The sequence below is a fragment of the Actinacidiphila sp. bgisy167 genome (assembly GCF_965342175.1).
Lineage (GTDB): Bacteria > Actinomycetota > Actinomycetes > Streptomycetales > Streptomycetaceae > Actinacidiphila.
Window position 1 is genome coordinate 1 of record NZ_CBDRBL010000001.1, and the last position, 54574, is coordinate 54574.

Below are 54574 nucleotides of genomic sequence, written 5' to 3' on the forward strand. Positions count from 1 at the left end.
CTAGCCCTGCCTCCCGTCCCGGCGCGGCCTGGCCCCGCCCCGGCAGAGGCCCCGGCAGCCCGAAGGCCCCCGTTCCCGGGCGGGAACAGGGGCCTTCGCGGTCCAGCTCAGTGGGAGTGGCCGTGACCGTGGCCGTGACCGGCCTCGGCGGGCTCCTCCTCCTTCTTCTCCACCACGAGGGTCTCGGTGGTGAGGAGCAGGGAGGCGATGGAGGCGGCGTTCTCCAGGGCGGAGCGGGTGACCTTGACCGGGTCGATGACGCCGGACTTCACCAGGTCGCCGTACTCGCCGGTCGCGGCGTTGAAGCCGTGGCCCTTCTCCAGCTCGGAGACCTTGGAGGTGATGACGTAGCCCTCCAGGCCGGCGTTCTCGGCGATCCAGCGCAGCGGCTCGACCGCGGCGCGGCGGACGACGGCCACACCGGTGGCCTCGTCGCCGTTCTTGCCGAGGTTGTCCTCGAGCACCTTGACCGCGTGGACGAGAGCGGAGCCGCCACCGGAGACGATGCCCTCCTCGACCGCGGCGCGGGTCGCGGAGATGGCGTCCTCCAGACGGTGCTTCTTCTCCTTGAGCTCGACCTCGGTGGCCGCGCCGACGCGGATGACGCAGACGCCGCCGGCCAGCTTGGCGAGGCGCTCCTGGAGCTTCTCGCGGTCCCAGTCGGAGTCGGTCGTGGCGATCTCGGCCTTGATCTGGTTGACCCGGCCGGCGATCTCCGAGGACTCGCCGGCGCCGTCGACGATGGTGGTGTCGTCCTTGGTGACGGTCACGCGGCGGGCGCTGCCGAGCACGTCCAGGCCGACCTGGTCGAGCTTGAGGCCGACCTCCTCGGCGACGACGGTGCCGCCGGTGAGGGTGGCGATGTCGCCGAGCATGGCCTTGCGGCGGTCGCCGAAGCCGGGGGCCTTCACCGCGACGGCGTTGAAGGTGCCGCGGATCTTGTTGACCACCAGCGTGGACAGGGCCTCGCCCTCGACGTCCTCGGCGATGATCAGCAGCGGCTTGGAGGCGCCGGCCTGCAGCACCTTCTCCAGCAGCGGGAGCAGGTCCTGGATGGAGGAGATCTTGCCCTGGGTGATGAGGATGTACGGGTCCTCCAGGACGGCCTCCTGGCGCTCCGCGTCCGTCACGAAGTACGGCGACAGGTAGCCCTTGTCGAAGGCCATGCCCTCGGTGAAGTCCAGCTCCAGGCCGAAGGTGTTGGACTCCTCGACGGTGATGACACCGTCCTTGCCGACCTTGTCGATCGCCTCGGCGATCAGCTCGCCGACCTGCTTGTCCTGGGCGGACAGCGCGGCGACGGCGGCGACGTCGTCCTTGCCCTCGATCGGGCGGGCGGTGGCGAGCAGCTCGTCCGAGACGGCCTTGACGGCCGCGTCGATGCCCTTCTTCAGGGCGGCCGGGGAGGCGCCGGCGGCGACATTGCGCAGACCCTCGCGGACCAGCGCCTGGGCGAGCACCGTGGCGGTGGTGGTGCCGTCACCCGCGATGTCGTTGGTCTTGGTCGCCACCTCCTTCACGAGCTGCGCGCCGAGGTTCTCGTACGCGTCCTCGATCTCGACCTCACGGGCGATGGTGACACCGTCGTTGGTGATGGTCGGGGCGCCGAACTTCTTGTCGATGACGACGTTGCGGCCCTTGGGGCCGATCGTCACCTTCACGGTGTCGGCGAGCTTGTTCACGCCGCGCTCAAGGGCGCGGCGCGCGTCCTCGTCGAACTTCAGGATCTTGGCCATACCGGCGGAATTCCTCGTCTTTGGGTTCTCAGCGAAGACCGCGCCCCGGGTCCCCGGTCCGTGTGAGGACTCGGTGTGCCCGGGGCGTGGTCACGGCATTTCTCGCTTGCGCGCGGCGCCGGTTCTACTTCTCGACGATCGCGAGGACGTCGCGAGCCGAGAGGACGAGGTACTCCTCGCCGCTGTACTTGACCTCGGTGCCGCCGTACTTGCTGTACAGCACGATGTCGCCGACCTTGACGTCGAGCGGGATGCGGTTGCCGTCCTCGAAGCGACCCGGGCCGACGGCCAGGACGACGCCCTCCTGGGGCTTCTCCTTGGCGGTGTCCGGGATGACCAGGCCGGAGGCGGTGGTCTGCTCGGCATCGAGCGGCTGGACCACGATGCGGTCCTCGAGCGGCTTGATGGCAACCTTGGTGCTGGCGGTCGTCACGATCCGACCTCCCCCTTCAAAGGGCTCACGGGAGTGTCTGTCTGGGGTGGCGACCTGGTAGGCCCGTCGTCGCGGGTGCCGGACCTGCCCGTCGCTTTTGGTTGGCACTCGGCATCGCTGAGTGCCAGGTCCGAGATTAGGACGCGCTTAGCACTCGGTCAAGCGGAGTGCCAACGCCGCGCCGTACGAGCCGCTCTCCCCCAAAGCAACGGCGTGCCCGGGCGCACTGTTCCGGGCGCACCCGGGTGCGCCGTTCCTGGGCCGGCGCGCCCGCGCCGCTCACCGGCGGACGACGCTCCACGCGCCGAGCGCGGCCAGGGTGAACCCGTCGCGCAGCTCGCCCGAGCGGGCCGCCCCGGCGATGTCGTCGGGGCTCCACCAGCGTGCCTCGGCGACCTCGCCGTCCCCGGCCGCACCGGTCCCGAGCCCGGCGTCCCCGGCGTCCCCGGCGACGGCCACCTCGACGACGGCCACCTGGCTCTCCAGCAGCCCGGAGTCGACGTCCAGGAGGGCCACCACCGTCGCCGCGGAGCCCACGAGGCCGGTCTCCTCGGCGAGTTCACGCAGCGCGTCGGCGGCGGGATCGCCTTCGCCGAAGCCGCGCGGCAGCTCCCAGGCCCAGCGGCCCACCGCGGGCAGCCACTGACGGACCATCAGCACGTCGTCACCCCGCCGGGCGAGGACCACGACACCGGTACGACCGCCGCCGGCCCTGACCCAGTGCAGTTCCACCTCCGCCCCGGACGGCAGCCGGTAGGTGTCGAGGTGGACCTCGCACCACCGGCCGCCCTCGGCGTCGCCGTACGCCTTGCGGCTCCCGGTGCGGGCCGCCTCGCTGTCCATCAGAGCGTCCCCCGCGGGGTCTCCGGGAACTCCATCACGTCGTACCGGCCCCGGTAGTCCCGCAGCAGTCCAGCACGCGCCGGCGCCGCGGGACAATGGGCGGCGTGGATCTTGACGCGTTCTCGGCACTCCTGACCGACGAGGGGCAGGCGCTGCTGGCCTCCCTGCGGGACTACGACCCCGCCGCCGAACTGGCGACCGCGACACGGCTGCGGCGGGCGCACGACGCCGGGCTGGTGGCGGCGGCGCTGACGCAGGCCCGGCTGCGACAGCGGGCGGCGGCGAAGTTCGGGGAGGACGCGTACCGGATGTACTTCACGCCCGAGGGGGTCGAGCAGTCGACGCGGGCCTCCGTCGCCCGGCACCGTGCCGAGCGGTTCGCCGCGCTCGGAGTGCGGCGGCTGGCGGACCTGTGCTGCGGGATCGGCGGGGACGCCGTGCCGCTGGCCCGCGCCGGTGTGGAGGTGCTGGCGGTCGACCGCTCCCCGCTGACCTGTGCGGTGATGCGCGCCAACGCGGAGGCGCTCGGGCTGGCCGACCTGATCGAGGTGCGCTGCGCCGACGTGACGGAGACCGGCGTGGAGGGCTGCGACGCCGTCTTCGCCGATCCGGCCCGGCGTGGCGGGCGGGGCCGGATCTTCGACCCCGAGGCGTACTCCCCGCCGCTGTCGTGGGCGGTGGCGGCGGCCCGTGAGGCCCCGCTGGCCGCCCTGAAGGTGGCGCCGGGGATCCCGCACGAGGTCGTGCCGGACGACGCCGAGGCGGAGTGGGTCTCCGACCACGGCGATGTGAAGGAGGCCGTGCTGTGGTTCGGCACGGCTCCGGGCACCCGCCGCGCGACCCTTCTGCCGTCGGGCGTCACCGCGCCCGCCGCCGGCCTGCCCGACCCGCCGGTGCGCCCCGTGGGGCGCTGGCTGTACGAGCCGGACGGCGCCGTCATCCGGGCCCGCATGGTGGCCGACGTGGCGGCGCAGACAGGCGGCGGGCTGATCGACCCGACCATCGCCTACGTCACCTCCGACGAGCCGCACACGACGCCCTTCGCGACCTCGTACGAGATCACCGACGTGCTGCCCTTCAACCTCAAGCGGCTCAAGGCGCTGCTGCGCGAGCGCGAGGTGGGGGTGCTGACCGTGAAGAAGCGCGGTTCGGCCGTGGAACCGGAGGAGGTGCGCCGCCGGGTCAGACCCCAGGGCCCGAACTCCGCCACGGTCTTCCTGACCCGGGTGGCCGGGGCCCCGAGCATGCTCGTGGGCGCCCCCGCCGCGGCCGCCCCCTCCCGGGGCTGACCCCCGCTAGACCGACCGCAGGAGGCCGCGCGCCATTTCCGGCACATCGGTGGGGGCGGCGGCCAGGGCGGTCGGCCCCCAGCCGTCCAGGGCGGGCCCGGTGTACCCCCAGGCCGCACCGATGGAAGGGACCCCCGCGGCCGCCGCGGCGGCGACGTCGGAGGGGCTGTCGCCCACGAAGCAGGCGCGCCCCGGCGGCACCCCGAGGCGCTCCAGCGCCAGAAGGATGCCCTCGCCCGAGGGCTTGGGCGGCGCGTCGCCCCACCCGACCACCACGCCGAAGTGCGAGGACAGCTCCGCGGGGACGAGCCGCGCCACGCGGTGCGCGGGCTGCATGGTCACCACCCCGATCGCCGCGCCGGAGGCCGCGAGGTCGCGCAGCACGCCGGCGGCGCCCGGGAACGGCGACGCGCCCCACAGGGCGAGCGTGAGCGCGTCCTCCCAGGCGGACCCGAACACGGTCGCCTCGTCGGTCACCCCGAGCCGGGCCAGCAGTTCGTGGTGGGGCAGGTGGTCCAGCGCGGCCGGCAGGCGGCTCTCGTCGACGGGCTCCCCCAGCGCCGCGCCCGCGACATGGAGGATCGCCTGCCGCATCGCCGGCCGGCTGTCGAGGAGGACGCCGTCGAGATCGAAGAGGACGGCGCAGCCGGGGTCGGTCATCGGGTCTTCTCGCCGCCTGAGGGAACGCCTCCCGGACACCGGTCGTCCGGCAGGACGCCTGCTCGGGGGCGCTGCGGCAGGATTCCGGTTGCCCACGACGCCAGGCTCATCCTACGGCCGGCCGTCCGACTGCCCGGACCGGGCCCGGGGGCCGGACCGGGGGCCGGACCGGGGCCCGAGGACTCAGGCCCCCTCCTCCTCCACCGCCTCGAAGCGCCAGCGGTGGACGGCCCGCCGGGCCAGCTCCTCGCCAGGCTCGGGCAGCTCGGGGAGCTCCGCGTCGTACGGGGCGTCCCACCAGGTGATGACGAGCACCCGGTCCTGGGGGGCGCGGAAGGTCTCGCGGCGCAGCGGTGCCGGGGAGAGCGTCTGTGCGCGGGCCCACGCCAGCAGCTCGGGCCCGCGCCCCTCGGCCGCCCGGGCCTCCCACATCAGGGCGACGGTCACGAGTAGAGGTTGTCCTTGCTGAGCTCGTGGACGTGGTCGTGGTCGTGGCTGTGAGTGTGGCCGGGCACGGACACATCCGTGACCTGCAGCGAGGAGTCCGCCGGCAGGTCCCAGGTGGACGACGGCCGCCCCCGGGCCACCATCTCCGCGCCGAGGGCCGCGACCATCGCGCCGTTGTCCGTGCACAGCTTGGGCCGCGGCACCCGCAGCACGATCCCGGCGTCCTCGCAGCGCTCCTGCGCCAGCGAGCGCAGCCGGCTGTTGGCCGCGACGCCGCCGCCGATCATCAGATGGTCGACGCCGTTGTCCTTGCAGGCCCGGATCGCCTTGCGGGTCAGGACGTCCACGACGGCCTCCTGGAAGGACGCGGACACATCCGCGACCGGCACCTCCACGCCCTCCCGGCGCTTGGACTCGATCCACCGCGCCACGGCGGTCTTCAGGCCGGAGAAGGAGAAGTCGTAGAGGGGGTCGCGGGAGCCCGTCAGACCGCGGGGGAAGCGGATCGCGTCCGGGTCGCCCTCGCGGGCCGCACGGTCGATGGCCGGGCCGCCGGGGAAGCCGAGGCCCAGCACCCGGGCGACCTTGTCGAAGGCCTCGCCCGCCGCATCGTCGATGGTGGACCCCAGCGGGCGCACGTCGCCGGTGATGTCGGGGGCGAGCAGCAGCGAGGAGTGGCCGCCGGACACCAGCAGCGCCATCGTCGGCTCGGGCAGCGGCCCGTGCTCCAGCTGGTCCACGCAGATGTGCGAGGCGAGGTGGTTGACGCCGTAGAGCGGCTTGCCGAGCGCATAGGCGTACGCCTTGGCCGCGGACACGCCGACCAGCAGGGCGCCCGCCAGCCCGGGGCCCGCGGTGACGGCGATCCCGTCGAGGTCGGAGGCGGCGACGCCGGCCTCCTTCAGCGCGCGCTGGATCGTGGGGACCATCGCCTCCAGGTGCGCGCGGCTGGCGACCTCGGGGACGACGCCGCCGAAGCGGGCGTGCTCGTCGACGCTGGACGCGACCGCGTCGGCGAGCAGGGTGTGCCCGCGCACGATGCCGACACCGGTCTCGTCGCAGGACGTCTCGATGCCGAGGACAAGGGGCTCGTCAGCCATGGGTGGTCTCTGTTCCTGGTAGTCCCGGTACGTCAGGGGAGGGCGGGGCCGCCGGCAGCTCGCCGAGCCGCATCACGAGGGCGTCGACGTTGCCGGGCTGGTAGTAGCCGCGCCGGAAACCGATCGGCTCGAAGCCGAAGCGCTCGTACAGCCGCTGGGCGCGGAGGTTGTCGACGCGCACCTCCAGCATCACCTCGTGGCACTCGAAGGCGGTGGCCTGCCGCAGCAGCTCCCCCAGCAGCCGGGCGCCGAGGCCGGTGCCCCACTGCTCGGTGGCGACGGCGATGGTCTGCACGTCCCCGGTGCCGCCGACGGCGGCCAGGCCCGCGTAGCCGACGATCCGTCCGGCCCCGTCCTGGGCGACGACGTAGTGCCGGGTCGCCTCGGGATGCCGCGCGCCGGCCAGTTCGGACCAGAACATGCCGCGCGACCACGCGTCGTCCGGGAAGAGCCGGTGCTCCAGGTCCATCACCGCGTCCAGGTCCCACCAGCGCATCTCGCGCATCACCGCGGCCGCCCCGGTGGCCTCGGTCGCTGCGGTCGCCTCGGTCACTTCGGCAGGACCGCCTTGTAGCCGGCCGGCACCTGGGCGTCCGGGCGGCGCAGGTAGAGCGGCTGCGCGGGGAGGAAGTCCTCGCCCTCGGCCAGCTTCACGGCGGCGAGCGCGGCCAGTGCCGCCGCGGACTGGTCGGCGGGGGGACGGACGTCGCTGAAGACCGCGGGGTAGAGGGCGGCGCCCGCGCCGACCGCCGGCACCCCGGCGACCTCGTCCGCGATGTCGGCGGGCCGGTCCACGGCCGGGTCGGTCACCCTGACCCGCGGGCCCTCGTACCGCGCCCAGTAGACCTCCTTGCGGCGGGCGTCCGTCGCCACGACGAACGGCCCTTCGACCCCGGCGGCGTACGCCAGCCCGTCGAGGGTGCAGATCCCGTGGACGGGGACGCCGAGGACGTCGGCGAAGGACACCGCGGTCACCAGCCCGACGCGCAGCCCTGTGTACGGGCCGGGGCCGACGCCGACCACGATGCCGGTCACGTCGCCCAGCCCGCTCCCGGCCTCCCGCAGCACGCGGTCGACGGCAGGCATCAGCAGTTCCCCGTGCCGTCGCGCGTCGACCTCCGCCGACTCTGCGAGCACGCTCCGCCCGTCGTGCAGGGCGACCGTCACGGCGGGGGTTGCGGTATCGAAGGCAAGCAGCAGCACGCGTTCAGCCTACGGCGTTCACCGGGGTGGCCCTGCCAGGACGGGGGTGCCGCCGCCACCCGGGACGGCGCTCCCGCCGCCCTGCGGCACTGCTGCTAACGTCAACCCAGCGTGACGCCCACCACCGGAGGAGAGCCGTGGCAAGGATCGGTTCAGGGACGATCGTGACCGGACTGACCGCGGCCGCCCTGGCCGCCGTCGGCGTGCTCGCCGTCCAGGCCTCCGGCTCCGCCGCCCAGATGCCCAGGGGCGACCGGCCCGCGGGAGCCGGCGCCGCCGGCGCCGCCCCCGTGGCCTCCGCCTCGCCCTCGCCGAAGCCGAGGAACGAACTGCCCCCGGCCTCCGGCTCGGGCACCCGCGTCGTCTACTCACTCCGCACGGACCGGGTGTGGCTGGTCGGCGAGGACGGAAAGGTGCGGAGGACCTACCCGGTGGTCCCCGGCACGGTCGACCCGGCCCCCGGCACCTACTCCGTGACCTCCCGCAGCGCCTCCGGGGTCGGCGGCGACGGCGTGCCCGTCGAGAACGTGGTGCGGTTCACCACCGTCGACAGCGTGGTGATCGGCTTCAGCGCGGCGAGGGACGGTTCCCTGCCCGACGCCCCGCCCCCGGGCCAGCAGACGGGCGGCATCCGCGAGAAGCGGGCGGACGGGGCGGAGCTGTGGAAGTTCTCCGGCATCGGCAGCAAGATCGTCGTCGTCCGCTGATTTCCCCCCGACGGGTGAACGCGTACGGGCTCGCGCGGCCGCTGCGCGTGGGCCTGCCCACGCGGGCCGCGTCAGCCTGGTCCGCTCATACGTCCGTCCGGTCTGATCCCGCGTCCTTCCGGCTAGGCGGCGTCCGCCTTGGGGCCTGCGGTGTCCGCATCGGGGCCCGCGGTGGGCTCGTCCCGCGCCGCGTCCCGTTCCCGCTCCTCGTCCTCCGCGGGCGGGGTGCACACCGCGTTGGCCGCCGCGGACGCCGCGAGCAGCGCCTCCATCGAGTAACCCGGCTCCGGCTCCGGGGCCGTGTGGGCCGACATGGATGCCTCCTGGGTCCGACGGGTCGGGTTAGGCAGCCCTAACCCGCTCCTGGACTCCAGCAGACCACGGAGGACGTGCGCCGCGCAACATCTTCCCGACACCTTGTCGGAATGTCACGCGCTCAGACGCCGAGCCCCGCCAGGTCCGCGCCCGCCCAGCGCGCGCCGACCCCTGCGACGACGACCTCGCGCACGTCGTGGTCCTCCTGGCCGTCCGCCGCGACCTCGCCCACCGCGCGGTGGATCACCAGCTGCAGCCGGTCCTCGGAGAGCTCCTCGACCTTGCCCTCGCCCCATTCGACCACGACCACCGACTCCGGCAGCGAGACGTCGAGGTCCAGGTCCTCCATCTCGTCGAGGCCGCCGGCCAGCCGGTACGCGTCCACGTGCACCAGGGCCGGGCCGCCGCCCAGTGAGGGGTGCACCCGCGCGATCACGAAGGTCGGCGATGTCACCGCCCCCCGGACGCCCAGGCCCTCGCCGAGGCCGCGGGTCAGCGTGGTCTTGCCCGCGCCGAGGTCGCCGCTGAGCAGGACGAGGTCGCCGGCCCGCAGCAGCGGCGCGAGACGGCGCCCCAGCTCGCGCATCTGGTCGGGGGTCTTGACCGTGACCCGGATCTCTTCCATGACGCCGGCTTCCGTACCGCCGGCATCGGTACCGCCGGCTTGCATCACGGTGGAGTGCCCACCGATGGCTTCCATGCCCATGTGCCCGAATGCTACGCGCCGCCGGAGACCACGCGGTCCGCCCTGTCGGGCCCGGCGGGCGGCGGCACGGCCAGTTCGCGCAGTGCCGGCGGGACCGGGGCGCGCGAGGCGTCGGCCGCCTCGGTGAGCAGCGCGGCCAGGTGCGCGTTGACCAGCTCGGGGTGCTCCAGCATCACCAGGTGCCCCGCTCCGGGCACCACCACCAGCTCGGTGTCCGGCAGGGCCTCGGCGATGGCCCGGCTGTGCTCACTGGGCGTCAGCAGGTCCTTGTCCCCGGCCAGTACGAGGCCGGGCAAGCCGTCCAGCACCTCCAGGGCCTGGCTCTTCTCGTGCTCGGTGAAGGCCGGGTAGAACTCGGCGACGACGTCGATCGGGGTCGACTCGATCATCCGCTCGGCGAAGCGCGCGACACCCGGGTCCACGTCGGAGCCGAAGGAGTAGCGCTTGATGATCCCGGCGAAGAGGTCGGCCGTCGCCCGGCGCCCCCGCTCCACCAGGTCGACCTGGGTGCCCAGGATCCGCAGCACCCCCGGTGCCAGCGCCCGCAGCGCCCGCGCCCCCGCCGCCGGCAGGCCCAGAGTCACGCTGGCCAGCCTGCCGGAGGAGGTGCCGACGAAGGCGAAGCCCTGGACGCGCGCGTCCACCAGGTCGGGGAACTGGTCGGCGAACGCCATGATGGTCATCCCGCCCATGGAGTGCCCGACCAGGACCAGCGGACCCTCGGGCGCGGCGGCGTCGATGACCGCCTTCAGATCGCGGCCGAGCTGGTCGATCGTGGCCGGCTCGCCGCCCTCCTGGTCCCTGCCCCGGCCGGAGCGGCCGTGGCTGCGCTGGTCCCAGTAGACGGCGCGTATCGCCCCGCGCAGCGCGGCGCGCTGGAAGTGCCAGGAGTCCTGGTTGAGGCAGTAGCCGTGGCAGAAGACCACGGTCGGCGGCGCCGCCTGGCCGGCCCGGCGGAAGATCTGCCAGCGCCGCGGCGGCGCGGCCGCGTCGATCGCCGACGCGTCCGCCTCCTCGACCTCGTAGTAGATCTCCGTGCCGTCCTCGGCGGTGGCCCGGCCCGGCGTCCCTCGCAGCGAGCCGTACGGTCCGGCCAGGTCGAGGGCGAGCCTGGCGCGCCTGCGCATGCCCCGGCCGACCGTGGCCCGCTCCAGTGCCACGCCTGCGGCGGCGCCCGCCGCCACGACGCCGATGGCCGCGCCGACGATCCCGGCGCGCTGCCAGCGGCCGGAGGCGGCGGCCGCTTCGGCCACCGCCTCGATCGCCCCCGTCGCCTTACCGCTGTCCGTCATGTGGTTTCGCTGCTTCCCCTCGGCTACGCGCTTACGTACCCACGTAGACGCGCGGCACCCGGGTCCCGATCCGCGTGACGATCTCGTACGCGATGGTGCCCGCCGCCCGGGCCCAGTCCTCAGCGGTCGGCTCCCCGCGGTCGCCGGGGCCGAAGAGTACCGCCTCGTCGCCGGCCTCGGCGCAGTCTCCTCCGAGGTCGACCACGAACTGGTCCATCGACACCCGCCCCGCGACCGTCCGCCACTTGCCCGCCACCAGCACCGGGCCCGTGCCCGAGGCGTGCCGCGGGATGCCGTCGGCGTAGCCGACGGGGACCAGCGCGAGGGTGGTCTCGCCGGGGGTCGTGTAGTGGTGCCCGTACGAGACCCCGTGACCGCCGGGGACGCGCTTGGCCGATGCCAGCCGGGCCGTCAGCGTCATCACCGGCCGCAACCCGAAGTCGGCCGGGCCGCCGACCTGCGGGACGGGCGAGATCCCGTACATCGCCACACCGGACCGGACCAGGTCGAAGTGCGCCTCGGGCAGGGTCAGGATGGCCGGGGAGTTCGCCATGTGCCGGATCTCGGGGCGCAGTCCGGCGCGCTCGGCTGCCTCCAGGACAGTGCGGAAGACGGCGAGCTGCGCCGCGATGGAGGGGTGGCCGGGCTCGTCCGCGCACGCGAAGTGCGACCACACCCCCGTGACCTTGACCAGGCCCTCCACCTCGGCGGCCCGGGCCGCGGCGACCAGTTCGGCCCAGTCCGCGGGCTGGGCGCCGCCCCGGCCCAGGCCCGTATCGGCCTTCAGCTGGATGCGCGCGGTGCGGCCGGCGGCCGCGGCTGCCTCCGTGGCCTCGCGCAGCGCCCACAGCGCGCCGACCGTCACGTCGATGTCCGCCTCGACGGCCTCCCGCCAGGGCCCGCCCGGCGTCCACAGCCAGCACAGCACGGGCGCGGTGATCCCGGCCGCCCGCAGTGCCAGCGCCTCCTCGGGCGTGGCCGTGCCGAGCCAGCCGGCGCCCGCCTCCAGGGCGGCTCGGGCGCACGGCACCATCCCATGGCCGTAGGCGTCCGCCTTGACGACGGCCATGAGCCCGGAGCGGGGCGCGCGGGCACGCAGCGCCGCGACGTTGGACCGCAAGGCGGCGAGGTCGATCGAGGCCTGTGCGCGCAGAGTCATCTCATCCATCGCGCCCAGTCTCTCAGGCCGGCCCCCTGCCGCCGTCACACGGCGGGTTTGGCGCCCCACACGTACACCGCCTCGTTGAGCTTCAGGAGGTTCCAGAGCAGACGCGCGTTCCGGTTGGAGAGGTTGATGCAGCCGTGCGATCCGGGCGCCTTGTAGACGCTCCCGGGCGTGGCGTGCATGGCCTGGCCGCCGCTGAAGAACTGGCTGTACGGCATCGGGGCGTCGTAGATGTCCGAGACATGGTTCTTGTGACGCCAGTAGACGGTGAACCGCCCCGTACGGGTGAGGTACCCCTTGCGTCCGCTGCGGATCGCCACCGGGCCGAAGAAGACCTTCGTACTGCTGGTCTGCACCCACAGCAGCTGGCGGTTGAGGTCGATGCAGACGATGCGCTTGCCCTTGGCCGGCGCCGGGCACCGGCGGGAGGCGTTCGGGCCCTTCCCGGTGGCCTCGTCGAGGCGGAGGTGGCCCCAGGTGGTGGGCCCCGCGAAGCCGCTGGCGGGGACGATGCCCCTGGACTTCTGGTAGCTGCGGATCTCCGCGCAGTCCGCGGGGGACTGCTCGCCGTTCACGCGCAGCCGCAGCCGCTTCTCCACCTCGCGCTGGAAGGGGCCGGTGAAGGACGTGCAGTACTCCCGGCCGTCCGAGCTCCCGCCGTCCTCCTCGTCCTCCCTCCGCTCCGCGTACTCGCCGTCCCGGCCGTACTCGCCGTCCTGGCCGTCCCGGCCGTACTCTCCGTCCTCGCCGTCCTGGCCGTCCTCGCCGTCCCGGCCGCCCTCGCCGTCCCGGCCGCCGTCGTGGGAACCCTCGTCCTCCTCCTCGGCGGCGCGCTCCTCCTGGAACTTCTTGGCCCGCTCGGCGTCCTCGGCCGGCACGAACTCCACCAGCTGGGGGTCCACCCAGTCGTCGTCCTCGGCCTCGTCCTCGGAGGGCGCGGCGCTGCGCAGCGGCTCGGCGGTCGACACGCCGATCCGGAGGGGTGGCGCGCCCTGGTCGGGGGTGTCGACCTGCCGGGAGGCCGCGGGGCCGAACGGAACCCCGGGGACGAGCCGGTCGACCGGCACCGGCCGGTCGTCGTCGTCCGCGGCGGCCGTCGTGTGCGTACCCAGCGCCGCCAGGGCGATCACCGCCGTGACGAACAGCCGGACCCTGCTCCTGGCATACGTTCCCATGAACACACAGATTGACGGGCACTCGGCCGCCGGAACGCCGCGTCGGCGGACTCCACCCGTTTCGCCCAGTTGACGGCTGTTCAGGACCTGATGCCGCGCCAGGCGTCCGGGAGGGCGTCCGCCACGTCGTGCGCGGCGATCGGCGCGCCCACCGGGCCCGCGGCGATCCGCGCCGCCAGGCCGTGCAGATAGGCGCCGACCGAGGCCGCGTCAGCGGGGGCGAGCCCCGCGGCCAGCAGGGACCCGGTGATCCCGGAGAGCACGTCACCACTGCCCGCCGTCGCCAGCCAGGACGTGCCCGTGGGGTTGGCCCGTACCGGAACCCCAGGCTCCGGAGAGGCCACCAGCGTCGTGGAACCCTTCAGCAGCGCCGTCGCCCCGAACGCGTCGGCCAGCCGGCGCACATGGTCCAGCCGGGCCGCCTCCACCTCCTCGCGGGCCACGCCGAGCAGCGCCGCCGCCTCCCCCGCGTGCGGGGTCAGCACCGTCCCGGCGGTGCGGGCGCGCACGACGGACGGGTCCAGCAGGCGCAGACCGTCCGCGTCGACGAGCACGGGCACGTCCGAGGCGAGCACGTCCTCCACCGAGCGCCGCGCCTCCGGCCCGTCTCCGAGCCCCGGGCCCACCACCCAGGCCTGCACCCGGCCGGCCTTGCGCGGCGGCCCGGCCGACACCAGCGTCTCCGGGAAGCGGGCCAGCACGGCCGCCGCACCCGGACCCACGTAGCGCACCGCCCCCGCGCCCGCGCGCAGCGCCCCCGCCACCGCGAGCACGGCGGCCCCGGGGTACCGCTCCGAGCCGGCGACGACACCGATCACCCCGCGCCGGTACTTGTCGCTCTCGGCGCCGGGGGACGGCAGGAGGGCGGCGACGTCGGCGTGCTGCAGCGCCTCCATGGCGGGCGGGGTGCCCTCCAGGTACGGTCCGAGGCCGATGTCGATCAGGCGCACGGCGCCGGCGTGACCGGCGGCGGGATCCACGAGCAGTCCCGGCTTGTACGTCCCGAACGTCACCGTCAGGTCGGCGCGCACCGCCGCGCCCCGGACCTCGCCGGTGTCCGCGTCCACGCCGCTGGGCAGGTCCACGGCGACCACGACCGCCCGCGACGCGTGCGCGGTCTCCGCCAGCGGCGCCGCCTCGGGGCGCAGGCCGCCCTTGCCGCCGATGCCCACGATGCCGTCCAGCACCAGGTCGGCGCGGTGGACCAGGGCCACCGCGTCCACGTCGTCCGGGGTGACCGCCCGACCGCCCGCGGCGCGCAGGGCCGCCAGGCCACCGGGATGCGCCTTCTGCGGCGCCAGCAGGACGGCGGTCACCGCCGCCCCGCGCCGGGCCAGGCGCGCCCCGGCGTACAGGGCGTCGCCGCCGTTGTCCCCGCTCCCGGTCAGCACGACGACGCGGGCCGCATAGACCCCGGGGCCGGGGCCGGCGGGGGCCCCGGCGCCGAGCGCGTACGCGCACGCGGCGGCCAGGCCGGCCGCCGCCCGCTGCATCAGGGCGCCCTCCGGAACCCGCGCCATGAGCGCCTGTTCCGCCGCCCGTACGGTCTCCACGTCGTAGGCCTGCCGCATGCGGCCATGTTGCCACCGCGAGGGCGTGGTTGCGCGCCGTCCATGGGCGGGAGCGTTCGCGGCGCGGCCGCAGCCGCGGTGCTTCCCCGTCCCTCCCGGCCTTCGAGGTCACGTCCCCTTCGCCCGGGCTCCCCGCACGGACGCACCTCGCCACACCTCTCCAGCCGCGCCGCCGCGCTGCCAGAGCCCCGTGGAGGTCACAAGCGGCGGCGCTGGTGGTCGGGGGCGGTTCGTCTCGCGCCCGAAGGGCGCGAGACGGCGAGGCACATGACGACTCACCCCGCCCGCCGATCGGCTGCCCCTCAACCGGCCGCCGCACTCACCGCATCCAAAACCGGAGCGCCAAGGGGGCGAAACGAGCCGAGCACGCGGCGCATGACCTGAGCAGCGCCACGGGCGCGCGACCACACCGCGCACAACACCGGCCGCAGGTGGGTGCGAACGACCCGCGCACGGCGACACGGCGTACCCCGAAACGGGTCAGGACTCCGCGACCACCACCGCCGACGCGACCCCCGCGTCGTGACTCAGCGAGACGTGGAACGCCCGGACCCCCAACTCCTCGGCCCGCGCCGCCACCGTGCCCCGGACGATGAGCCGCGGCCGCCCCGAATCCTCCGTGACGACCTCCGCGTCCGACCAGTGCAGCCCCCCGGGCGCCCCGAGGGCCTTCGCGAGCGCCTCCTTCGCGGCGAACCGCGCCGCGAGGGAGGCGCCGCCCCGGCGTGCCCCACTGGGAAGGCGGAGCTCGCCGGGGAGAAAGAGCCGCTCGGCCAGGCCGGGGGTGCGCTCCAGCGACTGCTCGAAGCGGTCGATCTCGGCGACGTCGATACCCACCCCGATGATCACGGTGCGCTCACTCCACCGTCACGGACTTCGCGAGGTTCCGCGGCTGGTCGACCTCGTTCCCGCGGGCGGTGGCGAGCTCGCAGGCGAACACCTGCAGCGGCACGGTCGCGACCAGCGGCTGGAGCAGCGTCGGGGTCTGCGGCACGCACACCAGGTGGTCGGCGTAGGGGACGACGGACTCGTCGCCCTCCTCCGCGATGACGATGGTGCGCGCCCCGCGGGCCCGGATCTCCTGGATGTTGGAGACGATCTTGTCGTGCAGCACCGAGCGCCCGCGCGGCGACGGCACGACCACGACGACCGGCAGGTCCTCCTCGATCAGCGCGATGGGGCCGTGCTTGAGCTCGCCGGCGGCGAAGCCCTCAGCATGCATGTAGGCGAGTTCCTTGAGCTTGAGCGCGCCCTCCAGGGCCACGGGGTAGCCCACGTGGCGGCCGAGGAAGAGGACGGTGTTCTTGTCCTTGAGGGAGCGGGCCAGTTCGCGGACCGGCTCCATCGTCTCCAGCACCTGCTCGACCTGACGGGAGATCTGGGAGAGCTCGCGGATGACGGCGAGGATCTCGTCGCCCCACTTCGTGCCGCGCACCTGGCCCAGGTAGAGGGCGACGAGGTAGCAGGCGACGACCTGGGTGAGGAACGCCTTGGTGGAGGCGACGGCGACCTCGGGGCCGGCGTGGGTGTAGAGCACCGCGTCGGACTCGCGCGGGATGGTGGAGCCGTTGGTGTTGCAGATGGCCAGCACCTTGGATCCCTGCTCACGGGCGTGCCGCAGGGCCATGAGGGTGTCCATCGTCTCGCCGGACTGGCTGATGGCGACGACCAGGGTGCGCGGGGCCAGGATCGGGTCGCGGTAGCGGAACTCGCTGGCGAGTTCGACCTCGCAGGGGATGCGCGTCCAGTGCTCGATGGCGTACTTGGCGATCATGCCCGCGTGGAAGGCGGTGCCGCAGGCGACGATGACGATCTTGTCGACCTCGCGCAGCACGGAGGCGGGGATGCGCACCTCGTCGAGGGTCAGCAGCCCGCCGGCGTCGATCCTGCCGAGCAGCGTGTCGGCGACCGCCTTGGGCTGCTCGGCGATCTCCTTGAGCATGAAGTAGTCGTAGCCGCCCTTCTCGGCGGCGGAGGCGTCCCAGTCGATGTGGTAGGGCCGGACGTCAGCCGGCTTGCCCTCGAAGTCCGTGACGGTGACGCCCTCGCGGCGCAGCTCGACGACCTGGTCCTGGCCGAGCTCGATGGCCTCGCGGGTGTACGCGATGAAGGCCGCGACGTCGGAGGCGAGGAAGTTCTCGCCGTCGCCGACGCCCACGACGAGCGGGGAGTTGCGGCGGGCGCCGACCACGACGTCCGGCTCGTCGGCGTGGACGGCCACCAGGGTGAAGGCGCCCTCGAGGCGGCCGCAGACCTGGCGCATGGCCTCGGCGAGGTCCCCGGTGGAGGAGTAGCTCTCGGCGAGCAGGTGGGAGACGACCTCGGTGTCGGTCTCGGAGAGCAACTCGTGGCCGCGTTCGGCGAGTTCGGCGCGCAGGGCGGCGAAGTTCTCGATGATGCCGTTGTGGACGACGGCGACCCGGCCCCCGTTGTCCAGGTGCGGATGCGCGTTGGCGTCCGTGGGGCCGCCGTGGGTGGCCCAGCGGGTGTGGCCGAGGCCGGCCAGGCCGGTCGGCAGCGGGCGCTCGGCCAGCAGCTTCTCGAGGTTGGCGAGCTTGCCGGCCCTCTTGGCCGCGGCCAGACCGCCGTCGGCGAGGACGGCGACGCCCGCCGAGTCGTACCCCCGGTACTCCAGACGCTTCAGACCCGCGATGACAACGTCGAGGGCGGACTGGCCGCCCACGTATCCAACGATTCCGCACATGGGGAGAACTCTAGGCGGCGAACGGCCGACGTCGCGCCCGACGGTGGACGCCGCGTGCCCCGGACCTCGCAGGTCCGGGGCATCCCGGACGCGCCTCAACTGCGCGCGCGGCGACCGCCCATGACCGGCGGAACGAAGACCACCGCGATCCCCGCGGCCCACAGCGGCGACCACACGACCGGCCCGGCGAGCGGACCGGAGCCGGTCAGCAGGCCCCCGTACGGCGTCGGCCAGGCGGGTGACCGGGTTCACGTCCGCCGACGCCCGCAGCCGGCCGGGCACGGTGCCGGCCCGCAGCGAGACGCCGGAGGTGAAGGGGAGCGGCATGACCAGCACGACGTCCGGCGGCAGGCCCGTCGCGCCGAGCACGCCGGGCACACCGCGCTCCACGTCGAAGCCCATGAGCATGCCGAGGCCCAGCAACGGCATCAGCGACCGCACCCCTTACCGGGGTCGGCCGCGACCAGCCCCACGAGCGGGTCCCCGCACAACAGCGGGCATCGGCTCCGGGCCCTCCCCCGACCTCGGGATCCGCGGCGCGGCAGACCCGGCAGACCCGGCAGGCGGCGGTCGGGACGACCCCGGCGCGAGTGCCGTTCACCCCGGCGCAACAATGAGTCCGTGCCGCCGACCATCACGCCTCACCCGTCCCGCCGCCGCGCCGAGCCCACGCCCTACGTCGACCTGACGCGGGCCGAGTGGAGCGCGCTGCGCGACCGGACCCCGCTGCCGCTCACCGCCGAGGAGGTCGAGCGGCTGCGCGGCCTCGGCGACGTCATCGACCTGGACGAGGTGATCGACGTCTATCTGCCGCTGTCGCGGCTGCTCAACCTCTACGTCGGCGCCACCCACGGCCTGCGCGGCGCGGTCAACACCTTCCTCGACGACACCGGGGAGGGGCACGGCTCCCAGACCGGCACGCCCTTCGTCATCGGGATCGCCGGCAGCGTCGCGGTCGGCAAGTCCACCACCGCGCGCATCCTGCAGGCGCTGCTGGCCCGCTGGCCGGAGCACCCGCGGGTGGAACTGGTCACCACCGACGGCTTCCTGCTGTCCAAGGCCGAACTCGAGCGCCGCGGGCTGATGTCCCGCAAGGGTTTCCCCGAGTCGTACGACCGGCGCGCCCTGACCCGCTTCGTGGCCGACGTGAAGGCCGGCAAGGACGAGGTGCGGGCGCCCGTCTACTCGCACCTGATCTACGACATCGTGCCGGACGAGGAGCTGGTGGTCCGCAGGCCGGACATCCTCATCGTCGAGGGCCTGAACGTCCTGCAGCCCGCCCTGCCGGGCAAGGACGGCCGCACGCGGGTCGCGCTCGCCGACTACTTCGACTTCAGCCTGTACGTGGACGCGCGCACCGAGGACATCGAGCAGTGGTACCTGGCGCGCTTCCGCACGCTGCGTGAGACCGCCTTCCAGAACCCGCTGTCGTACTTCCACCGCTACACCGAGGTCTCCGAGGAGGAGGCCATGGAGTACGGCCGCCACACCTGGCGCGCCATCAACCAGCCCAACTTGCTGGAGAACGTGCTCCCGACCCGCGGCCGGGCCACCCTCGTCCTGCGCAAGGGCCCCGACCACAAGGTGAGAAGGCTCTCACTGCGCAAACTGTAGTCCGCGGACCTCGGGGTAGCCTGCCCCGCATGCTGCATCTCAGGATGATCGTCCCGCAGGGGAGCACCGGCGACGTCGTGTCCCTCCTCGAGGGGACCGTCGGCGCCACCCACGTCGCCGTGCTGCCCGGAGCGGCCCTCAACCCGCGCGGGGACATCGTCATGTGCGACGTGGCGCGTGAGGCGGGCGACGAACTACTGCGGGCGCTGCGGCGCATGGGCGTCGCCGACACGGGCTCGATCGCGGTGGAGCACATCGATCTGTCACTGTCGGCTCGCGCCGACAAGGCCGAGGAGGAGGCACCCGGGGAAAGCGCGGACGCCGTGCTGTGGGAGTCGCTGACCGACGCGACCCACGAGGAGTCCACCCTCACCGTCACCTACCTGGCGTTCCTGGCCCTGGCGACGATGCTTGCGGCCTGCGGCGTGATGCTGGACAGCGCGATCCTGATCGTCGGTGCGATGGTCGTCGGCCCCGAATTCGGTCCGCTGGCGGGTGTGTGCACCGGCCTGGTCCAGCGTCGCGGGCGGCTGGCCCGGCGTTCCCTGACGGCGCTGCTGGTGGGCTTCCCGGTGGGTATGGTGCTCACCGGCGGATTCAACTACCTGATGGACGCCCTCGGCGTCTTCAGCGTGACCGACTTCACGGCGCCGCATCCGTCGACCTCGTTCATCTGGCAGCCGGACGCCAGCTCCTTCGTGGTGGCGTTCCTCGCCGGGATAGCCGGAATCCTGTCGCTGACCTCCGCCAAGTCCGGCGCCCTGGTCGGCGTGGCGATCTCGGTGACCACCGTCCCGGCGGCCGCCAACGCCGCCCTCGCGCTGTCCTACGGCGACTATCGCGAGCTGTGGGGCTCCTCGGCGCAGCTGGGCGTCAACCTGGCGGGCATCGTCATCGCGGGCGTCCTGACGCTGCTCGCCCAGAAGGGTTTCTGGGCGATGCAGCGCAGGCGGCGTTCGGTGTCGCGCCCGGCCTAGCCGAGCGCGGACTTCACCGCGTCGGCGAGCCTGCCCGCCACGGAGCGGGCGTGGTCGATGTCCGCCGCCTCGACCATGACGCGGACCACAGGCTCGGTGCCGGAGGAGCGCAGCAGCACCCGGCCGGTGCCGCCGAGCTCGGTTTCCGCCTCGGCCACGGCCTCGGACAGCTCGGTGGAGGACTCGACACGGCTCTTGTCGACGTCCCTGACGTTGATCAGCACCTGCGGCAGCCGCTCCATGACGGCCGCCAGCTCGGCCAGGGAACGTCCGGTGGAGGCGACGCGGGCGGCCAGCATGAGGCCGGTGAGGGTGCCGTCGCCGGTGGTGGCGTGGTCGAGGATGATCACGTGGCCGGACTGCTCGCCGCCGAGCGCGTAGCCGTGCTCCTTCATCGACTCCAGCACATAGCGGTCGCCGACGGCGGTCTGCACCAGTTCGACGCCCTCGCGCTCCATGGCGAGCTTGAAGCCCAGGTTGGACATGACGGTGCCGACGACGGTGTTCTTCCGCAGCCGGTCCACCTCGCGCAGGGCGACGGCCAGCACGGCGAGGATCTGGTCGCCGTCGACCTCGTTGCCCTCGTGATCCACGGCCAGGCAGCGGTCCGCGTCGCCGTCGTGGGCGATGCCGAGGTGCGCACCGTGGTCGATGACGGCGGCCTTGAGCAGGTCCAGGTGGGTGGAGCCGCAGCCGTCGTTGATGTTGAGGCCGTCCGGCTGGGCGCCGATGGTGACCACCTCCGCGCCGGCCCGGGCGAAGGCCTCGGGCGAGACGCGGGCCGCGGCGCCGTTTGCCTCGTCCAGGACGATCTTCAGTCCGTCCAGGCGGTTCGGCAGGACGGCGATCAGATGGGCGACGTACTGGTCGAACCCCTCGTCGTACTCCCGCACCCGGCCCACCCCGGCGCCGGTGGGGCGGTCCCAGGGGGCCCCGGTGCGGTGCTCCTCGTAGACGGACTCGATACGGTCCTCCAGCTCGTCGGCGAGCTTGTGCCCGCCCCGGGCGAAGAACTTGATGCCGTTGTCGGGCATCGGGTTGTGGCTCGCCGAGAGCATCACGCCCAGGTCCGCGCCGAGCGCGCCGGTGAGATACGCCACGGCCGGTGTCGGCAGCACGCCCACCCGCAGCACGTCGACGCCGGCGCTGGCGAGCCCGGCCACCACGGCGGCCTCCAGGAACTCTCCGGACGCCCGCGGATCCCGTCCGACCACGGCCACCGGCCTATGGCCCTCGAACGTCCCCGCCTCGGCGAGCACGTGCGCCGCCGCGACCGACAGTCCGAGCGCGAGCTCGGCTGTCAGATCGGCGTTCGCCACACCGCGCACACCATCCGTACCGAAGAGTCGTCCCACGTCTTTCCTCCGAGATGTTGCCGTGCTCCGCCCCGAACCCGCCGGGCGTTCATCCGGTTATACGCCTGTGCCCCCGGAACGCGTACGCCCCGGACGCACGACGTGCCTCCGGGGCGTACCTGCAGCGCAGTGCGCGTGACGCTTAGCGCTTGCTGTACTGCGGCGCCTTGCGGGCCTTCTTCAGACCGGCCTTCTTGCGCTCGATCTCGCGCGCGTCGCGGGTCAGGAAGCCGGCCTTCTTGAGCGGGCCGCGGTTGTTGTCGACGTCCGCCTCGTTCAGCGCACGGGCGACGCCCAGGCGCAGCGCACCGGCCTGGCCGGAGATGCCGCCGCCGTTGATGCGGGCGATGACGTCGTAACGGCCGTCGAGCTCAAGGATCTTGAACGGCTCGTTGACTTCCTGCTGGTGCACCTTGTTGGGGAAGTACTCCTCAAGGGTGCGACCGTTGATCGTCCACTTGCCGGAGCCCGGGATGATCCGGACGCGGGCGACGGACTCCTTGCGGCGGCCCGTGCCGGCGGCCGGCTGGGGCTCGCCGAAGCGGGAGGCGAGGGACTCGGAGGTGTACTCCTCCGGGATCTCGATGGTCTCCACGATCTCGCCGTCCTCGACGAGAGGGGTCTCAGGGGTGGTCTCGGCCACGATGCTCCTCAGATGCTTTCTGTGTCGGTGGTGGCCGGGACTAGCCCTGCGCGACCTGGCTGATCTCGAACGGAACCGGCTGCTGGGCGCCGTGCGGGTGCTCCGCACCCGCGTACACCTTCAGCTTCGAGAGCATCTGGCGGCCCAGGCTGTTCTTGGGCAGCATGCCCTTGACGGCCTTCTCGATGGCCTTCTCGGGGTTCTTGTCGAGCAGCTCGTCGTAGCGGACGGAACGCAGACCGCCCGGGAAGCCCGAGTGACGGTAGGCGAGCTTCTGCTGCTTCTTGTTGCCGGAGAGGTGCACCTTGTCGGCGTTGATGATGATGACGAAGTCACCAGTGTCGACGTGAGGCGCGTACACCGGCTTGTGCTTGCCCCTCAGGAGGGACGCGGCCTGGGACGCCAGACGGCCCAGGACGACGTCCTGCGCGTCAATGACGTGCCACTGGCGCTGGACATCGCCGGGCTTGGGGCTGAACGTACGCACGGTCGTAGCCTTCGCTTCTTCAGTGAGTGGGTCCTGACAAGGCCACCCGGACGATCACGACAGCCCTATCGCCTGCGGCGACGCATACCGCGGGGGCGAACGCTGGTCATCGGCCCGGTGGACCGGCGTAACGGCCTCTCACGTGAGAACGAGCAAGCCAATACGCATAACGAACCTGCAGAATACCCGCGCCTGCCCGTTCGGGTCAAAACAGCGGCAGCGGGGGCGCGCCCGCCCCCGCCGCCGGCACGTCCCCGCTCCCGCCCCCCGCGTCCGAACCGCGGCCGGCCCCGCGACGCTCGGTCACCGCTCGCGCACGACCCGCGTCTCGTCCCAGACCGGCTCCGGCGGCTCGCGGACGAGCCCGTCCGTCCCGAAGACCAGGTACCGGTCGAAGCTGCGGGCGAACCAGCGGTCGTGCGTGACCGCCAGCACCGTGCCGTCGAACGCCTCCAGCCCCTCCTGCAGCGCCTCCGCCGACTCCAGGTCCAGGTTGTCGGTCGGCTCGTCCAGCAGCAGCGCCGTCGCCCCGGCGAGCTCCAGCAGCAGGATCTGGAAGCGCGCCTGCTGCCCGCCCGACAGCTGGTCGAAGCGCTGGTCGCCCTGCCGGTCGAGCTCGTAGCGCCGCAGGGCGGACATCGCCTTGCCGCGGTCACGGGCATGCTCGGTCCACAGGATGTCGACGAGGGTGCGCCCCATCAGCTCCGGATGCGCGTGCGTCTGGGCGAAGTGCCCCGGCACGACCCGCGCCCCCAGCTTCCACTCCCCCGCGTGGCGCACGCCGGCGTCGCCGGCCAGCAGCCGCAGGAAGTGCGACTTGCCCGAACCGTTGGAGCCGAGGACGGCCACCCGCTCCCCGTAGAAGACCTCCAGGTCGAACGGCTTCATCAGCCCGGTCAGCTCCAGCCCCACGCAGGTGACGGCGCGCAGCCCGGTGCGCCCGCCGGACAGCCGCATGCGGATGTCCTGCTCGCGCGGCGGCTCCTGCGGCGGCCCGGCCTCCTCGAACTTCCGCAGCCGGGTCTGCGAGGCGCGGTAGCGGGATGCCATGTCCGGGCTGACGGCCGCTTGCTGGCGGAGGGTCAGCACGAGCTTCTTCAGCCGGGCGTGCTCCTCCTCCCAGCGCCGCCGCAGCTCCTCGAAGCGTGCGAAGCGTTCACGGCGCGCCTCGTGGTACGTGGCGAAGCCGCCGCCGTGCACCCACACGTCCGAACCGGCCGGTCCCGGCTCCACGCTCACGATCTTCTCGGCCGAGCGGGCCAGCAGCTCCCGGTCGTGGGAGACGAACAGCACCGTCTTCCTGGTCTGCCGCAGCTGTTCCTCGAGCCAGCGCTTGCCGGGGACGTCGAGGTAGTTGTCCGGCTCGTCCAGCAGCAGCACCTCGTCGGTGCCGCGCAGCAGCGCCTCCAGCACCAGCCGCTTCTGCTCGCCGCCCGACAGCGTCCGCACCTCGCGCCACTGCGCCCGCTCGTAGGGGACGCCCAGCGCGGCCGTGGTGCACATGTCCCAGACCGTCTCGGCCTCGTAGCCGCGGGCCTCCGCCCAGTCGCTGAGCGCCTGCGCGTAGGCCAGCTGGGCCGCCTCGTCGTCCTGGGCCATGATCTTCAGTTCGGCGGCGTCGACCGCCGCCGCGGCCGCGCGGATCCGCGGCGGCGCCACGGACACCAGCAGATCCCGCACGGTGCGGTCGTCCCGCACCGAGCCGACGAACTGCGGCATGACGCCCAGTCCGCCGCTCACCGCGACCGTGCCGCCGTGCGGCTTCAACTCGCCGGAGATCAGCCGCAGAAGGGTCGTCTTGCCGGCGCCGTTCGCCCCGACCAGGGCCACCGCGGCGCCCTCGCCCACCCGGAACGAGACGTCGCCCAGCAACACCCGGCCGTCCGGCAGGTAGTACTCCAGATGCGCAACGTCCACATGTCCCATGAGGGGATTGTCGTAGCCCGCCCGCCCACCGCCAAACGGGTTTCCTCCTCTATAGAATCCGCGCCATGACTGACGGGTCGCAGCAGCCGTACAACCCGAACCAGGGATGGACCGCACCGCCGGGACAGCAAGGCGTCCCAGGCACGTCCGGGGAGCAGCGCCAGGTGCTCCGCGGCCAGATCGTCGGCGGGCCCGACCACCAGCCCCAGCAGCCCGCCTGGACCCCGCCCGCCGACTGGGCCCCACCGGAGCCCGGCCAGGGCACCCGCGGCCCCTCGCAGCCGCAGCACACGCCGCCCGCCGTCGAGGAGCCGGACTGGTCGGCGCTCGCCGAGGAGGCGGAGGCCGGCGCCCGGCGCCGCCGCCTCTTCCTGATAGGCGGCGGCGTCCTGGCCGCCGCAGCCGTCGCCGGCATCGTCGCGGTCGCCGTGGCCAGCTCCGGCAGCGGCCCCGCTCCTTCCCCGACCGCGACCGGCTCGGCCCCCTCCTCCGCCATCGCGCTGCCGCCCGAGCCCTCCTTCTCCGCGGTTGCGCCGGCCCCGACCTACGGCCCGCTCGACTTCCTCTCCACCGCCGCCAAGGACACCGCCCCGCTCGGGGTCGGCACCCTCTTCCCTGGCACGAAGCTCGACTACACCGGTGGCCGCTCCTACGTGAAGACCGCCGCCAAGGAGAACCGCGACTGCGCCGCGGCCGCGAAAAACCCGCTCGCCACCGCACTCGCCAAGGGCGGCTGCACCCGGATGATGCGGGTGACGTACACCCGCGGCGGCTCCGCCGTCACCGTGGGCGTGGCCGTGTTCAAGGACGCGGCGTCCGCCAGAGAACTGGCCAGGACCAACAGGTTCCTGCTCCCGCTGAGCGGAGGCGGGCTCGGCGACTTCTGCCACGGCGTCAAGTGCTGGGCCAAGTCGGGCGCGGTGGGCCGCTATGCCTACTTCTCCATCTCCGGCCCGAAGAGCGGCGCTGCGGCCACCTCCGCCGACACCGCGTCCCGCCAGGCCGGCCAGGACGTCTTCAACTACGCCTTCAACCGCATCGTGCAGCGCGGCAAGGACCAGGCCGCCGCGGCGATGGCCTCGGAGGCCGCCGCACCGGCCGGCTGACCCCGCCCGCGGAGCCGCCGCCCCGACCGCCGCCCCACCCAAGGGCCCGGGGCGGCCCCGCCGCCCACGGCATCCCCACGGGTACCCGTGCCCGGCGCGGCGGCTCCCGGACGGTGCCGCACGGGAACGCCTCGCCGCGACGACGCGGTGCCCGGCGCCGGGGCGCCCGCCCGCGGAACCCCTGTGGTCCGCCCGGCCGCTCTCCGGCACGGCGCACGCCCGCCCGGGACGACGAGGCGGCGGCCCCGCCTCAGGCCCTCGGCAAAGGAAGGGTGCGCATGTTGCGGGCCTCGCGGCTGCGCGCGGCCAGCAGCTCGTCCACCGGGTAACCGACCTCCTCCAGGGTCAGCCCGTGCGGCCGCACCACATTGACCGCCGAGTGCCGCACCCGTCCCGCCAGCACCTCCCCGGGGAAGCCGACCGGCCGGTGCCCGTCCCCCACCAGCAGCATCGCCCCGACCAGGGCCCGCACCATGTTGTGGCAGAAGGCGTCGGCGCGCACGGTCGCCACCGCCAACCCGGAGGCGTCCCGCTCCCAGTGCAGCTCCAGGAGGGTGCGGATGGTCGTCGCGCCCTCCCGCTTCTTGCAGTAGGCGGCGAAGTCGTGCTCGCCGAGCAGCCTGCGTGCCGCCTCGTTCATCAGGTCGACGTCCACCGGCCGGTCGTGCCAGAGCACATGGCCCCGCAGCAGCGGGTCGACCCCGCCCTGGTGGTCGCCGACCCGGTAGGCGTAGCGGCGCCAGATCGCGGAGAAGCGCGCGTTGAAACCGGCCGGTGCCCGCGACACCTTCCACACCCGTACGTCCCAGGGCAGCCGCCCGGCCAGCCGGCGCAGCAGCTTGCCGCCCTCCCGCTCCCAGACGTCCTCCGGCAGGTCGACATGCGCGACCTGCCCCCGGGCGTGCACCCCGGCGTCCGTCCGCCCGGCGACGGTCAGCTCGACCGGATCGGGCAGCCGCAGCACGGTCTGCAGGGCCGACTCCAGCTCCCCCTGCACCGTCCGCCTGCTGCGCTGCTTCGCCCACCCGGAGAACTCGGCCCCGTCGTAGGCCAGGTCCAGCCGCACCCGGACGAGACCGGGCTCCACCTCGTCACTCGCCACACTCACCCCCAGATCCTCTCCAGCACGCGGACGGGCCCGCCCCCAGCGATCTGGGTGCGGGCCCGTCCGGTCGGGACGTCAGGCGTCCTTGGACTCCTCGGCCGGAGCCTCGGTGGCCTCCGCCGTGTCCTCGGCCTCGACCTTCTCCTCGGCCGGAGCCTCGGTCTTGGCCTCGGCCTCCTTGACCGCGCGCTTGGTCGCGGCCTCCGCCTCGCCCGTGGCCTGCTGGGCCACGGTCAGCGCCTCCACCAGCTCGATGACGGCCATCGGCGCGTTGTCGCCGCGGCGGTTACCGATCTTGGTGATGCGGGTGTAACCACCCGGGCGGTTCTCGTACCGCGGGGCGATCTCGGTGAAGAGCGTGTGGACGATGCCCTTGTCCGTGATCGTCTGCAGCACCAGGCGACGGTTGTGGATGTCGCCCTTCTTCGCCTTGGTGATCAGGCGCTCCGCGACCGGACGCAGACGGCGCGCCTTGGCCTCGGTGGTGGTGATGCGACCGTGCTCGAACAGCGACTTCGCGAGGTTCGCGAGAAGCAGACGCTCGTGCGCGGCGCTGCCGCCCAGACGGGCACCCTTGGCGGGCTTCGGCATGGTGTTTCTCCTCAGATCTGCACCGGCCGTGTCAGGTACCGGTGTCAGGAACCCCCCAGGCGGACGCCTGGAGGCAGTCGGATCAGTACTGCTCGGTCTCGGCGAAGCCGGCGTCGGCGTCGTCGTCCGCACCGAAGGTGTCGGCGGCGGAGGTCGGGTCGAATCCGGGCGGGCTGTCCTTAAGGGCCAGGCCCATGCCGGCCAGCTTCGCCTTGACCTCGTCGATCGACTTCGCACCGAAGTTGCGGATGTCGAGCAGGTCGGCCTCGGAGCGCGCCACGAGCTCACCCACGGAGTGGATGCCCTCACGCTTGAGGCAGTTGTAGGAGCGGACGGTGAGCTCGAGCTCCTCGATCGGGAGCGCGAGGTCCGCGGCGAGGGCGGCGTCCGTCGGGGACGGGCCCATGTCGATGCCCTCGGCGTCGACGTTCAGCTCGCGGGCGAGACCGAACAGCTCGACGAGGGTCTTGCCGGCCGAGGCCACGGCGTCACGGGGGCGCATCGCGGGCTTGGTCTCGACGTCGACGATCAGCTTGTCGAAGTCGGTGCGCTGCTCGACACGGGTCGCCTCGACCTTGTAGCTGACCTTGAGCACCGGGCTGTAGATGGAGTCGACCGGGATGCGGCCGATCTCCTGGCCCTGCTGCTTGTTCTGGACGGCGGAGACGTAGCCGCGACCGCGCTCGACGGTCAGCTCCATCTCCAGCTTGCCCTTGGCGTTCAGGGTGGCCAGCACCAGGTCGGGGTTGTGCACCTCGACACCGGCCGGGGGCGCGATGTCGGCGGCGGTGACCACACCCGGGCCCTGCTTGCGCAGGTACATCACGACCGGCTCGTCGTGCTCCGAGGAGACGACCAGGGACTTGATGTTGAGGATGAGGTCGGTGACGTCCTCCTTGACACCCGGCACGGTGGTGAACTCGTGCAGGACGCCGTCGATCCGGATCGAGGTGACGGCGGCACCGGGGATCGAGGAGAGGAGCGTGCGGCGGAGCGAGTTGCCGAGGGTGTAGCCGAAGCCCGGCTCCAGCGGCTCGATCACGAACCGGGAGCGGAACTCGTCGACGACCTCTTCGGTCAACGAGGGGCGCTGAGCGATCAGCATGCGGTATTGCCTCCAGTCTTCGGCACCCACCATTTGATGCCGAGGCTTCAAGGGTACGGGCGGCGCGGCACGCAATGCCGCACCGCCCGGGACCGTGAGCCCTGCTACTTCGAGTAGAGCTCGACGATCAGCTGCTCCTGCACCTGGGTGTCGATCACCGGGCGCTCGGGCAGGTTGTGCACGAGGATCCGCAGACGCGAGGGGATCGCCTCCAGCCAGGCCGGGACGGTCCTCTCGCCGGCCTCCCCCTGAGCCACCTGGAAGGGGGTCAGGGTACGGGAGGACTCGCGGACCTCGATGATGTCGTTCGCGACGACACGGGCCGACGGGATGTCGGTCTTGACGCCGTTCACGAGGAAGTGGCCGTGACGGACCAGCTGCCGCGCATGATCGCGCGACTTGGCGAAGCCCGCCCGGTAGACCACGTTGTCCAGCCGGGACTCGAGGATGCGGAGCAGGTTCTCACCGGTCTTGCCGGTCCTGCGGTTCGCCTCGTCGTAGTAGCCCCGGAACTGCTTCTCAAGGACACCGTAGATGCGCGCGCACTTCTGCTTCTCACGCATCTGCAACAGGTACTCGCTGTCCTTGGTGCGCCCGCGTCCGTGCTCACCCGGGGGGTAAGGACGGATCTCGATCGGGCACTTCGCGCTCTCGCACTTGCTCCCCTTGAGGAAGAGCTTCTGCTTCTCCCGACGGCAACGCTTGCAGTCGGCCCCGGTGTAACGCGCCATTCCTGTTTTTCTCCTACCTGCTCAGCGGATTGCTGATCAGACGCGCCGGCGCTTCGGCGGGCGGCATCCGTTGTGCGGGGTCGGAGTGACGTCCTGGATCGAGCCGACCTCGAGGCCGGTGGCCTGGAGCGAGCGGATCGCGGTCTCACGGCCGGAGCCGGGGCCCTTGACGAACACATCGACCTTGCGCATGCCGTGCTCCTGCGCGCGGCGGGCGGCCGACTCGGCGGCCATCTGCGCGGCGAACGGGGTCGACTTGCGCGAGCCCTTGAAGCCGACGTGGCCGGCGGAGGCCCAGGAGATCACGTTGCCGGACGGGTCCGTGATCGAAACGATGGTGTTGTTGAACGTGCTCTTGATGTGGGCGTGCCCATGAGCGACGTTCTTCTTCTCCTTGCGGCGCACCTTCTTGGCGCCGGCCTGACGGCCCTTCGGAGGCATATGTGGTTACTCCCGGTGGAGGTGGTCGGTCCTACAGCGAAGACCGCTGACGAGCGTCCGCTGAGGACTACTTCTTGCCCGGCTTCTTCTTGCCGGCGATGGCGCGACGCGGGCCCTTGCGGGTGCGGGCGTTGGTGTGGGTCCGCTGGCCGTGGACCGGCAGACCGCGGCGGTGGCGCAGGCCCTGGTAGCAGCCGATCTCGACCTTGCGACGGATGTCCGCCTGGATCTCGCGACGGAGGTCACCCTCGGTCTTGATGTTGGCGTCCACGTACTCGCGGATCTTGACCAGGTCCTCTTCGTCCAGGTCGCGGACCCGGGTGTTCGGGTTCACGCCCGTGGCGGCGAGGGTCTCCTTGGCCAGGGTGCGGCCGATGCCGAAGACGTAGGTGAGGGCGACCTCCACACGCTTCTCGCGCGGGATGTCGACACCTGAAACGCGTGCCATTCAATGGCTCCTGTTGGTGTCCGGGGGTCTTCCACAGCACCGTTCCTGACCGCCGTACGAGGTACGGATCAGGTCTCCGGCCCCCGCCGGAGGTGCCGTCAGCCGAAGCGTTCCGGCCGGACGGGTGCTGCGTATGTACATGTGTTGCTCGCGTCGCGCGAAGAACTGCGAGGTGCAGGTCGGCGTGCGTCAGCCCTGGCGCTGCTTGTGGCGCAGGTTGTCGCAGATGACCATGACCCGGCCGTGGCGGCGGATCACCTTGCACTTGTCGCAGATCTTCTTGACGCTCGGCTTGACCTTCATGGAATCAGGTTCTCCGGGTCGTGAGATCTACTTGTAGCGGTAGACGATCCGTCCGCGCGTGAGGTCGTAGGGGGACAACTCCACAACGACCCGGTCATCGGGAAGGATGCGGATGTAGTGCATACGCATCTTGCCGCTGATGTGCGCGAGGACCTTGTGACCGTTCTGCAGCTCCACCTTGAACATAGCGTTCGGCAGAGACTCGATCACGGTGCCCTCGATTTCGATGGCGCCTTGCTTCTTGGCCATGTCCTGCTTTCGGGATCGGCTACCTTGGCCGGCTGCGGGCATGCCCGAAGGCACACGCGAGCCGACGTGACAGTCTACGTCAGCCGTTCCTGAAAGACGAATCCGGGGTGTATGCCCGCGGAAGATGATCGCTAAGCGGAACGGACGCCCTCGCTCAGGCGAGCGGGTCCGGGGCGGCCGTGATCCCGTACTCCGCCAGCTTGGCCTTGCCGCCGTCGCGGGCGGTCAGCACCAGCGGGCCCTCCTCGGTGAGCGCGACGGAGTGCTCCCAGTGGGAGGACCAGCTGCCGTCGTTCGACTTGACCGTCCACTCGTCCTCGAGGACGTGGGTGAGGGGGGTGCCCAGGCTCACCATCGGCTCGATGGCCAGGCACATGCCGGGCACCAGGCGCGGACCCTTGCCGCGCTTGCGCGAGACGTAGTTCAGCAGGTGGGGGTCCATGTGCATCTGCGAACCGATGCCGTGGCCGCCGTACTCCTCGATGATCCCGTACCTGCCACCGCCGGGCCTGGGCTGCCGGCGGATGTACGTCTCGATGGCCCGCGAGATGTCGACCAGCCGGTCGCCCTTGCGGAAGGCCGCGATGCCCGCCCACATGGACTCCTCGGTGACCCGGCTGAGCTCGACGAGCTCCGGGGCGTGACCGCTGCCCACGAAGGCGGTGTAGGCGGCGTCGCCGTGCCAGCCGTCGACGATGGCGCCGCAGTCGATCGAGATGACGTCGCCGTCCTTGAGGACCGTCGCGGTGTCCGGGATGCCGTGGACGACGACGTCGTTCACCGAGGTGCAGATCGTGGCGGGGAATCCGCCGTACCCCAGGAAGTTCGGCTTGGCGCCGTGGTCGGCGAGGACCTTGCGGGCCACGTCGTCCAGGTCCTTGGTGGTGGCCCCGGGTACGGCCGCCTCACGGGTGGCCTCGTGGATCGCGGCCACGACCAGGCCCGCCGCGCGCATCTTCGCGATCTGCTCGGGGGTCTTGATCTCCACCATCGGTCCTGGCCTTCCTTCGTCCCACCGGATTACCTCAACGGTACGGCCGCGGGGTCCTGGGGGACACCGCGGCCGCAACGGTCACGCATGTGTTCAGGCGGCGCTGTCGCCCGTGTCCTTCTTGTCGTGCAGCGCGTCCATCGCCCGCTTGGTCACCTCGGTGACCTTGCCCAGGGCCGAGATGGTGCGCACCAGGCCCTGCTGCTTGTAGTAGTCGATGATCGGCTCGGTCTTGCTGTGGTACTCCTCCAGCCGGACGCGCACCTTCTCCTCGGTGTCGTCCGACCGCTGGTACAGCTCGCCGCCGCACTCGTCGCAGACGCCCTCGGCCGCCGGCGGGTTGTAGACCACGTGGAAGACGTGGGCGCCGTTCTTGCGGCACAGCCGGCGACCGGCGATCCGCTTGACGACCTCCTCCTCGGGCACCTCGAGGTCCAGCACGGCGTCGAGCGCGATGCCGTTCTCGGCGAGGATCTTGTCGAGCGCCTGGGCCTGGCCCACGTTCCGCGGGAAGCCGTCGAGCAGGAAGCCGTTCTCGGCGTCCGCCTGCAGCATGCGGTCCTTGGCCATGCCGATGGTGATCTCGTCCGGCACCAGCCGGCCCGCGTCCATGTACTCCTGGGCCTTGCGGCCCAGCTCCGTGCCCTGGCTGATGTTCGCCCGGAAGAGGTCGCCCGTGGAGATGTGCGGGATCGACAGATTCCTGGCAAGGTACGCGGCCTGCGTACCCTTGCCGGCCCCGGGGGGGCCGACGAGGACGATGCGCATCAGCGGAGGAACCCTTCGTAGTTACGCTGCTGAAGCTGGCTCTCGATCTGCTTCACGGTCTCCAGGCCGACACCCACGATGATGAGGATGCTCGTCCCGCCGAACGGGAAGTTCTGGTTCGCGTTGAACAGCACCAGCGCCACGGTGGGCACCAGGGCGATCAGCCCCAGGTACATCGCGCCCGGCCACGTGATGCGGTTGAGCACGTAGCTGAGGTACTCCGCGGTGGGACGACCAGCCCGGACACCCGGGATGAACCCACCATACTTCTTCATGTTGTCCGCGACTTCCTCGGGGTTGAACGAGATGGCCACGTAGAAGAAGGCGAAGAAGACGATCAGCAGGAAGTACGTGGTGATGTAGATCGGGTGGTCGCCCTTGACCAGGTTGTCCCTGACCCAGTTCGCCCAGCCGGAGGTCGATCCACTGAACTGCACGACCAGCGACGGGATGTACAGGAGCGAGGACGCGAAGATGACGGGGATCACACCCGCCTGGTTCACCTTGAGCGGAATGTAGGTGGAGGTTCCACCATACGAACGACGCCCGATCATGCGCTTCGCGTACTGCACGGGGATGCGGCGCTGCGCCTGCTCGACGAAGACGACGAGGGCGACCATCGCCAGGCCCACGAGGATGACGGCGCCGAACTCGACCCAGCCGTCCGCGATGTTCCCGGACTTCTTGATCGCCCAGAGGGCGCCGGGGAAGCCGGCCGCGATCGACAGGAACATCAGGATCGACATGCCGTTGCCGATGCCGCGGTCGGTGATCAGCTCGCCCAGCCACATGATGAGCGCGGTGCCCGCGGTCATCGTGATGACCATCGTAATCGTGGTGAAGATCGACTGGTTGGGGACGATGTTGAAGCGGTCGGGGCACTGCTGGAAGAGGCTGCCGGAGCGGGCCGTGGCCACCAGGCCGGTGCCCTGCAGAACCGCGAGCGCCACGGTGAGGTAGCGCGTGTACTGCGTGATCTTGGTCTGGCCGGCCTGGCCCTCCTTCTTGAGGGCTTCCAGGCGGGGGATGACCACGGTGAGCAGCTGCAGGATGATGCTCGCGGTGATGTACGGCATGATGCCGAGCGCGAAGATCGTGAGCTGCAGAAGCGCGCCGCCGCTGAAGAGGTTCACCAGGCCGAAGAGACCCTGGTTCCCCCCGACCGCCTTGATGCAGGAGTTGACCACCTGGTAGTCGACCCCCGGGATCGGGATGTGGGCTCCCAGCCGGAACAGCACCATGATGGCCAGCGTGAACAGCAGCTTCTTGCGCAGGTCGGGCGTCCTGAACGCCCGGGCGAACGCGGTGAGCACGGTGCCTCCTGCGCCTCCCGCCTCTTCGGCGGGAGGTGACGGTGTTGAAAGCTACGAATGGTCTAACAGCAAAACGTTGGGGGTAGCCCGACCTGCGTGAGCACAAGGCTCCGCAAGACCGGCCCGGCCCACCTTACCGGCGAGCATCCTTCCCCGGAATGACCAACCGGGGATGCCCCGCACGAAAGTACGGAACATCCCCGGCTGGATGTGGCATCACTCTCAGACGAGCTCGGTGACCGAGCCGCCCGCGGCGGTGATCTTCTCCTTGGCGGAGCCGGAGACCGCGTCAACGGTCACCTGCAGCGCCACGGAGACCTCGCCGGTGCCCAGCACCTTGACGAGCTGGTTCTTCCGCACGGCACCCTTGGCGACCAGGTCGGCCACCGTGACCTCGCCACCCTCGGGGTAGAGCGCGGCCAGCTTGTCCAGGTTCACGACCTGGTACTCGGTGCGGAACGGGTTCTTGAAGCCCTTCAGCTTCGGAAGACGCATGTGGAGGGGCATCTGCCCACCCTCGAAGCGCTCCGGAACCTGGTAGCGGGCCTTCGTGCCCTTGGTACCACGACCGGCCGTCTTGCCCTTGGAGGCCTCACCACGACCGACACGGGTCTTGGCGGTCTTGGCACCCGGGGCCGGACGGAGGTTGTGGACCTTCAGCGGAGACTGCTCTCCCATGTCAGTCGACCTCCTCGACCGTGACGAGGTGGCGCACGGTGTGGACCATGCCGCGGATCTCCGGGCGGTCCTCCTTGACCACGACGTCGTTCAGCCGCTTCAGGCCGAGCGAACGCAGAGTGTCACGGTGGTTCTGCTTGCTGCCGATGTAGGACTTGACCTGCGTGACCTTGAGGCGAGCCATTACGCACCCACCCCTGCACGCGCCCGGAGCAGAGCAGCCGGGGCCACGTCCTCGAGCGGCAGGCCACGACGGGCGGCGATCTCCTCGGGGCGCTGCAGGCCCTTCAGAGCCTCCACCGTGGCGTGCACGATGTTGATCGCGTTGTCCGAGCCGAGCGACTTCGACAGCACGTCGTGGATACCGGCGCACTCCAGGACGGCGCGCACCGGACCACCGGCGATCACACCCGTACCGGGGGAAGCCGGCTTGAGCAGGACGACGCCCGCGGCCTTCTCGCCCTGGATCGGGTGCGGGATGGTGCCCTGGATACGGGGGACCTTGAAGAAGTGCTTCTTGGCCTCCTCAACGCCCTTGGCGATGGCGGCCGGCACCTCCTTGGCCTTGCCGTAACCGACACCCACGGTGCCGTCACCGTCGCCCACCACGACCAGCGCGGTGAAGCTGAAGCGACGACCACCCTTCACAACCTTGGCGACGCGGTTGATCGCGACGACGCGCTCAACGTACGCGGTCTTCTCGGCGGCAGCTGCGCCGCCGTCACGGCCCTTCCGGTCCCGCCGCTCGCCGCCACCGGCACCGCCACCGCGGCGCTGGGGTCCAGCCATTGGATTTACCTCTCTCTGTTTCCGCTAGCTACGGAACCGGCTCAGAAACCGAGCCCGGCTTCGCGGGCGGCGTCGGCCAGGGCAGCGATGCGACCGGCGTACCGGTTGCCACCGCGGTCGAACACAACGGTCCCGACGCCGGCCGCCTTGGCCCGCTCGGCGACCAGCTGGCCGACCTTCTTCGCCTGCTCGGTCTTGTCGCCCTCGGCACCCCGGATCGAGGTGTCCAGGTGCGACGCCGAGGCCAGGGTGTGGCCCTTGAGGTCGTCGATGACCTGCGCCGTGATGCCCCGGTTGGAACGGGTCACGACCAGGCGCGGACGCTCGTCCGTGCCCGAGATCCGCTTGCGGACGCGGATGTGGCGACGCTTCTTGGCAGCGCCCTTGTAAGCGTCGCCCTTGGCGATCTTCACGCCGTATGCCATGGCTTACTTACCAGCCTTTCCGACCTTGCGGCGGATGACTTCGCCCTCGTACTTGACGCCCTTGGCCTTGTACGGGTCGGGCTTCCGCAGCTTGCGGATGTTCGCGGCGACCTCGCCGACCTTCTGCTTGTCGATGCCCTCGACCGAGAACTTGGTGGGGCTCTCGACCTTGAAGGAGATGCCCTCGGGGGCCTCGACGAGGATCGGGTGGCTGTAGCCCAGGGCGAACTCCAGGTCGGAGCCCTTCGCCTGGACGCGGTAGCCGACACCGCTGATCTCGAGCTTCTTCACGTAGCCCGCGGTCACGCCGGTGATCATGTTCGCCACCAGCGTGCGGGACAGGCCGTGCAGGGCCTTGTTCTGACGCTCGTCGTTCGGACGCGACACCTGCAGGGTGCCGTCCTCGCTCTTGACGATGTCGATCGGCGCGGCAACGGTGTGGGTCAGGGAACCCTTGGGGCCCTTCACCGAGACCGTCCGGCCATCGATGGTGACGTCCACGCCGGCGGGAACCGGGATGGGCAGCCGTCCAATACGCGACATGGCTATACCTCCGTTTCCCGACTACCAGACGTAGGCGAGGACTTCCCCACCCACGCCCTTCTTGTTGGCCTGCTTGTCGGTGAGGAGCCCGTGGGAGGTGGAGATGATCGCCACGCCCAGGCCGCCGAGCACCTTCGGCAGGTTGGTGGACTTTGCGTAGACCCGCAGACCGGGCTTGCTGATGCGCTTGATGCCGGCGATCGAGCGCTCGCGGTTGGGACCGAACTTCAGGTCGATGGTGAGGTTCTTGCCGACCTCGGCGTCCTCGACCTTCCAGCCCTGGATGTAGCCCTCCTGCTGGAGGATCTCCGCGATGTGCGACTTGATCTTGCTGAACGGCATGGTGACCTCGTCGTGGTACGCGAAGTTCGCGTTCCGCAGACGCGTCAGCATGTCTGCGATCGGGTCAGTCATGGTCATGTGATGGCCTTAGGCCTCTCTCGCCGGGGTTTCCTATATGCGCCATCCCTCTCCCCCATGAGACTGGAGGCGGGTGCGGCGCGGGGACCTACGGCGTAGTAAGACGGTCATGGGCGGCGGGCGCCCAGCCCCTTTACCTTACGGTACTCAGGGCTGAGCTCCCGCCACTCATCTGCTTACCGAGAGCCCTGGTGGTTACCAGGAGCTCTTGGTCACGCCCGGCAGCTCACCGCGGTGCGCCATCTCACGAAGGCACACGCGGCACAGGCCGAACTTGCGGTACACGGAGTGCGGACGGCCGCAGCGCTGGCAGCGCGTGTAGGAACGCACGCCGAACTTGGGCTTGCGGGCGGCCTTCGCGATAAGAGCCTTCTTCGCCACGGCTCACGCCTCCTTGAACGGGAAGCCGAGGTGACGAAGGAGCGCGCGGCCCTCAGCGTCGTTGGTCGCCGTGGTCACCACGGTGATGTCCATACCCCGGGTGCGGTCGATCTTGTCCTGGTCGATCTCGTGGAACATGACCTGCTCCGTGAGACCGAAGGTGTAGTTGCCCCGGCCGTCGAACTGCTTCGGCGACAGACCGCGGAAGTCGCGGATGCGCGGGAGCGCGAGCGACAGCAGACGGTCCAGGAACTCCCACATGCGGTCACCGCGGAGGGTGACGTGGGCGCCGATCGGCTGGCCCTCGCGCAGCTTGAACTGCGCGATGGACTTACGGGCCTTGGTGACGGCCGGCTTCTGGCCGGTGATCGTGGTGAGGTCGCGGATCGCGCCCTCGATCAGCTTGGAGTCGCGGGCGGCGTCGCCCACACCCATGTTGACCACGATCTTGGTGAGACCGGGGATCTGCATGACGTTCTCGTACTGGAACTCGTCACGCATCTTGCCCGCGATCTCCTCGCGGTAGCGCGCCTTCAGACGAGGCGAAGTGGTGGCAGTCATCAGATGTCCTCACCGGTCCGCTTGGCAACGCGGATCTTGTTGCCCTCGTCGTCGAAGCGGTAGCCGACGCGGGTCACGACCTTCTTGCCGTCCTTCTCCACGACCAGCTGGACGTTGGACACGTGGACGGGAGCCTCGGTCGTGATGATGCCGCCGGTCTTGGAACCGCGAGCGGTCTGGCCGGCCTTGGTGTGCTTCTTGACCCGGTTGACACCCTCGACCAGGACACGGTCCTCGGCGGGGTAGGCCGCGATGACCTTGCCCTGCTTGCCCTTGTCCTTACCGGTGATGACCTGGACCAGGTCGCCCTTCTTGATCTTCATCGGTTACAGCACCTCCGGCGCGAGCGAGATGATCTTCATGAACTTCTTCTCGCGCAGCTCCCGGCCCACGGGGCCGAAGATACGGGTGCCGCGGGGGTCACCGTCGTTCTTGAGGATGACGGCCGCGTTCTCGTCGAAGCGGATGTACGAACCGTCGGGACGGCGGCGCTCCTTGACGGTGCGCACGACGACCGCCTTGACGACGTCGCCCTTCTTCACGTTGCCACCGGGGATCGCGTCCTTGACGGTGGCGACGATGACGTCACCGATTCCCGCGTAGCGGCGACCGGAGCCACCGAGCACACGGATGCAAAGAATCTCCTTCGCACCCGTGTTGTCGGCGACACGCAGTCGCGACTCCTGCTGGATCACGTCTATCTCCTGATCGTCTGCCGGTTCCCTCCGGGGCGGGCCCGGAGAGCCTGGCGGAACCGTCCTGCGGGGAGATCCCCGCAGGAATTACGTGCCGACCGGGGCCGGGCCGCGCGAGGTCGTCGCGCGGCCCGGCCGGCCGAGCGGTCTTACTTGGCCTTCTCGAGGATCTCGACGACGCGCCAGCGCTTGCTCGCGGACAGCGGCCGGGTCTCCATGAGGAGGACGCGGTCGCCGACGCCCGCGGCGTTCTGCTCGTCGTGCGCCTTGAGCTTGTTCGTACGGCGGATGACCTTGCCGTACAGGGCGTGCTTCACACGGTCCTCGACGGCGACCACGACGGTCTTGTCCATCTTGTCGCTGACCACGAGGCCCTCACGGGTCTTGCGGAAGCCGCGCTGCTCGCTGCTCTCAGTCACATTCTTCTCGCTCATCAGGCGTTCTCCACCGTCTCGATGCCGAGCTCACGCTCACGCATGAGGGTGTAGATCCGGGCGATGTCCTTGCGGACGATCCTCAGCCGGGAGTTGTTCTCGAGCTGTCCGGTGGCCGCCTGGAAGCGGAGGTTGAACAGCTCCTCCTTGGCCTCACGCAGCTTCGCGACGAGCTCCTCGTCACCCAGCTGGCGCAGCTCGGTCGCCTTGGTACCGGCCGCCATTACAGCTCACCTGCCTCGCGCCGGACGATCCGGCACTTCATCGGAAGCTTGTGGGCGGCTCGGGTGAGCGCCTCACGCGCAACCTTCTCGTTCGGGAAGGACAGCTCGAACATCACCCGACCGGGCTTGACGTTCGCGACCCACCACTCCGGGGAGCCCTTACCGGAACCCATGCGGGTTTCGGCCGGCTTCTTCGTGAGGGGACGGTCCGGGTAGATGTTGATCCAGACCTTGCCGCCACGGCGGATGTGACGGGTGATGGCGATACGAGCGGACTCGATCTGCCGGTTCGTCACGTACGCCGGGGTGACGGCCTGGATGCCGTACTCACCGAACGCCAGCTCGGTGCCACCCTTGGCCATGCCATCACGCTTCGGGTGGTGCTGCTTACGGTGCTTGACCCGACGGGGGATCAGCATGGGAGTCAGGCCTCCGTTCCGGTGGTCTCCGCAGCCGGAGCCTCAGCGGTGGTCGCCTCGGCCTTGGGGGCCTGGGCGTCACCCTGGGGACGACGGCCACGGCCGCCGCGCTCGCCACCGCGGCGCTGCGGACGGTCATTGCCACCGCCACGGGCCGGGCGGTTGCCGGCGCGGGCGGCGGCGTTCTCGGCGCGGACCTCGGCGATGTTCTTGACGTCGCCCTTGTAGATCCACACCTTCACGCCGATGCGGCCGAAGGTCGTACGGGCCTCGAAGAAGCCGTAGTCGACGTTGGCGCGCAGCGTGTGCAGCGGAACGCGGCCCTCGCGGTAGAACTCCGAGCGGGACATCTCGGCGCCGCCGAGACGGCCACCGCACTGGATCTTGATGCCCTTGGCGCCGGCCTTCATCGTGCTCTGCATCGACTTGCGCATGGCACGACGGAAGGAGACACGGGAGGACAGCTGCTCGGCGACGGCCTGGGCCACCAGCTGAGCGTCCGTCTCCGGGTTCTTGACCTCGAGGATGTTGAGCTGGACCTGCTTGCCGGTCAGCTTCTCCAGGTCGCCGCGGATGCGGTCGGCCTCCGCGCCGCGACGGCCGATGACGATGCCCGGCCGGGCGGTGTGGATGTCGACGCGGACGCGGTCGCGGGTGCGCTCGATCTCCACCTTGGAGATGCCGGCCCGCTCCATGCCCTGCGTCATCATCCGGCGGATGGCGACGTCTTCCTTGACGTAGTCCTTGTAGAGCTTGTCGGCGTACCAACGGGACTTGAAGTCCGTCGTCACGCCGAGCCGGAACCCGTGCGGGTTAACCTTCTGGCCCATTACCGGGTTCCTTCCTTGCTGCTGACGACCACGGTGATGTGGCTGGTCCGCTTGCGGATCCGGTAGGCACGGCCCTGGGCACGCGGACGGAACCGCTTCAGGGTCGGGCCCTCGTCGACGTACGCCTCGCTGATGTACAGCGACTCGGCGTCGGTGTGGTCGTAGTTGTGCGCGGCGTTGGCAATGGCGCTGTCGAGCACCTTGCCCACCGGCACGCTCGCGGCCTGCGGGGCGAAACGCAGGACCGCCTGAGCCTCCGTGGCGCTCATGCCACGGATGAGGTCCACCACGCGGCGGGCCTTCATGGGCGTGACGCGGATGTACCGCGCCTGGGCCCTGGCTTCCATGGTTGTCCCTTCGGTGTCTGTCATGGTCTTCGCTTTCCGCAGATCAGCGACGACGCGACTTGCGGTCGTCCTTCTCGTGGCCGCGGAAGGTGCGGGTCGGCGCGAACTCGCCGAGCTTGTGGCCGACCATCGACTCGGTGACAAACACCGGGACGTGCTTACGGCCGTCGTGCACCGCGATCGTGTGGCCCAGCATCGCCGGGATGATCATCGAGCGGCGGGACCAGGTCTTGATGACGTTGTGGGTACCGGCCTCGTTCTGAGCGTCCACCTTCTTGATCAGGTGGTCGTCGACGAAGGGCCCCTTCTTGAGACTGCGCGGCATCTAAACCCGCTCCTAGCGCTTCTTGTTCGTCTTGCGGCGGCGGACGATGTACTTGCTGCTGGCCTTCTTCGGCGAGCGAGTACGACCCTCCTTCTGACCCCACGGGCTGACCGGGTGGCGACCACCGGAGGTCTTGCCCTCACCACCACCGTGCGGGTGGTCGACGGGGTTCATGGCCACACCGCGGACGGTCGGGCGGACGCCCTTCCAGCGCATACGGCCGGCCTTGCCCCAGTTGATGTTCGACTGCTCGGCGTTGCCGACCTCGCCGATGGTGGCGCGGCAGCGGACGTCGACCATGCGGACTTCACCGGACGGCATGCGAAGGGTGGCCATGGAGCCCTCCTTCGCGAGCAGCTGCACCGAAGAGCCCGCGGAACGCGAGATCTTGGCGCCGCCGCCGGGACGCAGCTCGATGGCGTGGACGGTGGTACCGACGGGGATGTAGCGCAACGGCAGGTTGTTGCCGGGCTTGATGTCCGCGCCGGGGCCGTTCTCGATCCGGTCGCCCTGGTTCAGCTTGGCCGGGGCCAGGATGTAGCGCTTCTCGCCGTCCGCGTAGTGCAGGAGCGCGATGCGCGCGGTGCGGTTGGGGTCGTACTCGATGTGCGCGACCTTGGCCGGCACGCCGTCCTTGTCGTGACGACGGAAGTCGATCACACGGTAGGCGCGCTTGTGGCCACCGCCCTGGTGGCGAACGGTCACACGACCGGCGTTGTTACGGCCGCCCTTGCTGTGCAGCGGGCGGACCAGCGACTTCTCCGGCGTGGACCGCGTGATCTCGACAAAGTCGGCGACGCTGGAGCCACGACGGCCCGGGGTCGTCGGCTTGTACTTGCGGATACCCATTTCTCAGTCCTCGGAAGATTCCGGACTTCTGAACGTTCCGGCCCCCGTTAGGAGACCGGGCCGCCGAAGATGTCGATGCGGTCGCCCTCGGCGAGGGTCACGATGGCGCGCTTGGTGTTGGCGCGCTTGCCGAAACCGGTGCGGGTGCGCTTGCGCTTGCCCTGCCGGTTGATCGTGTTGACCCCGGTGACCTTGACCGAGAAGACCGCCTCGACGGCCTGCTTGATCTGGGTCTTGTTGGCGCGCGGGTCGACGACGAACGTGTACTTGTTCTCGTCCAGCAGCGCGTAGCTCTTCTCGGAGACCACCGGCTTGACCAGGATGTCACGGTGGTCCGTGAAGGTCTTGCTGGTGATCGCGGTCTGCTCGGCCATCAGGCGTCGCTCCCTTCGGTCTCGGCGGCGCCGGAACCGGTGAAGCGGTCGAAGGCGGCCTTGGTGAAGACCACGTCGTCGGAGACGAGCACGTCGTACGTGTTCAGCTGGCCGGCCTCCAGGATGTGGACCTGGGGCAGGTTGCGGGCGGAGAGCCACGCGACCTCTTCGGCGCGGTCCGCGACGAGCAGCACGTTCTTGCGGTCGCTGATCTTGCCCAGCAGCGTCTTGGCGGCCTTCGTCGACGGGGCCTCGCCCTCGACGACGCCGGTCACGACGTGGATGCGGTTGTGACGCGCCCGGTCGGTGAGGGCACCGCGCAGGGCGGCGGCCTTCATCTTCTTCGGGGTCCGCTGCGAGTAGTCACGCGGCACGGGACCGTGCACGACGCCACCACCGGCGAACTGCGGGGCGCGGGTCGAGCCCTGACGGGCGCGGCCGGTGCCCTTCTGGCGGTACGGCTTCTTGCCACCGCCGCGGACCTCGCCACGGGTCTTGGTCTTGTGGGTGCCCTGACGGGCGGCAGCGAGCTGCGCCACGACGACCTGGTGGATCAGCGGAACGCTGACCTTGGCGTCGAAGATCTCGGCGGGGAGCTCTACGGTCCCGGCCTTGTCGCCGGCGGGCGACAGAATGTCAATGGTGCTCATATCCTCAGGCCCCCTTGGCCGCGGTGCGGACCAGGACGAGGCCGCCGTTCGGACCGGGAACCGCGCCCTTGATGAGCAGCAGGCCCTTCTCCGCGTCAACGGCGTGAACGGTCAGGTTCTGGGTGGTCACCCGCTCGTTGCCCATGCGGCCCGCCATGCGCAGACCCTTGAACACACGGCCCGGGGTGGCGCAGCCACCGATGGAGCCGGGAGAGCGGTGCTTGCGCTGGGTGCCGTGTCCGGCGCCGAGGCCCTTGAAGTTGTGACGCTTCATGACACCGGCGAAACCCTTGCCCTTGCTCTTGCCGGTGACGTCCACCTTCACGCCGGCCTCGAAGACCTCGGCAGTGATCTCCTGGCCGAGGGTGTACTCGGCGGCGTCGGAGGTGCGGAGCTCCACCAGGTGGCGGCGGGGGGTCACGTCGGCCTTCGCGAAGTGGCCCTTGAGGGGCTTGTTCACCTTGCGCGGGTCGATCTCGCCGAAGGCGATCTGGACCGACTCGTAACCGTCGACGTCGTTCGTGCGGACCTGGGTCACGACGTTCGGGCCGGCCTTGACCACGGTCACCGGGACGACACGGTTGTTCTCGTCCCAGACCTGGGTCATGCCGAGCTTCTCGCCCAGGATGCCCTTGATCTGCTTAGCCATCTGTTCCGCGCCTCTCAGAGCTTGATCTCGATGTCGACGCCGGCCGGAAGGTCCAGGCGCATCAACGAGTCAACGGTCTTGGGCGTCGGGTCGAGGATGTCGATCAGGCGCTTGTGCGTGCGCATCTCGAAGTGCTCGCGCGAGTCCTTGTACTTGTGCGGCGACTTGATGACGCAGTACACGTTCTTCTCAGTGGGCAGCGGCACCGGGCCCGCGACCTGCGCACCAGTACGCGTCACCGTCTCGACGATCTTCTTCGCCGAGGAGTCGATGACCTCGTGGTCGTAGGCCTTGAGCCGGATGCGGATCTTCTGTCCCGCCATGGCTACTTCGTAGTCCTGTCTGCTAGATAACGCTCTGGAACCCGGTGGTTCGACCGCCTTCTCCGACCCACGCGGTCGGGCGTGTCGCTTCCCTTCCCTTGAATCTCCGCATGGCGGAGACCCTCCGGGAGGGGATACGTGGGAGAAGGCACCCACCGAGTGCCTGGTGAGCACCCCGCTGACACTTCCCGGAAGATTCCCGTACGTCCGCCACCCCGCCTGGGCGGAGTTGACGACGAGTACTGTGGGACTCGCTTCCGGTCCTCCCGACGGGAGGCGCGCAGCATCGGCACTCGACCGAGCAACCCGGCTAGTCTGCCATACCGGGCACCCGGGACGCCAATCGGGGCCGCAGTACTTTACCCCGCGTGCCCGCTCCCCCAAACCCGGGTCAGAGTCCGGCGGTGTACACCAGCAGGCGCGGGGTGCCGGCCGGGGCGTCGACGGGGACGCCGGGGGTGGCGCTGGCCGACAGCCAGGAGGCGAGGAAGGACGTGGAGACGTCTCCGTACGTGTCCTTGTAGAGCGCCGCCACCCCCGTGACGTGCGGGGCCGCCATCGAGGTGCCGCTCATGCTGACGAGACCGCCGCCCAGGGCCGCGGACGTGATGTTCGTACCGGGGGCGCTGATGTCCACGCAGTCGCCCCAGTTGCTGAAGGACGCCATGCGGTCCTCCTCGTCGGTCGCCGCGACGGTGTACGCGCCGGGCGCACCGGCCGGGGAGACGCCGCAGGCGTCCTCGTCGGAGTTGCCCGCGGCGACGACCGGGAGGACCCCCGCCGCCGCCAGACCCTCCACCGCGCGGTCGGCCGTCTCGCTGTGCGGGCCGCCGGTCGACAGGTTGGCCACCGCCGGTTTCACGGCGTGCGCGGCCACCCAGTTCATCCCGGCGACCACCGTGGCCACCGTGCCGTCGCCGTCGCAGCCCAGCACCCGCACCGACACCAGTTTCGTCCGCCGGGCGACCCCCGTGGTGGCGCCGCCGATGGTCCCGGCGACGTGCGTCCCGTGCCCGTGGCAGTCCGCGCCGTCGCGGCCGTCACCCATCGCGTCGAAGCCGGGCGCCGCCCGCCCGCCGAACTCCGCGTGCCCGAAGTCGATGCCCGTGTCGATGACGTACGAGGTCACCGAGGCGCCTGTCGCGCGCACACTGAACGCGGCCCCGCCGCGGGCCCGGTCGGCGATCCGCGCCAGACCCCAGGAGGGCGCGGCGGCGGCCGCGGCCGTCTGCGCCGCCGGCTTCGGCGCGGCGACCCTCGCGTCCTGCTCCAGCGCTTCCACACCGGGCACCGCGCGCAGCCGGGAGACCTGCTCGTCGCTCAGCCGGGCGGCGAAGCCCACCAGCACGCTCCTGTAGGTGAACATCGGACGCGCCTCGACGCTGCGCAGCACCGAGTCCGGGTCGGTACCGGGTCGCAGCGTCACCAGGTACTGCCCGGTGATGCCGCCCTGGGCCGCCATCCGCAGCGGGGCGGCCGGCGGCTCCGGTGCCGCCGCGGCCCCGGCCAGGGCGGGCAGGACGGCCGTCAGAACGACAGCGGCCACTGCCCAGCGCTGGGACAGGCGCATGACGGGCTCCTCGGGGACGCGACACGGACACACCGAACGTCACCAGTCGTAACACTCGGTGTCCGATCCCTGCTCGCGCTGCGCGCCGATCGGGGGATCGGGCGGCGAGGCGGGGTCTCCGACGATCGCGCACCACTGCGCGGCTCCCCCACCGGCACGGCATCCGTCATCGACCGCCGGGCCGAGGCGTCCGGGCCACCGCCGCGGCGGACCCCACCCCCCGGTCCCGGGCACGCACCGCACATCGCAGCAGGGCCCCGCCGGCCCCTCGTACGCCCGACCGCCGGGCCGAGGCGTCCGGGCCACCGCCGCGGCGGACCCCGCCCCCGGTCCCGGGCACGCACGGCACGCACCGCACATCGCAGCAGGGCCCCGCCGGCCCCTCGTACGCCCGACCGCCGGACTTCCGGCGGGAGTTCACCCCAAGCAGCGGGGAGGGGAGATCCGGTCGGAGTTCGTGTCCCCCGGCACGCCGGCCCGCCACCGCGGCGGCGGGACCGGGCGTCACCTCGGCGTACCCGCGTCGCCCGAGTGGGGCGCCGTGCGCGGGAGAACACCCTCCGGGGCGGGCGGGCCCTCTGGGCGACGTGGACACGGTTCCCGGCCGCCGGTCGCTTCCTCACCGCTCTCGCCGCCCTCGTCGCGGGCAGGGCGGCCGCCCTGGCGGGCGGCTGGAACCGTCCCGGCGCCGCAGGCGCCGGACCCGCGCCCGCTCCCCTGCCGTCCCGCACGGCGACCGGTCGGGGGCGGCTGCTTCAGGTGCCCGCGCGTCCCGATCACGAGCTGCACTCCGTGAACCCTGACACCGTCCGACGCGTCCGGGCGGGCGTCCCCGTCGTGTCGGTGTACGTCACGGCCCGCGAGGCCCGCGGTCTCGGCCGCCCACCGGGGCGACCGGGTCCTGCCCCCGACGAGGCCGCCTACTCCGCGGCCCGCCACCAGGGACTGCGCCGGGCGTACACGGCGATGCCGGGCGCCGGCCTCTTCACGCCCTGGCGGCGCGGAACCTGCCGGCTGGCCCACGGCATGACAGCCGAGGTCGACACGCTGCGGGTGAACGGCCGTGAGACGGTGCGGGTACGGCTTCCCCGCCCTGCACAGCCGCCCCGGGGCCGGTCCGGCCCTCGTGGGCTTCGGCGTGGACGCGACGCCTTGGATCTGGTGCCCCGCGCCGCCCTCCCCGGTCCGGGGCGCTTTCGCAAAACCCACGGCACAACGGCGAGGGCCCCGGCCCACCGCGTGAACGGTGGGCCGGGGCCCTCGTGCAACTCGCCTACGGCAAGCGGCAGATCGCCGGGATCCTTACTTCAGGATCTTGGTGACCTGGCCGGCGCCGACGGTCCGGCCACCCTCGCGGATGGCGAACTTCAGGCCCTCCTCCATGGCGATCGGCTGGATCAGCGCGACCGTCATGGCGGTGTTGTCGCCCGGCATGACCATCTCGGTGCCCTCGGGGAGGGTCACGACGCCGGTCACGTCCGTGGTACGGAAGTAGAACTGCGGGCGGTAGTTGTTGAAGAACGGGGTGTGACGGCCACCCTCGTCCTTCGACAGGATGTAGGCCTGGGCCTCGAACTCGGTGTGCGGGGTGACCGAGCCCGGCTTGATGATGACCTGGCCGCGCTCGACGTCCTCGCGCTTGATGCCGCGGAGCAGCAGACCGACGTTCTCACCGGCCTGGCCCTCGTCGAGCAGCTTGCGGAACATCTCGATGCCGGTGACCGTGGTGGTGGTCTTCTCGGTCTTGATGCCGATGATGTCGACGGTCTCGTTGACCTTGAGGACACCGCGCTCGATACGACCGGTGACGACGGTGCCACGACCGGTGATCGTGAAGACGTCCTCGATCGGCATCAGGAACGGCTTGTCGACGTCGCGCTCCGGGGTGGGAACGGCCTCGTCCACGGCCTTCATCAGGCCGAGGAGCTTCTCGCCCCACTCCTTGTCGCCCTCCAGCGCCTTCAGCGCGGAGACGCGGACGACCGGCAGGTCGTCGCCCGGGAACTCGTACTCGGAGAGCAGCTCACGGACCTCGAGCTCGACGAGCTCCAGGATCTCCTCGTCGTCCACCATGTCGGCCTTGTTCAGGGCGACGACGATGTAGGGAACGCCGACCTGGCGGGCCAGGAGCACGTGCTCCTTGGTCTGCGGCATCGGGCCGTCGGTGGCGGCGACCACCAGGATCGCGCCGTCCATCTGCGCGGCACCGGTGATCATGTTCTTGATGTAGTCCGCGTGACCCGGGCAGTCGACGTGCGCGTAGTGACGCGCCTCGGTCTGGTACTCGACGTGCGCGATGGAGATGGTGATACCGCGCTGGCGCTCCTCGGGAGCCTTGTCGATCTGGTCGAAGGCCGAGGCCTCGTTCAGGTCCGGGTACGCGTCGTGCAGCACCTTGGTAATGGCGGCCGTGAGGGTCGTCTTACCGTGGTCGATGTGACCGATGGTGCCGATGTTGACGTGCGGCTTAGTCCGCTCGAACTTCGCCTTCGCCACTGGGGTCCTCCTGTGGAGTTGCTGTACGCCTTACTTCATCGGCGCCAGGGTGATCTTTGCTGGGTTGCGGGCGGCCGGGGCATCCGACGCTCCTCTTGCGGTTCGCGGCGGAATGCCCCTAAGCCTCCCGGTCAAGCCTAGTGCGAGAGAAACCGCTGAGTTACTCGCCCTTGGCCTTCGCGATGATCTCCTCGGCGACGTTCTTGGGAACCTCGGCGTAGGAGTCGAACTGCATCGAGTAGCTCGCGCGACCCGACGTCTTGCTGCGGAGGTCGCCGACGTAGCCGAACATCTCCGACAGAGGCACCAGAGCCTTGACGACCCGGGCACCGGCACGCTCCTCCATGGCCTGGATCTGGCCACGGCGGGAGTTGATGTCACCGATGACATCGCCCATGGACTCCTCGGGCGTGGTGACCTCGACGGCCATCATCGGCTCGAGCAGCACGGGGCTGGCCTTGCGGGCGGCCTCCTTGAAGGCCTGCGAACCGGCGATCTTGAACGCCAGCTCGGAGGAGTCGACCTCGTGGTAGGCACCGTCGAGAAGGATGACGCGCACGCCGACCATCTCGTAGCCCGCCAGGATGCCGAACTTCATGGCCTCCTGGGCACCGGCGTCCACCGACGGGATGTACTCGCGGGGGATGCGGCCACCGGTGACCTGGTTGACGAACTCGTAGGAGGCGTCGCCACCCTCGAGAGGCTCGACCGTGATCTGGACCTTCGCGAACTGGCCCGTACCACCGGTCTGCTTCTTGTGGGTGTAGTCGACCTTCTCGACCGTCTTGCGGATGGTCTCGCGGTACGCCACCTGCGGCTTGCCGACGTTGGCCTCGACCTTGAACTCACGGCGCATGCGGTCGACCAGCACCTCGAGGTGCAGTTCGCCCATACCGCCGATGATGGTCTGGCCGGTCTCCTCGTCCGAGTGAACCTGGAAGGAGGGGTCCTCCTCCGCGAGACGCTGGATGGCGACACCCAGCTTCTCCTGGTCACCCTTGGACTTGGGCTCGATCGCGACCTGGATGACCGGCGCCGGGAAGTCCATGGACTCCAGGATCACCGGGTTCTTCTCGTCGCTCAGCGTCTCACCGGTGGTGGTCTGCTTCAGGCCCATGACGGCGACGATGTCGCCGGCGCCCACCGAGTCGATCTCCTCACGCTTGTTGGCGTGCATGCGGTAGATCTTGCCGATGCGCTCCTTGCGGCCCTTGACGGAGTTCAGCACGGCGGTGCCGGACTCCAGGCGGCCGGAGTACACGCGGACGAAGGTGAGCTTGCCGAGGTGCGGGTCGCTCATGATCTTGAACGCCAGCGCCGACAGCGGCTCGTCGTCGGACGGCTTGCGCTTGATGATCTCCTCGGCGTCGCCGACCGCGTGGCCCTCGATGGCCTCGACGTCCAGCGGGGAGGGGAGGTAGCGCACGACCGCGTCGAGCAGGGGCTGCACGCCCTTGTTCTTGAACGCGGTGCCGCAGAAGACCGGGGTGACGGTGACGCCGTCGCCCTTGCCGGAGTTGATGGTGACCCGGCGGATGGCCGCGTACAGCTGCTCCTCGGTGGGCTCGGTGCCCTCGAGGTACAGCTCCATCATCTCTTCGTCGTTCTCCGCGACGGCCTCGAGCAGCTTGCCGCGCCACTCCTCGGCGGCCTCGGTGTGCGTGGCCGGGATGTCGACGATGTCGTACATCTCGCCCTTGGTGGCCTCGGCGGACCACACGAGGGCCTTCATGCGGACGAGGTCGATGACGCCCTTGAAGTCGGCCTCGGCACCGATCGGCAGCTGCATGACGATCGGGGTCGCGCCCAGGCGGTCCACGATCATGTCGACGCAGCGGTGGAACTCGGCACCGGTCCGGTCCAGCTTGTTGACGAAGCAGATGCGCGGGACGCCGTAGCGGTCCGCCTGACGCCACACGGTCTCGGACTGAGGCTCGACGCCGGCGACACCGTCGAACACCGTCACGGCACCGTCGAGCACGCGCAGGGAACGCTCCACCTCGACGGTGAAGTCGACGTGACCCGGCGTGTCGATGATGTTGATGGTGTGGTCGACGTTCTCCAGCGGCCAGTGACAGGTGGTCGCGGCGGACGTGATCGTGATGCCGCGCTCCTGCTCCTGCTCCATCCAGTCCATCGTGGCAGCGCCGTCGTGGACTTCACCGATCTTGTACGAGACACCGGTGTAGAACAGGATCCGCTCGGTGGTCGTCGTCTTGCCCGCGTCGATGTGGGCCATGATCCCGATGTTGCGGACCCTGGCCAGGTCAAGTGAAGTGGTAGCCATAAGGCTTCAGTCTTCTCTCGGTTCTCGATGGGGTAGCGACTACCAGCGGTAGTGCGCGAAGGCCTTGTTGGACTCGGCCATCTTGTGGGTGTCCTCGCGGCGCTTGACCGCGGCGCCCAGACCGTTGCTGGCGTCCATGAGCTCGTTCATCAGACGCTCGGTCATGGTCTTCTCGCGGCGGGCACGGGAGTACCCCACGAGCCAGCGCAGCGCGAGGGTGTTGGCACGGCCGGGGCGGACCTCGACCGGGACCTGGTAGGTCGCGCCACCGACACGGCGGGACTTGACCTCGAGGGAGGGCTTGACGTTCTCCAGGGCGCGCTTGAGCGTGATGACCGGGTCCTGGCCCGTCTTCTCGCGCAGGCCCTCGAGGGCGCCGTACACGATGCGCTCCGCGGTGGAGCGCTTGCCGTGCAGGAGGATCTTGTTGACGAGCGAGGTCACCAGAGGAGAACCGTAAACCGGGTCGACGATGACCGGGCGCTTCGGGGCGGGGCCCTTACGAGGCATTCTTACTTCTCCTTCTTGGCGCCGTAGCGGCTGCGGGCCTGCTTGCGGTTCTTGACACCCTGAGTGTCGAGCGAGCCGCGGATGATCTTGTAACGAACACCCGGCAGGTCCTTCACACGGCCACCACGCACGAGCACGATGGAGTGCTCCTGCAGGTTGTGGCCCTCACCCGGAATGTAAGCGGTGACCTCGATGCCGCTGGTCAGACGCACACGCGCGACCTTGCGCAGGGCCGAGTTCGGCTTCTTCGGGGTGGTCGTGTAAACACGCGTGCAGACGCCGCGGCGCTGAGGGGAACCCTTCAGTGCGGGCGTCTTGTTCTTCTCGACCTTGTCCTGCCGGCCCTTTCGGACCAGCTGCTGGATCGTAGGCACCGTTTCTCCGGTTTCTGTGTGCCGACTCGATACTTCTAACCTGGGGCTGCAGCGGCTCACTCCGACCCACGCGGTCGGGTGTGTCGCGCACCTCATACGCTCTCCGGCGAAGCGAAGGCACGTATTCGTCGGTGCATCGGCCACGGTGTCCCGCACGGACGAATGCACGCACGAGAACCCGGGCACACCCCAGGCACAAGGTCAGAGCGTACCCAGCGCTCAGCCTTCGGTCAAAACATATGGTCTCGGCCGATGCCGCACCCTCCCGCCGGGCCCCGCGAAGGCTCGCGTGAACGCACTCAGCCGTGACTGACCGCCACTACCACCATAACGATGATCGCGGTGAGCGCGACCATGAACGCGGTCAGGAGATATCCCAGGACGAGCCCGCACACCGCGAGAGCGTCGCCCCGCTCCCCCGTGCGCCGGATCTCCCGCCGCGCCATGTGCCCCAGCACCACGGCCGGTATCCCCGGCAGCAGCAGCCCGAACATCCCCACCGCGCCGCACGTCAGCGAGGCGACGGCTTTGGCGTTGACCGGTGGCGGCGGCACGGGAAGCCGGCGGGGCCGCGGGATGTCCGCGGTGAGTCCGTGCAGCTCCTGGTACGTCACCGCCTGATACGCCAGGCCGACCCGGTCCTCGAACTCCGGCTGGGTCAACCGCCCTTCGGCGAACGCCGCCTTGAGCACGTCCACCGTACGCTCGCGATCATCGTTCGCAGCCCGCATCGTTCCATTATGCCCGGAAAACCCGGGTCCCTGAGTGTCCCGTCACACGGTCGGCCGGGTTCCGCGTCCCACCCCCGTGAGCGGATCGCCCGCAGAACCCCGCCGCCCCCGTCCAGGGCGGTGAAAGACCGCTGGGCGGCCACCCCGGAAGGGATGGCCGCCCAGCGGCTTCGATCGGACGACTCAGCCGTTGTACGGGCCGTAGTCGTAGTCCTCCAGCGGAACGGCCTGGCCGGAGCCGGTGCCGAACGGGCTGTAGTCGATGTCGTCGTAGCCGACGGCCGAGTACATCGCGGCCTTGGCCTCCTCGGTCGGCTCCACCCGGATGTTGCGGTAGCGGGACAGACCCGTACCGGCGGGGATGAGCTTACCGATGATGACGTTCTCCTTGAGGCCCAGCAGGGAGTCGGACTTGGCGTGGATCGCCGCGTCCGTCAGGACCCTGGTCGTCTCCTGGAAGGAGGCGGCCGACAGCCAGGACTCGGTGGCCAGCGAGGCCTTGGTGATACCCATCAGCTGCGGACGGCCGGAGGCCGGGTGGCCACCCTCCGCCACGACCCGACGGTTCTCGGTCTCGAAGCGGCCGCGCTCGACCAGCTCGCCCGGCAGCAGCTCCGCGTCGCCGGACTCGATGATCGTCACCCGGCGGAGCATCTGCCGGATGATGATCTCGATGTGCTTGTCGTGGATCGACACACCCTGCGAGTTGTAGACCTTCTGCACTTCCCCGACCAGGTGGACCTGGACAGCCCGCTGGCCCAGGATGCGCAGCACGTCGTGCGGGTTGGTGGCGCCCACGGTCAGCTTCTCGCCGACCTCGACGTGGTCGCCCTCGCCCACGAGCAGACGGGCACGCTTGGAGATCGGGTAAGCGATCTCGTCGGAGCCGTCGTCCGGGGTGATGACGATCTTCTTGGTCTTCTCCGTCTCCTCGATCCGGATGCGGCCGGCCGCCTCCGAGATCGGGGCGACGCCCTTGGGGGTACGCGCCTCGAAGAGCTCGACGACACGCGGCAGACCCTGGGTGATGTCGTCACCGGCCACACCACCGGTGTGGAAGGTACGCATCGTCAGCTGGGTGCCGGGCTCACCGATGGACTGGGCGGCGATGATGCCGACCGCCTCGCCGATGTCCACCAGCTTGCCGGTCGCCAGCGAACGGCCGTAGCACATCGCGCAGGTGCCCACCGCGGACTCGCAGGTCAGGACCGAACGGGTCTTGACCTCCTGGACGCCGTTGTGGATGAGCTGCTCGATGAGCACGTCGCCCAGGTCGGTGCCGGCGGTGGCCAGCACCTTGCCGTCCACCACGACGTCCTCGGCGAGGCAGCGCGCGTACACGCTGGTCTCGACGTCGTCCGTCTTGCGCAGCGAACCGTCCTCGGCACGCTCGGCGATCGCCAGCTTGAGGCCGCGCTCGGTGCCGCAGTCCTCCTCGCGGATGATCACGTCCTGGGAGACGTCGACCAGTCGACGCGTCAGGTAACCGGAGTCAGCGGTACGCAGGGCGGTGTCCGCCAGACCCTTACGGGCACCGTGGGTGGAGATGAAGTACTCCAGCACGGTGAGACCCTCACGGAACGACGCCTTGATGGGCCGCGGGATGGTCTCGTTCTTGGCGTTGGACACCAGACCACGCATACCCGCGATCTGACGCATCTGCATCATGTTTCCGCGGGCGCCCGAGTCGACCATCATGAAGATCGGGTTGGTCTTCGGGAAGTTCGCGTTCATCGCCTCGGCGACCTCGTTGGTCGCCTTGGTCCAGATCGCGATCAGCTCCTGCGTGCGCTCGTCCTTGGTGATCAGACCGCGCTCGTACTGCTTCTGGACCTTCTCGTCCTGTGCCTCGTAGCCCGCGATGATGGCCTTCTTGGCCTCGGGCACGACGACGTCGGAGATGGCCACGGTGACACCGGAGCGGGTCGCCCAGTGGAAGCCCGCCGCCTTCAGGTTGTCGAGCGTCGCCGCCACGATGACCTTCGGGTAGCGCTCGGCGAGGTCGTTGACGATCTCGGAGAGCTGCTTCTTGCCGACCGGGTAGTCCACGAACGGGTAGTCCTCGGGCAGCAGCTCGTTGAAGAGCGCACGGCCCAGGGTCGTGTTCAGCCGGAAGCTGTCACCGAGCTGCCAGGGCTCCTCGCCCTCCACCGACGCCGGCGGGGTCCAGCCGCGCGGCGGGACGGTGCCGATCGGGAAGCGGATGTCGATCCTCGACTGCAGCGAGAGCTCCCGCGCGTCGAAGGCCATGATCGCCTCGGCGACCGAGCCGAAGGACCGCCCCTCGCCCTTGACCTCGCGCTCCTCCGCGTCCGTGGTGAGGAAGAACAGACCCAGGACCATGTCCTGCGTCGGCATCGTCACCGGACGGCCGTCGGCGGGCTTGAGGATGTTGTTCGAGGACAGCATCAGGATGCGGGCCTCGGCCTGCGCCTCCGCGGACAGCGGCAGGTGCACGGCCATCTGGTCGCCGTCGAAGTCCGCGTTGAACGCGGTGCAGACGAGCGGGTGGATCTGGATGGCCTTGCCCTCGACCAGCTGCGGCTCGAAGGCCTGGATGCCGAGGCGGTGCAGGGTCGGCGCACGGTTCAGCAGCACCGGGTGCTCGGCGATGACCTCTTCGAGCACGTCGTACACGACCGTGCGGCCGCGCTCGACCATGCGCTTGGCCGACTTGATGTTCTGCGCGTGGTTCAGGTCCACCAGGCGCTTCATCACGAACGGCTTGAAGAGCTCCAGCGCCATGGCCTTGGGCAGACCGCACTGGTGCAGCTTGAGCTGCGGGCCGACGACGATGACCGAACGGGCCGAGTAGTCGACGCGCTTGCCGAGCAGGTTCTGACGGAACCGGCCCTGCTTGCCCTTGAGCATGTCGGACAGCGACTTCAGCGGACGGTTGCCGGGACCCGTGACCGGGCGGCCGCGGCGGCCGTTGTCGAAGAGCGCGTCCACGGCCTCCTGGAGCATGCGCTTCTCGTTGTTCACGATGATCTCGGGGGCACCGAGGTCGAGGAGGCGCTTGAGGCGGTTGTTGCGGTTGATGACCCGGCGGTACAGGTCGTTCAGGTCGGAGGTCGCGAAGCGGCCACCGTCCAGCTGCACCATCGGACGCAGGTCCGGCGGGATCACCGGGACGCAGTCCAGCACCATGCCCTGCGGCTTGTTGGTGGTCTGCAGGAAGGCGGAGACGA

The 54574-nt window shown here is 70.7% G+C and carries 64 protein-coding genes (1 of these 64 cut by a window edge); 5 read left to right on the forward strand and 59 right to left on the reverse strand.

Annotated features, from left to right (window positions below):
• Positions 1–107: 107 nt before the first annotated feature.
• The 3 genes from groL to ACRWND_RS00015 form a co-directional block, all read right to left on the reverse strand.
• Positions 108–1736 (reverse strand): chaperonin GroEL, encoded by a 1629-nt coding sequence (gene groL, locus ACRWND_RS00005; RefSeq protein WP_431944403.1) that lies wholly within the window; start codon positions 1734–1736, stop codon positions 108–110.
• 124 nt (positions 1737–1860) lie between these two features.
• Positions 1861–2169: a co-chaperone GroES gene (gene groES / locus ACRWND_RS00010; protein ID WP_018562788.1), complete on the reverse strand. Its 309-nt coding sequence runs from the start codon at positions 2167–2169 to the stop codon at positions 1861–1863.
• 279 nt (positions 2170–2448) lie between these two features.
• Entirely contained in the window at positions 2449–3012 is a 564-nt protein-coding gene (locus tag ACRWND_RS00015) for an NUDIX hydrolase (RefSeq protein ID WP_431944406.1), read from the reverse strand.
• A gap of 95 nt (positions 3013–3107) precedes the next feature.
• Here ACRWND_RS00015 and ACRWND_RS00020 point away from each other — a divergent pair, with 95 nt between their 5' ends.
• A complete protein-coding gene (locus tag ACRWND_RS00020; protein WP_431944408.1) occupies positions 3108–4301 on the forward strand; it encodes a class I SAM-dependent methyltransferase in 1194 nt (397 codons plus the stop codon).
• Between the two features lie 6 nt (positions 4302–4307).
• On the opposite strand, the gene ACRWND_RS00025 is transcribed toward ACRWND_RS00020, so the two are convergent.
• The 5 genes from ACRWND_RS00025 to tsaB form a co-directional block, all read right to left on the reverse strand.
• The gene (locus ACRWND_RS00025) at positions 4308–4961 is read right to left on the reverse strand and encodes an HAD family hydrolase (protein WP_431944410.1); all 654 of its coding nucleotides are present in this window, start codon (positions 4959–4961) and stop codon (positions 4308–4310) included.
• 183 nt (positions 4962–5144) lie between these two features.
• Positions 5145–5408 (reverse strand): hypothetical protein, encoded by a 264-nt coding sequence (locus ACRWND_RS00030; protein ID WP_431944412.1) that lies wholly within the window; start codon positions 5406–5408, stop codon positions 5145–5147.
• Positions 5405–6508 (reverse strand): tRNA (adenosine(37)-N6)-threonylcarbamoyltransferase complex transferase subunit TsaD, encoded by a 1104-nt coding sequence (tsaD, locus tag ACRWND_RS00035; protein ID WP_431944414.1) that lies wholly within the window; start codon positions 6506–6508, stop codon positions 5405–5407. Before tsaD ends, ACRWND_RS00030 begins: the two co-directional genes overlap by 4 nt.
• The gene (gene rimI, locus ACRWND_RS00040; RefSeq protein ID WP_431944774.1) at positions 6501–7013 is read right to left on the reverse strand and encodes a ribosomal protein S18-alanine N-acetyltransferase; all 513 of its coding nucleotides are present in this window, start codon (positions 7011–7013) and stop codon (positions 6501–6503) included. Before rimI ends, tsaD begins: the two co-directional genes overlap by 8 nt.
• A gap of 44 nt (positions 7014–7057) precedes the next feature.
• Entirely contained in the window at positions 7058–7711 is a 654-nt protein-coding gene (gene tsaB / locus ACRWND_RS00045) for a tRNA (adenosine(37)-N6)-threonylcarbamoyltransferase complex dimerization subunit type 1 TsaB (protein ID WP_431944416.1), read from the reverse strand.
• A gap of 137 nt (positions 7712–7848) precedes the next feature.
• Between tsaB and ACRWND_RS00050 the strand changes: the two genes are divergently transcribed.
• Entirely contained in the window at positions 7849–8418 is a 570-nt protein-coding gene (locus tag ACRWND_RS00050; protein WP_431944418.1) for a hypothetical protein, read from the forward strand.
• A gap of 122 nt (positions 8419–8540) precedes the next feature.
• Here ACRWND_RS00050 and ACRWND_RS00055 read toward each other — a convergent pair whose 3' ends face one another.
• The 8 genes from ACRWND_RS00055 to glmS all read right to left on the reverse strand — a co-directional run bounded on the left by ACRWND_RS00055 (position 8541) and on the right by glmS (position 17346).
• The gene (locus tag ACRWND_RS00055) at positions 8541–8732 is read right to left on the reverse strand and encodes a hypothetical protein (protein WP_431944420.1); all 192 of its coding nucleotides are present in this window, start codon (positions 8730–8732) and stop codon (positions 8541–8543) included.
• Positions 8733–8854: 122 nt separating this feature from the next.
• On the reverse strand, positions 8855–9358 hold the full coding sequence (gene tsaE / locus ACRWND_RS00060; RefSeq protein ID WP_431944776.1) for a tRNA (adenosine(37)-N6)-threonylcarbamoyltransferase complex ATPase subunit type 1 TsaE: 504 nt from the start codon (positions 9356–9358) through the stop codon (positions 8855–8857).
• 92 nt (positions 9359–9450) lie between these two features.
• Entirely contained in the window at positions 9451–10731 is a 1281-nt protein-coding gene (locus ACRWND_RS00065; protein ID WP_431944422.1) for an alpha/beta fold hydrolase, read from the reverse strand.
• 31 nt (positions 10732–10762) lie between these two features.
• A complete protein-coding gene (alr, locus tag ACRWND_RS00070; protein ID WP_431944424.1) occupies positions 10763–11899 on the reverse strand; it encodes an alanine racemase in 1137 nt (378 codons plus the stop codon).
• 35 nt (positions 11900–11934) lie between these two features.
• Positions 11935–13071: a L,D-transpeptidase family protein gene (locus tag ACRWND_RS00075; protein WP_431944426.1), complete on the reverse strand. Its 1137-nt coding sequence runs from the start codon at positions 13069–13071 to the stop codon at positions 11935–11937.
• Between the two features lie 80 nt (positions 13072–13151).
• Complete coding sequence (locus tag ACRWND_RS00080) at positions 13152–14642, reverse strand: NAD(P)H-hydrate dehydratase (protein ID WP_431944428.1); 1491 nt, start codon at positions 14640–14642, stop codon at positions 13152–13154.
• 480 nt (positions 14643–15122) lie between these two features.
• Complete coding sequence (locus ACRWND_RS00085) at positions 15123–15491, reverse strand: holo-ACP synthase (protein WP_431944430.1); 369 nt, start codon at positions 15489–15491, stop codon at positions 15123–15125.
• A gap of 7 nt (positions 15492–15498) precedes the next feature.
• Complete coding sequence (gene glmS, locus ACRWND_RS00090; protein ID WP_431944778.1) at positions 15499–17346, reverse strand: glutamine--fructose-6-phosphate transaminase (isomerizing); 1848 nt, start codon at positions 17344–17346, stop codon at positions 15499–15501.
• A gap of 621 nt (positions 17347–17967) precedes the next feature.
• Between glmS and coaA the strand changes: the two genes are divergently transcribed.
• Together coaA and ACRWND_RS00100 are read left to right on the forward strand one after the other, a co-directional pair.
• Positions 17968–18960: a type I pantothenate kinase gene (coaA, locus tag ACRWND_RS00095; RefSeq protein WP_431944431.1), complete on the forward strand. Its 993-nt coding sequence runs from the start codon at positions 17968–17970 to the stop codon at positions 18958–18960.
• Between the two features lie 29 nt (positions 18961–18989).
• On the forward strand, positions 18990–19937 hold the full coding sequence (locus ACRWND_RS00100) for a DUF389 domain-containing protein (RefSeq protein ID WP_431944433.1): 948 nt from the start codon (positions 18990–18992) through the stop codon (positions 19935–19937).
• On the opposite strand, the gene glmM is transcribed toward ACRWND_RS00100, so the two are convergent.
• From glmM to ACRWND_RS00120, 4 genes are all read right to left on the reverse strand, one after another.
• Positions 19934–21292: a phosphoglucosamine mutase gene (glmM, locus tag ACRWND_RS00105; protein ID WP_431944435.1), complete on the reverse strand. Its 1359-nt coding sequence runs from the start codon at positions 21290–21292 to the stop codon at positions 19934–19936. The genes ACRWND_RS00100 and glmM overlap by 4 nt on opposite strands.
• Before the next feature lie 142 nt (positions 21293–21434).
• Positions 21435–21935 carry a 30S ribosomal protein S9 gene (gene rpsI, locus ACRWND_RS00110; RefSeq protein ID WP_319140461.1) on the reverse strand — a complete coding sequence of 167 codons (501 nt, stop codon included), beginning with the start codon at positions 21933–21935 and terminating at the stop codon, positions 21435–21437.
• A 40-nt stretch (positions 21936–21975) separates the two neighbouring features.
• Positions 21976–22422, reverse strand: a complete 447-nt coding sequence (gene rplM, locus ACRWND_RS00115) for a 50S ribosomal protein L13 (RefSeq protein ID WP_361800595.1) — start codon at positions 22420–22422, stop codon at positions 21976–21978.
• A gap of 303 nt (positions 22423–22725) precedes the next feature.
• Positions 22726–24348, reverse strand: coding sequence for an ATP-binding cassette domain-containing protein (locus ACRWND_RS00120; RefSeq protein WP_431944438.1), 1623 nt, complete (start codon positions 24346–24348; stop codon positions 22726–22728).
• Positions 24349–24413: 65 nt separating this feature from the next.
• Here ACRWND_RS00120 and ACRWND_RS00125 point away from each other — a divergent pair, with 65 nt between their 5' ends.
• Positions 24414–25454: a hypothetical protein gene (locus ACRWND_RS00125; protein ID WP_431944440.1), complete on the forward strand. Its 1041-nt coding sequence runs from the start codon at positions 24414–24416 to the stop codon at positions 25452–25454.
• Positions 25455–25704: 250 nt separating this feature from the next.
• Here the strand turns inward: ACRWND_RS00125 and truA are convergent, their stop codons facing one another.
• The 39 genes from truA to ACRWND_RS00320 all read right to left on the reverse strand — a co-directional run.
• Positions 25705–26562 carry a tRNA pseudouridine(38-40) synthase TruA gene (gene truA, locus ACRWND_RS00130; protein ID WP_431944442.1) on the reverse strand — a complete coding sequence of 286 codons (858 nt, stop codon included), beginning with the start codon at positions 26560–26562 and terminating at the stop codon, positions 25705–25707.
• A 72-nt stretch (positions 26563–26634) separates the two neighbouring features.
• Positions 26635–27150, reverse strand: a complete 516-nt coding sequence (rplQ, locus tag ACRWND_RS00135; protein ID WP_431944444.1) for a 50S ribosomal protein L17 — start codon at positions 27148–27150, stop codon at positions 26635–26637.
• Positions 27151–27232: 82 nt separating this feature from the next.
• On the reverse strand, positions 27233–28255 hold the full coding sequence (locus ACRWND_RS00140; RefSeq protein ID WP_431944445.1) for a DNA-directed RNA polymerase subunit alpha: 1023 nt from the start codon (positions 28253–28255) through the stop codon (positions 27233–27235).
• 104 nt (positions 28256–28359) lie between these two features.
• Positions 28360–28986, reverse strand: coding sequence for a 30S ribosomal protein S4 (gene rpsD / locus ACRWND_RS00145; RefSeq protein WP_431944447.1), 627 nt, complete (start codon positions 28984–28986; stop codon positions 28360–28362).
• A 36-nt stretch (positions 28987–29022) separates the two neighbouring features.
• Positions 29023–29427, reverse strand: a complete 405-nt coding sequence (gene rpsK, locus ACRWND_RS00150; protein ID WP_018558890.1) for a 30S ribosomal protein S11 — start codon at positions 29425–29427, stop codon at positions 29023–29025.
• A gap of 67 nt (positions 29428–29494) precedes the next feature.
• On the reverse strand, positions 29495–29875 hold the full coding sequence (gene rpsM / locus ACRWND_RS00155; protein WP_361800616.1) for a 30S ribosomal protein S13: 381 nt from the start codon (positions 29873–29875) through the stop codon (positions 29495–29497).
• A 189-nt stretch (positions 29876–30064) separates the two neighbouring features.
• Entirely contained in the window at positions 30065–30178 is a 114-nt protein-coding gene (gene rpmJ / locus ACRWND_RS00160) for a 50S ribosomal protein L36 (RefSeq protein WP_003956441.1), read from the reverse strand.
• Positions 30179–30205: 27 nt separating this feature from the next.
• Positions 30206–30427: a translation initiation factor IF-1 gene (infA, locus tag ACRWND_RS00165; RefSeq protein ID WP_003956442.1), complete on the reverse strand. Its 222-nt coding sequence runs from the start codon at positions 30425–30427 to the stop codon at positions 30206–30208.
• A 154-nt stretch (positions 30428–30581) separates the two neighbouring features.
• Entirely contained in the window at positions 30582–31418 is an 837-nt protein-coding gene (gene map / locus ACRWND_RS00170; protein WP_431944458.1) for a type I methionyl aminopeptidase, read from the reverse strand.
• Between the two features lie 93 nt (positions 31419–31511).
• Positions 31512–32186, reverse strand: coding sequence for an adenylate kinase (locus tag ACRWND_RS00175; RefSeq protein WP_431944460.1), 675 nt, complete (start codon positions 32184–32186; stop codon positions 31512–31514).
• On the reverse strand, positions 32186–33499 hold the full coding sequence (gene secY / locus ACRWND_RS00180; RefSeq protein ID WP_431944462.1) for a preprotein translocase subunit SecY: 1314 nt from the start codon (positions 33497–33499) through the stop codon (positions 32186–32188). The genes ACRWND_RS00175 and secY overlap by 1 nt, the downstream gene beginning before the upstream one ends.
• Positions 33500–33721: 222 nt before the next feature.
• The gene (gene rplO, locus ACRWND_RS00185) at positions 33722–34177 is read right to left on the reverse strand and encodes a 50S ribosomal protein L15 (protein WP_319158052.1); all 456 of its coding nucleotides are present in this window, start codon (positions 34175–34177) and stop codon (positions 33722–33724) included.
• Between the two features lies 1 nt (position 34178).
• Positions 34179–34361 carry a 50S ribosomal protein L30 gene (gene rpmD / locus ACRWND_RS00190; protein ID WP_018558884.1) on the reverse strand — a complete coding sequence of 61 codons (183 nt, stop codon included), beginning with the start codon at positions 34359–34361 and terminating at the stop codon, positions 34179–34181.
• The gene (rpsE, locus tag ACRWND_RS00195) at positions 34361–34966 is read right to left on the reverse strand and encodes a 30S ribosomal protein S5 (protein ID WP_003998815.1); all 606 of its coding nucleotides are present in this window, start codon (positions 34964–34966) and stop codon (positions 34361–34363) included. Before rpsE ends, rpmD begins: the two co-directional genes overlap by 1 nt.
• A gap of 41 nt (positions 34967–35007) precedes the next feature.
• Positions 35008–35391: a 50S ribosomal protein L18 gene (gene rplR, locus ACRWND_RS00200; protein ID WP_431944466.1), complete on the reverse strand. Its 384-nt coding sequence runs from the start codon at positions 35389–35391 to the stop codon at positions 35008–35010.
• Positions 35392–35394: 3 nt separating this feature from the next.
• A complete protein-coding gene (gene rplF / locus ACRWND_RS00205; protein WP_431944468.1) occupies positions 35395–35934 on the reverse strand; it encodes a 50S ribosomal protein L6 in 540 nt (179 codons plus the stop codon).
• 21 nt (positions 35935–35955) lie between these two features.
• Positions 35956–36354, reverse strand: coding sequence for a 30S ribosomal protein S8 (rpsH, locus tag ACRWND_RS00210; RefSeq protein ID WP_431944470.1), 399 nt, complete (start codon positions 36352–36354; stop codon positions 35956–35958).
• Between the two features lie 195 nt (positions 36355–36549).
• Complete coding sequence (locus tag ACRWND_RS00215; protein WP_059127180.1) at positions 36550–36735, reverse strand: type Z 30S ribosomal protein S14; 186 nt, start codon at positions 36733–36735, stop codon at positions 36550–36552.
• Positions 36736–36738: 3 nt separating this feature from the next.
• Complete coding sequence (rplE, locus tag ACRWND_RS00220) at positions 36739–37296, reverse strand: 50S ribosomal protein L5 (RefSeq protein ID WP_018558880.1); 558 nt, start codon at positions 37294–37296, stop codon at positions 36739–36741.
• A complete protein-coding gene (gene rplX, locus ACRWND_RS00225; RefSeq protein WP_431944472.1) occupies positions 37296–37619 on the reverse strand; it encodes a 50S ribosomal protein L24 in 324 nt (107 codons plus the stop codon). Before rplX ends, rplE begins: the two co-directional genes overlap by 1 nt.
• A gap of 3 nt (positions 37620–37622) precedes the next feature.
• Positions 37623–37991, reverse strand: a complete 369-nt coding sequence (rplN, locus tag ACRWND_RS00230) for a 50S ribosomal protein L14 (RefSeq protein WP_055718836.1) — start codon at positions 37989–37991, stop codon at positions 37623–37625.
• A 149-nt stretch (positions 37992–38140) separates the two neighbouring features.
• A complete protein-coding gene (gene rpsQ / locus ACRWND_RS00235) occupies positions 38141–38425 on the reverse strand; it encodes a 30S ribosomal protein S17 (protein WP_431944475.1) in 285 nt (94 codons plus the stop codon).
• Entirely contained in the window at positions 38425–38649 is a 225-nt protein-coding gene (gene rpmC / locus ACRWND_RS00240; RefSeq protein WP_431944477.1) for a 50S ribosomal protein L29, read from the reverse strand. The genes rpsQ and rpmC overlap by 1 nt, the downstream gene beginning before the upstream one ends.
• Positions 38649–39068: a 50S ribosomal protein L16 gene (gene rplP, locus ACRWND_RS00245; RefSeq protein WP_018558876.1), complete on the reverse strand. Its 420-nt coding sequence runs from the start codon at positions 39066–39068 to the stop codon at positions 38649–38651. Before rplP ends, rpmC begins: the two co-directional genes overlap by 1 nt.
• A gap of 5 nt (positions 39069–39073) precedes the next feature.
• Positions 39074–39898, reverse strand: coding sequence for a 30S ribosomal protein S3 (gene rpsC, locus ACRWND_RS00250; RefSeq protein ID WP_431944479.1), 825 nt, complete (start codon positions 39896–39898; stop codon positions 39074–39076).
• A complete protein-coding gene (gene rplV, locus ACRWND_RS00255; protein WP_361800744.1) occupies positions 39898–40245 on the reverse strand; it encodes a 50S ribosomal protein L22 in 348 nt (115 codons plus the stop codon). The genes rpsC and rplV overlap by 1 nt, the downstream gene beginning before the upstream one ends.
• A 43-nt stretch (positions 40246–40288) precedes the next feature.
• Positions 40289–40570 carry a 30S ribosomal protein S19 gene (rpsS, locus tag ACRWND_RS00260; RefSeq protein ID WP_431944481.1) on the reverse strand — a complete coding sequence of 94 codons (282 nt, stop codon included), beginning with the start codon at positions 40568–40570 and terminating at the stop codon, positions 40289–40291.
• A 12-nt stretch (positions 40571–40582) separates the two neighbouring features.
• On the reverse strand, positions 40583–41419 hold the full coding sequence (gene rplB / locus ACRWND_RS00265; protein WP_319139010.1) for a 50S ribosomal protein L2: 837 nt from the start codon (positions 41417–41419) through the stop codon (positions 40583–40585).
• A 47-nt stretch (positions 41420–41466) separates the two neighbouring features.
• Entirely contained in the window at positions 41467–41793 is a 327-nt protein-coding gene (rplW, locus tag ACRWND_RS00270) for a 50S ribosomal protein L23 (RefSeq protein WP_431944483.1), read from the reverse strand.
• Positions 41793–42443, reverse strand: a complete 651-nt coding sequence (gene rplD / locus ACRWND_RS00275) for a 50S ribosomal protein L4 (protein ID WP_431944485.1) — start codon at positions 42441–42443, stop codon at positions 41793–41795. The genes rplW and rplD overlap by 1 nt, the downstream gene beginning before the upstream one ends.
• Before the next feature lie 4 nt (positions 42444–42447).
• The gene (rplC, locus tag ACRWND_RS00280; RefSeq protein ID WP_431944486.1) at positions 42448–43092 is read right to left on the reverse strand and encodes a 50S ribosomal protein L3; all 645 of its coding nucleotides are present in this window, start codon (positions 43090–43092) and stop codon (positions 42448–42450) included.
• Positions 43093–43106: 14 nt separating this feature from the next.
• Entirely contained in the window at positions 43107–43415 is a 309-nt protein-coding gene (gene rpsJ, locus ACRWND_RS00285; protein WP_014144312.1) for a 30S ribosomal protein S10, read from the reverse strand.
• Between the two features lie 391 nt (positions 43416–43806).
• The gene (locus tag ACRWND_RS00290; RefSeq protein ID WP_431944489.1) at positions 43807–44985 is read right to left on the reverse strand and encodes a S8 family peptidase; all 1179 of its coding nucleotides are present in this window, start codon (positions 44983–44985) and stop codon (positions 43807–43809) included.
• 1302 nt (positions 44986–46287) lie between these two features.
• Positions 46288–47481 carry an elongation factor Tu gene (gene tuf, locus ACRWND_RS00295; RefSeq protein ID WP_431944491.1) on the reverse strand — a complete coding sequence of 398 codons (1194 nt, stop codon included), beginning with the start codon at positions 47479–47481 and terminating at the stop codon, positions 46288–46290.
• A gap of 160 nt (positions 47482–47641) precedes the next feature.
• Positions 47642–49768 (reverse strand): elongation factor G, encoded by a 2127-nt coding sequence (gene fusA, locus ACRWND_RS00300; RefSeq protein WP_431944493.1) that lies wholly within the window; start codon positions 49766–49768, stop codon positions 47642–47644.
• A 39-nt stretch (positions 49769–49807) separates the two neighbouring features.
• Positions 49808–50278, reverse strand: coding sequence for a 30S ribosomal protein S7 (gene rpsG / locus ACRWND_RS00305; protein WP_431944495.1), 471 nt, complete (start codon positions 50276–50278; stop codon positions 49808–49810).
• 2 nt (positions 50279–50280) lie between these two features.
• On the reverse strand, positions 50281–50652 hold the full coding sequence (gene rpsL / locus ACRWND_RS00310) for a 30S ribosomal protein S12 (protein ID WP_014144289.1): 372 nt from the start codon (positions 50650–50652) through the stop codon (positions 50281–50283).
• Positions 50653–50951: 299 nt separating this feature from the next.
• Positions 50952–51383 (reverse strand): DUF1707 and DUF4190 domain-containing protein, encoded by a 432-nt coding sequence (locus tag ACRWND_RS00315; RefSeq protein WP_431944498.1) that lies wholly within the window; start codon positions 51381–51383, stop codon positions 50952–50954.
• A 183-nt stretch (positions 51384–51566) separates the two neighbouring features.
• Positions 51567–54574, reverse strand: partial view of a DNA-directed RNA polymerase subunit beta' gene (locus ACRWND_RS00320; protein ID WP_431944500.1) — the 3' portion only. 892 nt of this gene lie beyond the right edge of the window; the window shows 3008 of its 3900 coding nt (coding positions 893–3900); the start codon falls outside the window, past its right edge — the gene reads right to left on this strand; its stop codon occupies positions 51567–51569.

Bases quoted from the DNA above. Each gene is read 5' to 3' on its own strand.
- groL (WP_431944403.1), bottom strand. From the start codon at position 1,736: ATGGCCAAGATCCTGAAGTTCGACGAGGACGCGCGCCGCGCCCTTGAG.
- ACRWND_RS00015 (WP_431944406.1), bottom strand. From the start codon at position 3,012: ATGGACAGCGAGGCGGCCCGCACCGGGAGCCGCAAGGCGTACGGCGAC.
- ACRWND_RS00020 (WP_431944408.1), top strand. From the start codon at position 3,108: ATGGGCGGCGTGGATCTTGACGCGTTCTCGGCACTCCTGACCGACGAG.
- ACRWND_RS00025 (WP_431944410.1), bottom strand. From the start codon at position 4,961: ATGACCGACCCCGGCTGCGCCGTCCTCTTCGATCTCGACGGCGTCCTC.
- tsaD (WP_431944414.1), bottom strand. From the start codon at position 6,508: ATGGCTGACGAGCCCCTTGTCCTCGGCATCGAGACGTCCTGCGACGAG.
- rimI (WP_431944774.1), bottom strand. From the start codon at position 7,013: ATGCGCGAGATGCGCTGGTGGGACCTGGACGCGGTGATGGACCTGGAG.
- ACRWND_RS00055 (WP_431944420.1), bottom strand. From the start codon at position 8,732: ATGTCGGCCCACACGGCCCCGGAGCCGGAGCCGGGTTACTCGATGGAG.
- tsaE (WP_431944776.1), bottom strand. From the start codon at position 9,358: ATGGAAGAGATCCGGGTCACGGTCAAGACCCCCGACCAGATGCGCGAG.
- ACRWND_RS00065 (WP_431944422.1), bottom strand. From the start codon at position 10,731: ATGACGGACAGCGGTAAGGCGACGGGGGCGATCGAGGCGGTGGCCGAA.
- alr (WP_431944424.1), bottom strand. From the start codon at position 11,899: ATGGATGAGATGACTCTGCGCGCACAGGCCTCGATCGACCTCGCCGCC.
- ACRWND_RS00075 (WP_431944426.1), bottom strand. From the start codon at position 13,071: ATGGGAACGTATGCCAGGAGCAGGGTCCGGCTGTTCGTCACGGCGGTG.
- ACRWND_RS00080 (WP_431944428.1), bottom strand. From the start codon at position 14,642: ATGCGGCAGGCCTACGACGTGGAGACCGTACGGGCGGCGGAACAGGCG.
- glmS (WP_431944778.1), bottom strand. From the start codon at position 17,346: ATGTGCGGAATCGTTGGATACGTGGGCGGCCAGTCCGCCCTCGACGTT.
- ACRWND_RS00100 (WP_431944433.1), top strand. From the start codon at position 18,990: ATGCTGCATCTCAGGATGATCGTCCCGCAGGGGAGCACCGGCGACGTC.
- ACRWND_RS00120 (WP_431944438.1), bottom strand. From the start codon at position 24,348: ATGGGACATGTGGACGTTGCGCATCTGGAGTACTACCTGCCGGACGGC.
- ACRWND_RS00125 (WP_431944440.1), top strand. From the start codon at position 24,414: ATGACTGACGGGTCGCAGCAGCCGTACAACCCGAACCAGGGATGGACC.
- rplQ (WP_431944444.1), bottom strand. From the start codon at position 27,150: ATGCCGAAGCCCGCCAAGGGTGCCCGTCTGGGCGGCAGCGCCGCGCAC.
- ACRWND_RS00140 (WP_431944445.1), bottom strand. From the start codon at position 28,255: ATGCTGATCGCTCAGCGCCCCTCGTTGACCGAAGAGGTCGTCGACGAG.
- rpsD (WP_431944447.1), bottom strand. From the start codon at position 28,986: ATGGCGCGTTACACCGGGGCCGACTGCAAGCGTTGCCGTCGGGAGAAG.
- rpsK (WP_018558890.1), bottom strand. From the start codon at position 29,427: ATGCCTCCGAAGGGCCGTCAGGCCGGCGCCAAGAAGGTGCGCCGCAAG.
- rpsM (WP_361800616.1), bottom strand. From the start codon at position 29,875: ATGGCACGCGTTTCAGGTGTCGACATCCCGCGCGAGAAGCGTGTGGAG.
- rpmJ (WP_003956441.1), bottom strand. From the start codon at position 30,178: ATGAAGGTCAAGCCGAGCGTCAAGAAGATCTGCGACAAGTGCAAGGTG.
- infA (WP_003956442.1), bottom strand. From the start codon at position 30,427: ATGGCCAAGAAGCAAGGCGCCATCGAAATCGAGGGCACCGTGATCGAG.
- map (WP_431944458.1), bottom strand. From the start codon at position 31,418: ATGGTGGAGATCAAGACCCCCGAGCAGATCGCGAAGATGCGCGCGGCG.
- ACRWND_RS00175 (WP_431944460.1), bottom strand. From the start codon at position 32,186: ATGCGCATCGTCCTCGTCGGCCCCCCCGGGGCCGGCAAGGGTACGCAG.
- rplO (WP_319158052.1), bottom strand. From the start codon at position 34,177: ATGGGAGAGCAGTCTCCGCTGAAGGTCCACAACCTCCGTCCGGCCCCG.
- rpmD (WP_018558884.1), bottom strand. From the start codon at position 34,361: ATGGCTCGCCTCAAGGTCACGCAGGTCAAGTCCTACATCGGCAGCAAG.
- rpsE (WP_003998815.1), bottom strand. From the start codon at position 34,966: ATGGCTGGACCCCAGCGCCGCGGTGGCGGTGCCGGTGGCGGCGAGCGG.
- rplR (WP_431944466.1), bottom strand. From the start codon at position 35,391: ATGGCATACGGCGTGAAGATCGCCAAGGGCGACGCTTACAAGGGCGCT.
- rplF (WP_431944468.1), bottom strand. From the start codon at position 35,934: ATGTCGCGTATTGGACGGCTGCCCATCCCGGTTCCCGCCGGCGTGGAC.
- rpsH (WP_431944470.1), bottom strand. From the start codon at position 36,354: ATGACCATGACTGACCCGATCGCAGACATGCTGACGCGTCTGCGGAAC.
- rplE (WP_018558880.1), bottom strand. From the start codon at position 37,296: ATGACTGCCACCACTTCGCCTCGTCTGAAGGCGCGCTACCGCGAGGAG.
- rplX (WP_431944472.1), bottom strand. From the start codon at position 37,619: ATGAAGATCAAGAAGGGCGACCTGGTCCAGGTCATCACCGGTAAGGAC.
- rpsQ (WP_431944475.1), bottom strand. From the start codon at position 38,425: ATGAGCGAGAAGAATGTGACTGAGAGCAGCGAGCAGCGCGGCTTCCGC.
- rpmC (WP_431944477.1), bottom strand. From the start codon at position 38,649: ATGGCGGCCGGTACCAAGGCGACCGAGCTGCGCCAGCTGGGTGACGAG.
- rplP (WP_018558876.1), bottom strand. From the start codon at position 39,068: ATGCTGATCCCCCGTCGGGTCAAGCACCGTAAGCAGCACCACCCGAAG.
- rpsC (WP_431944479.1), bottom strand. From the start codon at position 39,898: ATGGGCCAGAAGGTTAACCCGCACGGGTTCCGGCTCGGCGTGACGACG.
- rplV (WP_361800744.1), bottom strand. From the start codon at position 40,245: ATGGAAGCCAGGGCCCAGGCGCGGTACATCCGCGTCACGCCCATGAAG.
- rpsS (WP_431944481.1), bottom strand. From the start codon at position 40,570: ATGCCGCGCAGTCTCAAGAAGGGGCCCTTCGTCGACGACCACCTGATC.
- rplB (WP_319139010.1), bottom strand. From the start codon at position 41,419: ATGGGTATCCGCAAGTACAAGCCGACGACCCCGGGCCGTCGTGGCTCC.
- rplW (WP_431944483.1), bottom strand. From the start codon at position 41,793: ATGGCCGAGCAGACCGCGATCACCAGCAAGACCTTCACGGACCACCGT.
- rplD (WP_431944485.1), bottom strand. From the start codon at position 42,443: ATGAGCACCATTGACATTCTGTCGCCCGCCGGCGACAAGGCCGGGACC.
- rplC (WP_431944486.1), bottom strand. From the start codon at position 43,092: ATGGCTAAGCAGATCAAGGGCATCCTGGGCGAGAAGCTCGGCATGACC.
- rpsJ (WP_014144312.1), bottom strand. From the start codon at position 43,415: ATGGCGGGACAGAAGATCCGCATCCGGCTCAAGGCCTACGACCACGAG.
- ACRWND_RS00290 (WP_431944489.1), bottom strand. From the start codon at position 44,985: ATGCGCCTGTCCCAGCGCTGGGCAGTGGCCGCTGTCGTTCTGACGGCC.
- fusA (WP_431944493.1), bottom strand. From the start codon at position 49,768: ATGGCTACCACTTCACTTGACCTGGCCAGGGTCCGCAACATCGGGATC.
- rpsG (WP_431944495.1), bottom strand. From the start codon at position 50,278: ATGCCTCGTAAGGGCCCCGCCCCGAAGCGCCCGGTCATCGTCGACCCG.
- ACRWND_RS00315 (WP_431944498.1), bottom strand. From the start codon at position 51,383: ATGCGGGCTGCGAACGATGATCGCGAGCGTACGGTGGACGTGCTCAAG.